Genomic DNA, 57,671 nt, shown 5'->3' with positions numbered 1-57,671 from the left:
GAAATATATCGGGGAAATAACAGATGTACGCCCTCAGCATTATTTAGTGAGGGTTCTTGCTGTACTTAAACATCCAATGCAAGGAGATTTACATAACCCTAAAGATGCGGATGTGCTTTTTTTTCATGAGAGAAAAGCACTCAGTTATCGTGAGCAAGCGAATATTCCTTTCAAAATGGTGAAGCCTTATGAAAATGAAGTTCCTGATTATTTGGAATCGTTAAAAGAGACGTTAGCCAAAATGAAACAGGAATTAGCAGAAACACCTTCAGAATGGGCTGAGATGAGTCTAAGAGCCTTGGAATCGCTTGAGAGGGATTATAAACTAAAAGCGTAAGGCCTGTTCTGCCGGGGCTGGTGCACTCCGAACTGAGACCTTGTTATAACATAAAAGGCCAAATCAATATGAATGATTTGGCCTTTTATGCGAATTCGCTTAATAACTTGGAGAAATCAATCCGGTCCCCAATGGTTGTTGGTTCTGGTTTTTCTAAATAACGTTTATCCTTTTCAACGAGTTTGAATATATTAAAGGTAGTCAATGCATCGTCTAGTGCCCGGTGATGTTTGCCTGTCCCTTCTTTTCCATATTCCTGAACCGCCTTCCAGAGGCCGGTTTGGTTCTGATCACCAAAGAACCGTTTATATTCCATGGAAAGATCCAATTCAGCTGCTTTTAGGGGAAATGGAACCCCTGCCTTTAAACAATTATGCCGAAGCACCTTCATATCCATATTTCCCCAAGTAACAATGGTTGTTTCATAATTCTGCTTATTGAACTCCTCCAATTTCTTCACAAGCTCAAAAATAGATAACCCATTGTCTACCTGCTGCTGAGAAATATGTAAAAAGGATTTACAGCGTTCAGTAAGTTTTGGGAACTTAAGAGGAGTAACAAAGGATGAAAATTGTTCTGTCACTTGGTCATCAACGACCGCAACAATTCCGACTTCGATAATTTCCGCATAAAAATCCTTCATGCGAACATTCCGTTCAGGCATTGTAAACTCAAAATCGATAAACAAATATTGCCGTCTTGCCCTCATCAATTTCACCACCTTTACGTTTCCTCTTACTACATTATATAAAGAAACATGTACAAAAAATTGTGCTATTTTTCTATTTTTTCTTATATTATAACACGAAATTAAAGTTAATTTTTTAAATTTTTAATCAATATAAATAAAAAAGAATGGCTATGAACTCCATTCCAATTTAAATTATGCTTATTTTTTCAATTTAATGACTGCCATGGTACATCTTGATACGCAAATAAGGCGATCCTGCTCGTCTGTGATTTTAATATCCCACACTTGGGTTGTTTTACCTTGATGCAGTACAGTAGCAATGGCTGTAACCTGACCCTCAGATTTAGGACGAACATGATTTGCATTAATCTCTAACCCGGCAACAGCCTCTGTTTCTTTATCTACTAGTTCATAGGCACCTACACTAGCAACCGTTTCTGCCAATGCAACAGATGCCCCGCCGTGCAGGATGCCGTGCGGTTGGAGAGTTCGCCCATCCACAGGCATGGTTGCCATTACCTTTCCCTTTTCGAGTTGGGTTATTTCAATTCCAAGTGACTGAAGTAATGTATTTTCAATCATTTTGATTCCTCCTGTATGTAAGCTGATGCTATCTATATAAACTATTCGCTTTATAAACGTATTTTCCTTTAAATCATCACTTTTTCCATAAAAAAACAGCCCAAGAGCTGTTTTTTTCGTTTTAGTAATAATATGGGGCACCGTAGCCTGGAAACGGGCCTGGAACGCCAAACGGCGGTGGTGGTGGATAAAAACCAGGATATCCGTAACCGCCATAAAATGGCCGGCTAATTAACGCGCCTCCTAATAAGCCGCCTAAAAAGCCGCCAAGTAACGGCAATCCAAAACCAAAGCCAATAAATCTTTGGTCCCCTCCCTGATGAGGATTCCGATAATAAGGATACATGCAGCAAACCTCCTTCCTCTATACTTGCCTACACTATTTCATATGCGACATGAAGGGGTTTGGAGTGGGCAAACTAAACATCCGAAAATGGAGATTTAGTCAGAGATGTAGGAGGTATCTTACCCTGCTGGCCTTGGGACGGAGGCTCCGGGCAAAAAGAGAGCTTTATCTTACATTAGTAGCTATTCACCGAGGAATCCCGTAGAATAAAAAAACTGTCCTCAAAAGGTACTTATGAGGACAGTAAAAGTAATTATTTGATTGGTTCAAACCGTTCTACAAATAAGGCAAGGGTACGGGTCATGACTCCGGTTGCACCGGCAGGACCTAAATCATATGCCTTCGAAGTAGTGGCTGTCCCGGCAATATCTAAGTGGACCCAAGGTGTGCCTTCTGCAAATTCACCAATAAATGCACCAGCAACAAGCGCATGGCCTTCACTGCCAGGGGAATTATTTAAATCGGCGACTTTACTGTTTCTAACTCGCTCAATCTCCGTTTCAAACAATGGCAGCTGCCACATCTGCTCGCCTGCTTCTCTAGAAGCCTCCAAGACTTGATCATATAATGGTTCATGATTGGTCATTGCCCCTGTCGTATGGAGGCCGAGGGCCGTAATGACTCCACCGGTTAACGTAGCCACATCAACAAGGTAATCGGCGCCATGATGTTTAGCATAGGTGACCGCATCTGCTAAAACAAGGCGGCCTTCAGCATCCGTATTTAATACCTCAATGGTTTTACCGCTCATTGATGTAATTACATCATCAGGCTTAAAGGCATGGCCGCTAATCATATTATCTGTAGAAGGAATGACCGCGACCACGTTTTGCTCGGGCTGTATCTCCCCGATGATTTCCATTGCGCCTAAAACCGCTGCTGCTCCACCCATATCAGTTTTCATCCCCACGATCCCTGATTTAGTTTTTATGGAATAACCGCCCGTATCAAAAGTAATCCCTTTGCCTACTAAGCCGATGACATCTGTCCATTCATCTTTTCCTTGATATTTTATGACAATCATTTTCGGCGGTTCTGTTGACCCCTGGTTCACTGCAAGGAATGCTCCCATTCCGAGTTTCTCTATTTCGGCCTTTTCTAAGATTTCCACTTCGAATGTATATTTACTCCCTAGTTCCTGTGCGTAATTAGCCATATCTGTTGCCGTTAACAGATTGCCCGGAATGTTCACGAGTGTTCGTGCTGAATTAGTCCCTCTTCCAAACGCATATCCTACGGTTAACGAGGCTTGGACTTCTTCTGCTTCTACGGTATCACAATAAATCGTTAGCTGACCCAGCTTTTTCTCCGGTTCATTCGATTTTTGTTTGTACCCTTCAAATTGATAAGTGGAGAGGGCAAAGGCTTCACTCATCGCATGCGCTGCATCTAAAGCATCAACTTTCTCGGATGTAAAGGAATCTAAATAAACCGCAATTTCTTCAAGCTTACTTGCTTTCACTTCTTTAAAAAGCCGGCCAAACGCTGATTTTAATGTTTCAAAAGAAAACTCCTTCTCTTTCCCAAGACCTACAAACCAAATTCGCTTTGGACCGATTTTACCTAAACTATGTACTTTACTGTTACTCTTTAATTTAGCAGATATATCACCCGATTTTACCAATTCCGTTAACTGCCCATTAAACTTCTCATCGATGATAGCTAATTTTCCAGAAAATTTTTCTGGTTTATCAAAAAGGCCTATGACTAAACCTTCCTGCTCTGTTGATAGTTCTAATTCCTGTTTAACATAAAACAAACTACCTCACCTCCATATTATTCGTGTTTAATTATAGCGAATAACCGTGCTTATTTCGAGCAACTAATTATCTTAAATCTTCTAGTAAAAATAAAAAACAGGCCCGCAGCCTGCTTCTATCTTTTTTCAGAACTAATATACTGTCCACGGAAAACTTGCATCGATTTATCCTCATTTAAGTCCTTCAGTGTTTGTTCAGTCAGTTTTCCATTTCCTTTTTGTACCACATAGATATCGAGTTCCTTTTTCCCCCACTTATTATAAACATCTTCAACAGTTTCATAATAGAGGTCTAGTTCATTCCCTTTTATGGCCCCGCCTTTATCGGCAACCACACCATAACCGTATCCTGGGATAAAGAGAATTGTACCGATTGGAAATACATTTAAATCGGCTGCGATGGTTGAAAATAAATCACGTTTTACTTTTACACCCGAGTAAGTAATCCCATATTCAGGATGGCCTTTACTTTTTCCTGTTGATTCCACTCCTGCAGTATAACCAGTAGCAGTAACCGTTAATTTAGGGTATTTAGACCAATCGATTTCGTTCTCTAAGGACCTTTGTGTTCCTGATACAGGTTCAGTCGAAGCAAGAACAGACGCAAATTGGGTTAAAAACGATTGTGCATTGACTCCAGAGATTGATTGGAAGGTCGCAAAGACTGCCATTAAGAAGAGACATACCATGGCAAAACGCCTTGTCCAATGTTTCATATTATTCATCAAAATTTTCACTCCTCCCAAAATATTCATTCCCAAGCTGAAGGAAAATATTCAAAAAAGGAAAAGGAAAATTTTACAGGAGTGGATCAATTTACAAAAAAAGACTCTTACCTATTGTAAAAGTCCTAAAACATCTGATATCCATTTTTTCGTAATAGTTTGATTGTGAAGCCTGCCGCAACCGCGCCAGCTAGTCCGCTTATTAAAATAAGAATATCTGCAGTGGCTAACGAAGTAAATCTTTGGCCCAAATCAGTAAATGCCATTTTACTATTTGTAAAATACTCACTAAAACGCACTTTATCTACAATAAAAATTGCCACAATAGGATAAACTACAGCCATAACCCATGACATTCTAAGCAGCATATTGAGAATAAATCCAATCCCAAAAAATAATACAAAGAATAGTAAAATCGATATGATTAAGACAACAATGCTCATTTGCATCCGAGATTCCCCCTTATACATCAACATTTAGTGTACTGAATGTCGAAAAAGGAGTCAATATAAACGAAATTTTTTCTTTCCCATACAAAAAAAAGCCCTCCGAAAATGATTCGAAGAAGCGCATTGAGTCGTTATCGATTCAGACAATAATACCTGCCTTATTCTTTTTTCTTACCAGTTCCTCCACAGCAACTACATGTTTCGGATCCACCTAGGACCAGTTGAAAATAACCTTTCCCCGAACAATAATCACAAGTCTTTGAATCTACGCTTTTAACTGTCATGGTTCTTTCATCTCCTCAACTAATTAACTTAATTTTCTGATAATATATCAAGAATTCGCTAAAAAGGAAAGGACGGAAATTGGGCAAATTCGAACGAGAAAGCGGATACATGTCAAGTTTTCTTCCAATAACGAGATGTTCCTTGAATTTTCTAAAAATTACAAAAATAATTTATAAGCTGTATAGCCAAACTGGTCACCAGGGTTAAGACCCTCTATAGCTTGCTTTGAGAAGGTAATGTCATTTCTGATCAGGTATTGAAGGATAATGGATGCGTCTTTTTCGAGGAGCAACTCTTCCGGTGCCATAAATTTTGCTTCAAAGAGCTCGTTATCCTGATGGCTCACCTCTACTTCATTCACGGGTTCAAGAAGAAAATGGAGTAAATTATCACTGATTTCTCCATTGATTACACCGGTCCTTAGCCCAATGAGTCCTTTCACCCGACATTGGATGCCGGTTTCTTCGAGGACTTCCCTAATTACGGCTTCATCTGCTGTTTCTCCTATCTCAACAAAGCCTGCGGGGAGCGACCATTGGCCTTTTAGGCCTCCATAGCGTTTCTTAACAACTAGCCACTGCCCATCTTTTGACTTTACAACCCCCGCAACAGCTAACCAAACCTTGCCCCGTTTTTCACGATTACTCACCGAATCTCCCCCTTGCACAGAATTAATTAATTTAATCATATCAAAAAGGGACAGATTTCTCTGTCCCTGAAACGAAATTTTCGCCCTTTTCTTATTAGAAAACGTTAAACTTCCCTTTTTTCAATACAAGTCCGGCGCCGCCAATCATGTAAAGAGAGCGATTATCGACTACTTTTTTCATGAAGGATGCTTTTGCACCTGTTATTTTCTTACCGAATACAACACCAATTGCATCATCTTCACCAAGGGAACAAACGGTTCCTTTGTTGTCGAATTTGAAAACTTCTAACTCTGATTTATTACGTACTAATGCCGCAATATTGCGTGCACATACTTCACCCTGCTGCATAGCAATTTGTGCAGTCGGTGGATATGGACGGTTGATTTCTTCATTAATCATGAGAGAGCTGTCACCGATCATGAAGATATCATCGAAACCAGGAACGCGAAGATCTGGCTGAACTTTTACTCTGCCTCTCATTGCTTCAAAACCTGATTTTTCTACGATAGAGTTCCCTCGAATTCCAGCGGCCCATACTACAGTACCAGCCTTGATTTCACGTGGCTCCTCTTCACCTTTTGCTACAACAATGCCATCTTCAGTACATTCTTTAATCGCTGTTCCGATTAAGAATTCGACGCCTTTACGTTCTAATTGGGACACAGCATAATTCACTAGTTCTGGTTCAAAACCTGGAAGTACTGTTGGGGCAGCTTCAACACAAATAATTTTTACTTTGTGAGAATCAACATCATATTCATGGCATAATTCCGGAATTCGATTTGTTAATTCACCAAGGAATTCAATTCCTGTAAAGCCAGCACCACCAACAACGATCGTCAAACGATTGTCGTTTTTCACTTCTTCCATATTGTATGTGGCAAATTGGTATTCAATATGTTCACGCAATTGACGTGAAGAATTTACATTTGAGATTCCGAATGCAAATTCTTTTAATCCTTTAATTCCAAATGTTTCTGGCTCACCGCCAAGGGCAATAACAAGGTAGTCATAGTTGACTTCGCCTTTTTCTAAAATAACTTTCTTTTCATCTTTATTAATTTCCATTACAGTATCTTGAACAAAATCCACCTTACTGCTGTCGATTACATCACGGATATCATAACGTACTCGGTCGTGATGCAATGTTCCTGCAGAAGCCTCATGCAGCCATGTGGTTTCATAATGGTAGTCATTTTTATTCACTAATACAATGTCAGCTTCATTAACGCCGATTAACTTCTGTAAGCGAACTGTTGTCATTAGTCCACCGTAACCAGCACCAAGAATCACAATTTTAGGCTTTCTCAAAGTGATCACTTCCACCCTTAATATTTTTTAGATAAACCCTTTTTTTCTTAGTTTCCACTGCAATGACCATTTTTATTTTGTATAATAAAAAAATGTATGTGATATAATTCACGAACATGACTAAAAAAAACGAACTTCCTGGAATGAATATAGGTCAAGCGAGGAATTTTGCTAAGAATGTAAGAATGTAATTATTTTACTTTGTGACACCAAAATGTGCTTTTTATGTCACAAATATTTAACAATCTATCCTCAATACATCTTATGCTACTTTTATACGATTATCAAGCAATTTTCATAAATTTTTCTCTTAGGTTATGGAGAAAATTGAATCACATTAGGATTAATAAACAATGTTTTAAAAATTGCCTCAATTGTGAATATTACCCTTTAAAGATGTGAGAATTTTCTATTTTGTGATATTATAATGAATGGAGATGTTACTACAGGTTGGAGGGATACGGAGTGCAAGCAGAACAAAAAGTTTATGACATAACAATCATTGGTGGGGGTCCAACTGGTCTTTTTACTGCCTTTTACGGTGGAATGAGACAAGCATCGGTGAAAATTATTGAGAGTTTACCACAATTAGGCGGTCAATTATCAGCGCTTTATCCGGAAAAATATATTTACGATGTTGCCGGTTTCCCAAAAATCCGTGCACAAGAATTAATAAATAATTTAAAAGAACAAATGAGCAAATTCGAACCAACAGTTGCACTTGAGCAATCTGTTGAAAAATTGGAAAAGCTGGAAGATGGAACATTTAAATTAACAACGAATAAAGAAGTCCATTATTCTAAAACCATTATTATTACAGCTGGAAATGGTGCATTCCAACCACGACGTCTAGAACTCGAAAGTGCGGCTCAATATGAGCGTAAAAATCTTTACTACTTTATCGAGGATTTAAATAAATTTGCCGGTCAAAAAGTGGTTGTTTTTGGCGGCGGCGATTCTGCAGTTGACTGGGCCTTAATGCTTGAGCCTATTGCAGAACAAGTTTCAATTGTCCACCGTAGAGATAAGTTCCGTGCACACGAGCATAGTGTTGAAAACTTATTTAACTCAAAAGTGGATGTGAAAACACCTTATGTACCTGCTGAACTAATTGGTGATGAAAGCGGCATTAAACAGGTTGTTCTTGAAACCGTTACTGGTGATGAGAAAGTAACACTAGATGTGGATGCCGTTATTTGTAACTATGGATTTGTCTCTTCGTTAGGACCAATTAAGGAATGGGGCTTAGAAATCGAAAAGAATTCGATTGTCGTTAATTCGAAAATGGAAACAAACATTCCTGGAATATATGGTGCGGGTGATATTTGCACGTATGAAGGTAAAGTAAAGTTAATCGCGTGCGGCTTTGGTGAAGCACCAACAGCTGTTAATAACGCAAAAGCGTTTATTGATCCAAAAGCCAAAATTCAGCCATTACACAGCTCGTCTATGTTCAATAATTAAAGTGGCAGCGTCAGTATAGACGGAGTTTTCCTAGAGGAGATAATGAAAAAAGCGTCCCCCATTGTGGACGCTTTTTTCATTAATAATTAGCATTCTTCCGGAGTACCTGTAGCTGTAGCCGTACGGAATGATGAACCGCATCCGCATGATGCGATCGCATTAGGATTTTCAATCGTAAAGCCTCCGCCCATCATTGATTCTTTATAATCAATTTTGGTTCCTTGTAAAATGGCTGCACTCTCTTTATCAACTAAAATCTGAATTCCAAATTGTTCAATCTTCAAATCATCATCATTTACTGTATGATCAAAACCCATCCCATAGGATAAACCGCTGCAGCCGCCGCCTTTTACACTTACACGCAACAGTGCACCTTCTTCTTCGTTATGCTTCATCATTTCTTTAATATGCAACGATGCTGCTTCTGTTAAAATAACTACATCATTACTCATAATATTCCCTCCCGATATGAGGCTTTTCTTAAATTATATACAGAGTTTATTCACTACTCAAATAATCAGTTTCCATTAATTATTTTATGCCATATATATTAATAAGGGAGCGGCATGCTCCCCCTATATTTATTGTCCAGCTCCACCCCTAGGGGTGTTTCCGCTTATCTTAAAACATCGGATTTTCTTCTAAATACTGATAAATGTTATCGACCAGCTCATCAGGAGTTTTCCCAGTTACTACTTCTCCGTTAACGAGTGCATATAGCGCGGACGCACATTTTCCGCAATATCCAAGACATCCGTATTCAATAATATCCAAATTAGGATCTTTTTCTAATTTCTCCAGTGCCTTTTGTGCACCATTCGCAAGATTGCTTACGCAAAATTCGATGATGGGTTGAATCATTGCTTTCACCTCTCCACAACTAATTATCCTACTCTATTTATACTGCTCCGTCAAATACCATGATTACTATCTCAATGTCAAGAAAATCATGAATTTTGTTGTTATTTCGACACAATTCCGCTATACTCGTATTTGGAAAAGGAACGGAATTATTATTTTAGAATTTATTTTTTGACACTTTAGCCAACTCTAAATATGAAAACCTGATACTAAAAGGGGAAATAAAAATGAAAAACCTTGTAATTCTAGGTGGCGGCTACGGCGGGATGAAGATATTAAGCGAGCTTCTCCCAAACCATTTACCAGAAGACGTGATTATAACACTTGTGGACCGTGTACCCTACCATTGCTTAAAAACGGAGTACTACGCATTAGCTGCAGGAACAATCTCTGACAAAGAAGTAAGGGTTGCTTTTCCGGAACACCCACGACTAAAAGTAATGTATGGTGAGGTTATCGGTATTCAGACAACTGAAAAACAGATAATACTAAAAGACGCCGAACCGATTGTCTATGATGAATTAATCATTGGTCTTGGCTGTGAGGACAAGTATCATGATGTCCCCGGAGCGGATCAGTTTACTTACAGTATACAGTCTATTGAAAAATCTCGACTTACCTACTCCGTTTTAAACAATTTGGGCCCTGGCTCCGTTGTTGGCATTGTTGGGGCGGGTCTCAGCGGCGTAGAGTTAGCAAGTGAATTAAGTGAAAGCCGGGATGATTTAACCATCAAATTATTTGATAGAGGCAAGCATATCCTCTCCTCGTTCCCGGAACGGTTAAGCAAATATGTAGAAAATTGGTTTGTAAAGAACAATGTTGAAATAATAAACAGCTCTAATATTACCAAGGTCGAAGAAAATTTATTATATAATCACGATGTGCCGATCCATTGTGATGTAATCGTCTGGACAGCAGGAATCCAAGCCAATAAAATTGTCCGCAATATGGACGGGGAAAAAGATGGAATGGGAAGACTCGTTTTAACCCCACTCCACCATTTACCAAATGATGAACACATCTTTATAGTCGGAGATTGTGCAAGTCTTCCTCATGCACCAAGTGCACAATTAGCGGAAGGACAAGCAGAACAAATTGTCGAAGTATTAAAAAGACGTTGGAAAGGCGAAGAGCCTCCAACCTCCTTCCCACAAATTAAATTAAAGGGAATCCTTGGTTCCCTTGGCAAAAAGCATGGGTTTGGGATGATGGCTGACCGCGCCATTACAGGTCGTGTCGCCCGTCTGCTTAAATCCGGTATACTGTGGATGTACAAATTCCATAATGGGTGATCATAAATTCCGCTTTCGTTTTATGACGGCTGAATTCAGACAAAAAAGCATTCCTTTTCGTGGAATGCTTTTTTGTTTTATATAGCCTGATAACCGTATTTCTCTAGTTCGGAAAAAATGGTCTTTAATCGCGGGTTCCCTTCGCCAACAATTTTTTCTTTGACGACTACCACCGGATAAAACATATCCTCCTCAATTACTTTTTTGGCAAAGTTACGTTTTTCGCTCTCCCCTGCCGGTTGATAAATGTCAACATACGTCATTTTAAAGGGCTGGTCAGGAAATTTTCTGGCGATAGCCGCTTCCAGCCATTCAAATGTTTCTTTGGAAGATGGTAAATTTACACAGCTCGGGCACAATTGTTCAGCCCCATAAACTACAATTTCTACTTCAGTTCTATTCATCTAATCATTCCTGTCTTTTTATTTCAGGTTAACTCATTTTTACGAAAATAACCAAGGAAATGTCTATAAATCTGTGTTTTCCTAATTTCTGATAATGGATTTTTCACGATGATGACATTATAATATAAATTATAGGAAGGGAGTCGATTAATTTGGCAGAACAAGAAATCTTTGAACAAGTTCAAGAAGTATTAGATAAATTACGTCCATTTCTTCTTCGCGACGGCGGAGATTGTGAATTAGTAGATGTTGAGGATGGCATTGTCAAACTTCGCCTGCTAGGTGCATGCGGCAGCTGCCCAAGTTCAACAATCACTCTTAAAGCTGGTATCGAAAGAGCACTTTTAGAAGAAGTACCAGGCATTGTTGAAGTAGAGCAAGTATTCTAATAAAAAAGCGATTACCCCAAGGTAATCGCTTTTTTTATTTAGTAAAGCCATTCCAATAGGGGCAATTTTAAACGCTTAATCGGCGCATCTGTTAGTTGATAAAAGCGAGCCAAAAACCGTTCATATTCACCGGACTGCCGTAAAATTCTCATTAACTTTTCTTCCAATATCTTTTTATCCTGTTCCGATGTAGTTATATAATAACTTTCAATACATTCAAAGTAATGGAGCGGGAAAATCAAACGGGAATACAACAACCGCCAGGAAAAAGGCGACAACTGAGCAATACTTTGATACTCTTCAAAAAAGCGCTTTAATTCCACATCATAGGTTTGGGAATTGTGAAAATATCTTTCCCTTGTCCATTCAGCTATATCTCGGCTGCGATGGTCAAGTACCCAATCGAACGGATTTTTGATCATATAATGATTGACCGGCCCCCAGGTCTTTTGAGTAAAACGTTCATGACAAACGGTACCGCTATCCGTATCAAGTGGTTCATCATCAATCTCTGTATCCACTAAATATTGAATAGCGTTCTCCGTTAAGCCAAGGTAATACGGAAAAGAATCAATAAACATCCGTTGGAATTCATCTTCCGGTGTTTGAAACAGAAGACCATTCCATACCTTTTCCATTTGCTCCAGCCGCTTCTCCCATAATGACTTCCATTGTCCGATCCTGCTTGACCTCTCAATTTGAAAGGGAACCTTTCTGCCTCGCTCATGGAATTTAGCCAATTTCCTGCCCAATTTAATTTTCTTTTGTTCTTCCATTTGCCGATTGGCAAGGACACAATATTTACTTTTTTCCCATTCCGTAATAAATTGACCTTCTTTGGTGGGCAAAAAGACAGGGACATTTTGATCGCCATAATTTCGTAAATGCTCGGCGATTTTTTCAAGTTCGACAATATCTTCTTCTTCCTTGCCTGTTGGTCTCGAGATTAAATAGAGCCAGCCATTCCCTCTTAACGCGTCATACGTATCTAGTTTTACATATTCATCGACCGAAATGCCATATTGATTTTCCAGCATTTTCTGCAGCATAGGGTCCACCTCATTTCTTTCCCTTTTCTTACTTCATGTATATGTTTTAGCTTCATAAAACTTGTTCCTGAATAACGTTGAAAAATGAAGGATAATATAAGGCTTTAACTATGCTCTTTTTTAGAATGAATTTGCATAAGTTAGAATAATACAGTATATATATAGTGAAAATCCATAGAAAAGGTGATCAGAGGAATGGCAGACGACAAAAACGTAAATCTAACCGAAGAAACGGCACGCAGATGGCTGAAAGAAAGAGGCGTCGAAGTACAGGATATCGCTGATTTAGTTTTCTTTTTGCAGGAAAAATATCACGAGAACTTGAAAATGGAAGACTGTTTAGCCAACGTGGAACGAGTTCTTTCAAAACGTGAGGTTCAGAATGCAATTTTAACAGGAATACAGCTCGATATACTTGCCGAAAAAGGAATGCTCGAAGAGCCTCTTCAATCGATCATTGGCACAGATGAAAGCCTCTATGGTGTGGATGAAATTCTAGCCTTTTCGATTGTCAATGTTTACGGATCAATCGGTTTTACGAATTACGGTTATATCGACAAGTTAAAACCAGGAATATTATCGCATTTAAATGATAAATCAACAGGAGAATGCCATACTTTTTTAGATGATATCGTTGGGGCAATTGCTGCTGCGGCATCCAGCAGACTTGCTCACCGGGCCGCACGTGAAGGGAAATAACAACAAAAAGCGCAAGCGCCCGTTTAGCGGCGTATGGACTGGAGCGCTCCAACTGAGATAAAAGAAAACTGAAAAGCGGAAGCGACTTGTCCAGGGGCGACAGGCATAAGACGAGCCGGCGAGAAGGTTGCTCTTTAACCTTCTTGACGGATTGGCTTATGACCCCGAGCCCCTAGGCGCTGTAGCTAGACAACACGGAGAGCGTTAGCGATTCGATGTTGACTTATCGTAGGGCGGAGAGCGAAGTACACTAGCCGCTGGGCGCTGGAGCTGGATTCAGAGTACTAACTCAATTTTTATCCATATTTAAAAAAAGGATGGGTTCCCCCATCCTTTTTTACATCTCCCATTGATCTAAGGAATCAATCGTATAAGTTGGCATTCGGTCATAGCCAGCTAACAGTTCTTTTGTCGTAACCCCTGTATGTACCAATAATGTATCCACCCCTGCGTTCATGCCTGCTAGGATATCGGTGTCATAATAATCGCCGACCATTAATGTCTCTTCCTTAGCAGTCCCTAAGACCTTTAAAGCCTGTTCCATAATAATGGATTCAGGCTTGCCAATAAAAATCGGTTTAGTTTGTGTGGAAACCGTAATCACGGATGTTAGTGAACCATTCCCAGGGACCAGCCCTCGTTCAGTTGGAATGGCGATATCTCCATTTGTTGAAATGAACGTCGCACCGTTACGAACGGCCAAACAGGCGACCGTCAATTTTTCATAACTAATTTCTCGATCGATTCCGACCACGACAAACTCGGCATCTTCTCCGCCATATTTTAGGCCCTTTTCAGCTATCGCCGTCCGAATCCCCTCTTCTCCAATCACATATACGGTTGCATCATTATTCCGTTCATAAATATAATTGGCCGTTGCTTGGCTCGTTGTAAAAACCTGCTTCTCTTGTGCGGGGATATCAAACTGAGTTAACTTTTCAGCCACCTGTGCCGGCGTCCTTGATGAATTATTGGTCACAAAAAGATAAGGGATTTGTAGGTCCCTGAGTTTCTTCACGAAGTCTGATGAGGCTTCAATCCGCTCTGAGCCTTTATACATTGTTCCATCTAAATCAATTAAATACCCTTTGTATTTTTTCATAAATAATCACTCCTAAAGGTTTAGTTCTTAAATAAAGTAAAAGACCGCACAAACGGTCTTATTATCAGTTTTTAAACGCCGAAACCGGACCTAATTCAGTTGCGAGATACTCACGGACGTTGGACGCAAAGTTCACCAACTCATGGATATGCTTTGAAAACGTCTGCTGAAGATCATGATGGTCAACATCTGTATAAAATTGGACTAGCTTTTTCCGATATTGAATCAGGATCTTTAGGCAATTGCCCGTTTCAGTTGAAATTACTTTTTCGTCCATTAAAATATCAATGATGTCTTCATAACTCCCTGGGTCACGCATAATAAACCCATCAATCATCGAATTTCCGACGTCGAGCACGGACTCAATCATGATATGGTTCACTCGCTCTAATGCTGCCTTTTCGAGCGGGGTGGACCACTCTTTTTGACTTAAAAAGAGTCGGATTTGCATTTCTAAATAATTCAGTATCTCTTCAATTTTCTCCCTATCAACAAAATACATATGATCACCTTTTCTTGATTTTTCTAGGATGATTAAATCTTTACAAATGCAGATGGCCGAGCATAAAAGAATCCTTGTGCCAAGTCTACATTATTTCTCCTTAGTACAGATGCCTCTTCCTCGTTTTCAATGCCTTCTGCGACCACAAGGGAACCCGCTTCTCTTGCAATCAGCATTAACCCCTGTAACATAGATTCTTTGACCGAATTTTTATCAATATTTGAAATGACAGAACGGTCAATTTTAATAATATCTGGCATGATTTCGCTGATAATACTCAAACTGGAATACCCTGAACCTGTATCGTCCATAGCAATTTTAAACCCCATTAAGCGAAGCATCTTAATGTTATAGATAAAATTCTTTAAGCCCTCGATTGAATCATTTTCCGTTATCTCAATCGTTATTTGGTTAGGAGAAATACTGGCATATTGCTGCATTAGTTTTTTTAAATCACGAGGAAACCGAATATTTCCAAGTGTTAACGGGGTACAATTAACAAAAATATTTTGCCGGCATCTTGTTGCTTTTATTTGTTTTAAAACTTTCTCAATGACGAGTATTTCAAGTTCGTACAATAAACCTGTTTGCCTCGCAACCGAAAACAATGATAAGGGGCTCTCTAATATCGTTCCATCTGGTCCGCGCGTAAGCATTTCCAAAGCTTTAACTTCTTTTGTTGCTACATCAATAATGGGTTGTGCTAATAATTTAATATCCTTCTTTAAAACGATTTGTTTCATTGAGAAAACCATTTCATTCCATTCCGATTTTACTCTTTTTTCCGCCATCGTAATCGCCTGCCGGCGGGCACTTTCGACAGAATGGATGATGGAAAAGCTCTTTTTTTCCACAAACATATATCCTGATTCAAACTCAGGCTGTAAGGTGGGGTAAAGGTGATAAAGGCTTTTTTCTACGTTGTATATTATTTTACCCATAATCGTATTTATTTCAGAGAGGGAATGGTGAAGATAATCCACTTTTATAAAAAGAGTCAGTCCCTCTTCGTAATAATCATGAAGGGTGATAATATCCTGATTGGCGATTTGCTGTTCTATGGTTTTACGAAAGGTTTTTTTTATTTGCTTATGTATTTGTCCATACTGGTATGGACCGTATTGCTCCACTATTTCATTCATATCCTTTAAATTAAAAACCAGTACCGCGACATCATATCCATTGTTAATAGCTGCTGTTACACCTTCTAACACAGGATTTCGCAATATAAATTGAGGAGGATAAAAACGGATGGACGAAAGAGGTAACAATATCTTTACCCATTGTAGTATATTTTTAACCTTTTCCATGTAACAATGGATCATTCCATCCTTCCTCTCGATGTCAACTTTCGGAAATTTAGATTAATTGTAGCATAATTTGACATTATTCGCTTTTTTCTTTACTAAAAACTTTTGAAAATTGTGTAGAATTCTGTACTCCCCTAGGTTCGCTTTATTTGTTACTATATAGAAGATGTGAAAATAACTATTTTAATTAAAGGAGACCATTAAATGCAAGAACGCTTTTTCTTATACGATGATACAGAAGATACAAAAACCAGATTTGTCAGCTTTGTTGGTGAAAATCAACGCTTTGATTTAGCGATTGTTAAAAGTGACCGCCATTACGGTAAACATCTTGTGCTTGATATGCAAGGCAACCGGTTCGCGATTATCGGTTTAGATGATCTACAAGAGGAAGGGTATATAGAGTACGCTTTTCAATTAAATGAGGAAGAAGCAGAGGAATTACGGTCCTTTTTAATGGAAATCGTGTAAAGGGTCATGAATTACCTTCCCTTTGAAAATAATAGTGCTAAAGGGGGCGTCAATCATGACAGAAAATAAAGAAGAAAAATATACGGAATTATCCAATGTTGAAAAACAAAAGAATTTTATAACAGCTGAAGATTTTCCCGAAGGTCCATATGGTTCGCCAATCCGTCAAAACGAACCAGTTCAGAATAAAAGCACCCCGTGGGAAGAAGGGCAACGGTCATATAGTGCTTTTAATTATGAAAATAAAAGCCTGCATCAGAATCTTCCACGGGAAATGGAAGGGGCCCATCCACCTCATGATGACCCTGCAGAGGATCAACAGCCGCCTTATACAGAATCAACATAAAAAAGGGCCAGCTCGCTGACCCTTTTTTATTTTTTTACTTTTTTCAATACAAAATAAGCACAGCCAAAATTACAGTATTCATAAAGATATTCACTCAGCGTGCTTATTTTTGTATCGAAGGTAGCTTTTTGGTTTTGGTCTTCGAAAAATCCTTTTAAGCGGAGTTGACCATATCCCCAATCCCCTACTACATAATCATATCTTGTCAAAATATCACTAAACCTTCCTTTAAGGGCTTCTTCATTAAATCCGTTTCGATGTTCTTGGACGATTTCATAAACGGTGTTGTTCATTATTATCATGATATTTCACCTCTTTTGCCAGCTAATTCCTAATACCCATTATAACCGATTCCCCATCAATTACTAAGAAAAAAAATCCTCCGAATGGCTATTCTAAGAAGAGGAGGTGTTTAAGTTGAAAAAATTAGTCATAATCTTGGGATTATGTACACTAACAGCTTTAACAGGATGCACTAAGGATATGGGCAACCAAGATGTTTATGAAGAAAGTGGTAATACCATTAATGTAAACAATAAAAGGCATGACCTTTACAATGAAGGAGCCAGCCGAGGTATCCGTAATGTTAGTAACAATTATGGCTATGTCCGTCATCAAAAAAGTCCATTGATGAATGATAACACGGCTAATGACCATTATACTGCATTGGACCGTGAACAGGCTGCCAATATCATTAGTAAAATAAGTACAGATATTCCCAATGTCAACGATGTTGCTACACTCGTCACTGACCAAGAAGTATTAATTGCCTATAATACCGATTCAAAAGACCGCAATTTAACCGCTGATCAGGTGAAGAAAACAGCAATGTCCGTAGTACCAAGATATTACCATGTCTTCGTTACTGACAATAAAGTGTTAATGAGAGACGTAGAAAATCTGGCGAACCTTGATTCAACAAGCAGAAATGCCCGAAATTTGATTAATGGGCTAATTAAGCAAATGAAAAAATCACCACAAGGACAGCGAATTAATGACAGTGAAGATGAAAATGGATTAACATCTGATGATATTATGGGCAGAAATAATCAATAAAAGAAGAGTTCAGTCAAAGTGACTGAACTCTCGTTTTTATGCTTGTTTTGCTTCTTGTTCACCGAGCATTTGCTTGTGTTTTGCAGCTGCGTTAACTTGCTCGTCGGCATGATAGGAAGATCGGACAAGCGGACCTGCTTCACAGTGACTAAAGCCTTTACTTAACGCAATTTGCTGTAATTCTTTAAATTCATCTGGACTATAATATTTTTCAACCTTGAGATGACCTTTTGTCGGCTGTAAATATTGACCAATTGTCATAATGTCGACCTGATTTTCTCTTAAATCATCCATAACTTCAAGAATTTCTTCCTTTGTTTCCCCTAGTCCCACCATTAAGCTCGACTTCGTTGGGATATTGGGCTGCATTTCTTTTGCACGACGGAGGAACTCAAGAGAACGACCGTATTTTGCCCGGGCTCTTACTCTTGGCGTTAACCGTTTAACTGTCTCAATGTTATGATTTAAAATATCTGGTTTTGCGTCCATTAACAAACGTAAGTTTTCCTCTTTCCCGCCCATATCTGATGGAAGAACTTCAATGCTTGTAAAAGGATTTTTTCGGCGAATAGCTCTTACTGTTTCAGCAAATACAGCTGCTCCGCCGTCTCTTAGATCGTCACGGGCTACCGCAGTGACAACGACATGCTTTAAGTTCATCAATTGAACAGAGTCTGCCACTCTTTCTGGTTCCTGCCAATCCAGCTCGGTTGGCAGACCTGTCTTAACCGCGCAGAAACGGCATGCACGGGTACATGTATCACCAAGGATCATGAAGGTAGCCGTCCGTCTTACTGCCCAGCATTCATGAATATTAGGACAGCGTGCTTCTTCACAAACCGTGTGGAGATTTTTTTCACGCATCATTTTCTTCAAGCCCGTATAGGACTCATTTGTGTTTAGTTTTATTTTCAACCAATCCGGTTTTCTTAAAATTTCTTCTTTCTTACTCATCTATAGTTACACCCCTTGAAGCTAGAAATGGATCTTCTTTGTCACTTTAACATAATGAAAAAATATCGACAAGCAAATCGGATTATTTATCAGGACGAACTGTCTCGCTCTGGTAAAAAAACTTGTTTACCATTTATTAACCATTATGAAATGGTTTAGAAAACATAAACTAACCTTGTACATTAATTGGAAGGAGGATTCTTGTGCGGGCTGTTCTATTATTGGGAACTTTTCTTTTATTCTTTACCACTTCATGGTCTGTTACGGATGTTCAGGCAGCGCCTAATGAACCAAATCCATACCAAGAGCGAATGAAGCTGTATAAGAAAGTTGAAACAGTTACACAAATTCCTTGGTACTATTTAGCGGCCATTGATCAATACGAAAGAAGCATCCGCCAGGTCCGCAGAGACTTACCTAAACCAGATAGCGTCATTGGCATCTATTACCGTCCAGAAGAATGGGCTGGTTTAACAAATCCAAATCCTATGGAGGATAACCCAGCTGTCATCCAGTTTTTTGATGGAAAGGGTGTAGATGGAGACGGGGACGGGAAAGCAAGTCTTAAAAATGATGAGGATGTCCTCTATGCGTTTGCTAATTATCTCCTATCATACGGTGTCGATCATGATAATATAAAAATTGGCTTATGGAATTACTATCATCGCGATAAGACGGTTGGTATCATTGCTGGAAAAGCAAAAATATATAGGCATTTTGGGCGGATAGATTTAGATACACAGGTATTTCCTGTCCCAATTCGCAGCAATCACAGTTACCGGAGTACCTGGGGGTCAGCACGCGGCTGGGGAGGCCGGAGGATTCACGAAGGTACCGATATTTTTGCTGGTTATGGTGTTCCGGTTCGAGCTACAAACTATGGAATTATTGAAATGAAAGGCTGGAACAAGTTTGGTGGCTGGAGAATTGGAATTCGTGATATTAATAATACGTATCATTACTTCGCCCACTTAAGCGGTTTTGCGAAGGGCCTAAAAATTGGCCAAGTGGTCGAGCCAGGATTGGTGATTGGCGGTGTAGGAAGTTCCGGTTACGGCCCTCCGGGAACCTCAGGAAAATTCCCGCCCCATTTACATTATGGGATGTACAAAGACACCGGGGTAACAGAATGGTCTTTTGATCCCTACCCACATTTAGCGAAATGGAAGCGCATGGAACGGATGAATGCACGTAAAAAATAGGACTTTCCATTGTGGATAGTCCTATTTTTTCGTATCGGATTTTATGGTGGCTTCCTTTTGTTTATCAGGAAGTTGGATAGATGGCGTAATACCTTCGCCGCCGCCATTATAAAATTGCGGAACATCGCCTTGGATTAACGAACCGTCGACCGGAATGCTTTGAGTCAGCTTCGTTATCTTAGTAGCAAATGGAGTTATGATTTGGACAGATACTTCAATATGAATAGAAACATCGACCCAGGTATTATTAATCCCTACTTCTTTTGTCTCTATTTTTACATCTGGCTCCACTTCACCAATAGCATGAAACTTGACAGGAATTTTTGGGCCTAAATTTCCTAATAATGAAATATTGGTTGCTTGCCCTAGCGGTACGTACCAAATAATTCCGTCTTCCTTTTCAGAATTTTGCGTTTCAATTTCTACATCGGTTAATTGCTCAAGCGAAGAAAGATCACCTTTTTTGGCAGCTTTCAGGTTCTTTTGAATTTGTGCGGTTGTTTCCGCTAATACCCGATTTATATAAACAGTATTGAGCTTCACGTTTGATGCCTTTCCATTTTCACTCGGTAAAATCACAATGACATCATTGTTTTCCCCCGTATCTGTCGTCCGTTTCGTGATCGCTTTATTGATAACTAACGAAGCAATATTTCGGGTTTCAGAGGTTGCAATTCTCATTAAAGTTGGTTCAATCCCCTTATTGACAAGCCATAGACCTGTCGCAGTAGAAAAGAGAAAAAAGACAAACGTCAATAGCATAACATAACGGAAAGGCAACGGTCCTCTCTTCGGAAGCCGTCTGCGAAACTTCGCCAAAACAATCACCCCTTCAAGCTATATGTATGCTTTAAAAAAGGGAACTAGCCTAAAAATTAGCCAAAAATAATCTTATCTATACTCAACGATATTGCTAAGAAGTTTCTTCCATAAAAAAAAGCTTGCTTTTTAATAGCAAGCCTTTTTAGATCATTTTCATTAACGCGTCCTTGCCAATCATTCCAGGAAGAATACCTAACTCCTCCGCTTCAAGGGTAACCGACTCTAACGGGGCATTCAGAAGCTGCTCTATTGTCCTTACCCCAACAGCACGGCCGGCAATGATTTTGCGGTCCTTTAGTTTTTCGTTTAATAACCCAACATCTAAGGCACCGCACATGATATATCCTTTATCATTAGAGACTGATAACAAGGTTGTTTTAGGAAGCAACACTGAAACAGCAATAAACGTATGTCCATTTATAGTAACGGGTGAAAGATCAACCAAAGATTCCCCACACTCCTTTCCTCTCTAACACACATTATGATTAGAACAGAAAAAAAGTGTTTATGAACCTATGACTTCATTTGTAATTTCCACTTTAATATATCTCTAAGGAATTCCGGTAAGAAATACTTCTTTTCCTTATAAGGAAGAACATCCTTGAAAAAGTGGCCAAACGTAAACATATCTGGAAGGGCTAATGTGTAATTTCGTTGATGGTCTAACTCCTTCCCATCCACGAGAATGATTTCACCATTAAAGCTAATTTGGTCATAGACAAATATTCCTAAAAGCGTTCCTCTGAAACCCAGACCTTTAATATGTTTGTAAACTAACTCTTCCTTTTTTGTTTCCCACAATACCTTTTCTAATTCATCTCCAGTTAGTTCAACTACACATGGATTAATGGGATGCGGGCAGATTCTAAGTAAATCGTAAACTGTTACATCACCATTTAAAGGCCCTAAGAGGAGGCCAGCGTTAATCATTGCACAATCCGTGTTACACCATTCCCTTAATGCCTGGCAAAGCATTTTGGAAAACTCTGTTTCCTGAAACAGGTCAGTAGTTAACGGTTTTGGTAAGGTGGTTACTTTTTGATTTAATAAGGATTTTCCTTTTGTAAAAAAAGCATCGATTTGTTCCTGCTCTTTTTTTACAGATGGAAGTTCACTATGGTTATATAAGACGGCATCTTTCGTGATGATCATTTTTTGTTCGTTTATACAGAGCGTGACGTGCCCCACAAAATGTCCATACTTTCCGGCAGCCCCAAGTAGTGTTTCCCCCACCCATTCCCCTTCTTCAAGGAAATGATGGGTGTGTGCTCCAAGGATGACATCAATGTCAGGAAATTCTTCTGCGATCGATTCATCCTCATGGAGACCAAGATGGGAAAGTAAAATGATGAAGTCAGAATCCATCTTCATTTGTTTTATCCATTTTTTCAATTCTGTGATTGGTTCTGTTACATTCCAGCCCAGTAATCCGTAAAGATGTGGAAAGGGCGCGGTTAAACCAATGACTCCAACCCTTGTTCCCTTTTTCGTATGATAAACCTTATATGGCTTTACCCAATTAGGATAGCGCCCATCTTGGTAATAAAGGTTTGCTAAAAGAACATCAAACTGAGCATGATCATAGAGTTGATTTAAGTCATCAAAGGGGAGATTAACCCCTTCATTGTTGCCAATTGTTACAGCGGTATATTGGCATTCATTTAAAAGGTCTATATTTCCCTTCCCATGGTCGGCCTCAGTAAAAGGATGCCAGCGATCAATAAAATCACCAATATCAAAAAGAAACACATCGTCATTCGTTTGCAGATGAGTTTCTTGTTTTTCAGCTAGGAATTGCTTAATTCGCGGCCAATTTTCTAAGTGACTGTGGACATCATTTGTATGATAAATATGTATCGTTTCCATATATCCCTACCCAAAAATTCCTTGATAAATTAATCGAATACCAACGATGATAAGAATCGTTCGTAAAAGTAAGACAATCGTTTTGCTCTTAAGTTTTGTGTTTAAATAAACACCTATTTTAGCGCCAATCCAAGCACCGGGAACCAATGCTAGAGCATACATCCAATTAACATTTCCTAAGGAAATATGCGTAATTGAACTCAATAATGAAGTTGGTAAAATCATAAACATTGATGTCGCTACCGCGACATGCGGCGGAAAGAAGAACACCAATATCATCGTCGGAACCATTAAGGAACCACCGCCCACACCGAAAATCCCCGATAAAAAACCAACAATAAAGGCAATCAGGATGCCAATGAGTGGGTTATAACCGTATTCAAAAGTTTTTCCGGCCTTATCCGTAAACGTACGGATGATCCCCCGATCCTTCCGATAAGGCAATGGCTTTAATTTGTCCTTTAGTACTAAAATAATCGAGATAAAAATAATAAATAGCCCGAAAAAGATATTGAAGGTTTTCAAGTGTAAGCCTTCCGTTACCCAAGCGCCAAGGATACTCCCCGGACCGCTTCCGATAAGAAAAATTAAGCCGCTTTTATAATCAACGGTTTTGTGTTTCAGATAAGCCAAGGTCGACGACAAGCCGGTAAAAATCATCGTAAATAAGGATGTCCCCACCGCGACCTGAGGTGTTATATGACCAAAGGATGGTAGGGCGGATAAATAAAGTAACGAGGGCACAATGACAATCCCTCCTCCTAATCCAATGAGAGAGCCTAATGAGCTTGCTAATAGGCCGATAAAAACGATTAAGATCCATTCCATGTTTTCCTTCTCCTAACTTTTTATAGTAGATCTAACTGGCGTGGAGCAAGCCCCTTGTATTCGATTTGCAAAAGGTTAATCATTTCCTTCGCATTATCTGCCGCATCTCCGCCAGAATTGTTGTTAAAAAGGAGATAAACATCTCTTGAGTCCTTGGCTAATGCTTGAATAGAAACAGCCCATTCTTCCAATTCCTGTTGATTATAGCGGTAAAGATAACGAACCTCGCGCCAATCCACTCCCGTCCTTTTTTGCCAGCCATAGACATTTCGGCCATGAAAACGGACGAGAACTTTCTCTTGGGAGGTCGACTGCAATACCGTTGGAATCGAACCTTCTCCAGATTGAGGTTCATCACAGATACTATGGATCCATTTTTCTTCCGTCAAAAACTCGATTGTTTTTTGACGATACTGGGGTGCAAACCAGGATTGATGTCTGAACTCTAATGCACATGGGAGATCCCCCATTTCATGCTTACACCATCTTAAATATTGGACATTCTCTCTAGTACACATAAACCAGGGTGGGAATTGAAAGAGGGTCATCGCTAACTTATTTGTTTCTATGTATGGCTCGAGCGATTCTTTGAAAAGTCTAAACATCGCTTGTTTATTATCAAACGGAATTTCACCGCGCAAATGTCCGGTCATTCCTTGATAGGCTTTGACGATAAATTGGAAGCTGGCTGGTGTTTCATTGACCCACTTTTCAGCATTTCTTTTTGGCTGAATCGCATAAAAGGCCGAATCTACTTCTACAATTGGAAAATGGCCTGCATACGCCTTCAGTTTATCCCGCGAGGTAATGGGGCCGGGATATAAGCTGTCGTGGTCCCCCCAGCCTGTTACGCCGATATAGATCAAAAAAACTCACCTCCAACTATTAATAATAGCATAACCATTTTTGGATGGTGGTAATTTTTTGAATAGAGAAAAAGGTGGTTGGGTTGGTGACATAGTGAGGGTGGCGCCAGTGTTGTGGCGCTATCGCCAGTAAAGTGGTGCCATCCGCCAGTGTTTTGCGCAATCGCCAGTAGTGTGGCGCCATCCGTCAGTAATGCGACGCCATCCGCCAGTAATGCGACGCCGTCCGCCAGTAATGTGACGCCGTCCGCCAGTAATGTGACGCCATCCGCCAGTAATGTGGTTATTGAGAGAAACTTGACCTTATACGAGAGTAAGCCAACCCTATCCGAGAGTAACCCTATTTTTCAACACAAAAACCCGCCTGCCTCAAACGGCAAGCGGGTAATTTTTTTAAAAATATTAACCGATGGATCCTTCCATCTCGAGCTTGATTAATTTTGCTTTAACTGAACGAAATAATTTATAAAAAACACGGATAAACCTTGATATAAAGCAATTTCTTATAAATAGATTATAATACAGAATAAATTTATTTCGGCACGAAATCGGCACGGATATTCACCGCACAAAAACACATGTAGCAAGGGGTTTAAGTGTATTTTTCTTTTACTCATGAAATTTCAGCCTAATATTATTTTAATAAATGATTAAAAAGCTAAACTAGACGGGCTGAATTTCCCTTGGTTCAGTTCCGAAATATGAAACAATAAACCAAATACCTGAATAATATACAGTTCTATATGTTTCGTGGTCAGAATGTAATCAAAGAAACAGGGTGCCTCCAAATAACAAAGGGGGCATCTATTTGTATGTATTATTACATCATGCCGCCCATTCATTTGGTTTTGTAATAAGGAGAAATAATACTAAAAAGATCGCTTTTTATCGCTGTTTTCCCAAGTTTCCTTTAATGTTTTTCTAATAAAAATAAAATGTTAGGAGGACTAACAGGAGGACATGCACTTTTAAAATTTACTGCCTTTATAAATCAATTATTAACTAATATCCGTATATTTTTCAATTGAAGTGATAATGCTTACAATTGAGGTGATATTAATATATGGAATATTTAATTATTGCGGTTCTATTAGGATTACTCATTTTTCAGTGGAAAAATCGACGTAGTTTAAAAGATGAAGAATACTTTAAACAAATCACGGTGACAGAAGAATTTAAAAAAACAATTGCATTGGGACTTTATCAAAGGTTTTGCAAAGAAGTAGAAGAAAAAAGATATTCCCCCACATTTTTAAAAAGTGATCCCTTAGACTTTGAACATTTTATTGCTGATGTATTAAAACATAAGTACGGATTTGAAGCCTTTGTGACCAAAAGCTCAGGAGACTTTGGGATTGACATAGAGCATGGAGTGGGGGTCGGCAAGGTATTAGGTCAAGTCAAGTGTTATCGGGAAGATATGGGCTATGAACCGATTGCCATTCTACATTCCAATATGGTTAAACAAAATGCATCAAGAGGATATGTTGTTTCGACCGCAGGATTCAACGAAAATGCTATTTCCTATGCCGAAGGATTAAACATCGACTTAATCAATGGGATCGATCTAGTTGAAATGTGGATTAATCATAAAAGCCCTATAGCTAAAACCATTGAATATCAACCTTTTAAAAATGATAAGTCGGATACCATGAGCATGTAGAATCAACTATGAAGAAAAGCGGATGTTACATCTGCTGTTTTTTGATTCCTTATCCGCAATAATTTCTACTGTGCTGAGGTTAGTCTTTCCACAGACCTGAACCGCAGTTATCAATCGGCATTGAGCATTACTCACGTTAATTGATTTGCTTATTAAATAGCAATCACAAAAACCCTAGAAGCGGTGATATAACGCAATTTCTAGGGTTTTTTATTTTTACTCTGTTTAGTAGAATTTTGTGTTCTCCCCCAAAGAAATGAGGGGAAGTTTTAAAACTAAATTATTCAAGTGAACAGACGTATACTCTTTGTAAAAATCCTACCAACAATTGTCACCACACGAGTTTTTAGGCACGAAATGAAAAAAGAAAAGCCCTGGTATCAGGGCCTTTTTGATATTCTGTGAAGGAATCGAACCTGTGACCTCATCCCAGCCAAGGAAGTGAAGTATTTAGGATTATAACAGATATATTGAGAAAATACTTTGAAATGAATAATGCAAACTATTCTTGGGCTATTTCTTCGCCATTTCTTTATCGATTATGGATGATGCAGCTAATGTGTGAGGAGAAAGTTTCAGTATAGTAGGTTGTTAATCAGAACAAATTACTTTTTATTCATAAAAAAACACCAGGTATCTTTTTAAACTGATGACAGTATCTGGAGATACCTGGCGTTTGAAAATAACTAATATAGGTAATCTGTGAGTTTATAAACACATTATTATAATAATTCAATCTATTATTTATGTTTATAATTGATTCCAAACGACAAGTTTCGTTTCAGTCATTTCAAGGATTGCATATTTCAAACCTTCTTTACCCGTGCCGCTTTCTTTTACGCCACCATATGGCATTTGGTCTACACGGTAAGTTGGAATATCGTTAATCATGACACCGCCTACTTCAAACTCTTTAGAAGCTCTGAATGCTGTTTGAATGTCATTTGTGAAAATCCCTGCTTGTAGGCCATAATTTGAATCATTAATTGCTGCAATTCCTTCTTCTACAGAAGAAATATTGTTCACAACTACAATTGGTGCAAAAACTTCCTGGCAAGATACCTTTAGAGTGGAGTCTACATTCTTTAAAATGGTTGGCATGAAGACTCCATTTTTAATATTGCCACCTGTTACGATTTCAGCACCGTTCTCCACCGCTTCTTGTACCCAGCTAAGTGCTCGTTCTTGTTCATCGGGATTGATCATTGCAGAAATATCCGTTGTTTCTGCAAGTGGGCTTCCAATGACTAACTTCTTAGTAGCATTTGTAAATTGTTCAATAAATTCATCGAATAATTCATCCATTACATAGGTGCGTTGTAATGAAATACAAACCTGACCTTGGTTTGAAAAAGCCCCATTAACACATTTAGGAACGATTTGGGATAAATCAACATTTTTGTCGATAATTAAACCAGCGTTCGATCCTAGTTCAAGAGCGACTTTTTTCAAGCCAGCTTTGTTGCGAATACCAATCCCAACAGCAGGGCTGCCAGTGAATGTAATCATTTTTACTTTTTCACTTGTAACCAATGAATCACCAACGGTTCTACCACTACCTGTAATAACGTTAAATGCGCCTTTAGGTAAAGCTGTTTGATCAATTAATTCAGCTAAAAACAATGCTGAAAGAGGCGTTTGCGATGCAGGCTTAAGAACGATTGTATTTCCGGCTGCAATCGCAGGTCCCACTTTATGTGCTACTAAGTTTTGCGGGAAGTTAAATGGTGTAATGGCTCCAATTACACCAATTGGTTGCTCTATCGTGTAACCGAAGCGATTTGCTCCGTTTTTCGCAGCATCCATAGGAATCATTTCTCCAGTTAAACGTTTTGCTTCTTCTGCCGAGAATTTATAGGTTTCAATCGTACGATCTATTTCACCTAATGCGAACTTTATTGGCTTTGCTGCTTCTAAGGAGATAATTTCAGCTGCCTTTAATCTATTTTCAAGTAACAAACTGACTAGTTTTTCTAATATTTCAGCCTTTTCATAAGCTGTAAGACTTGCCATTACTTCTCGATTCTTATAAGCAGCATCAATGGCGGAAGCTACTTGCTCTTTAGAGGCTTGAGGAATCTCAGCAATTTTCTCTTCTGAATAGGGAGAATGTAAATCTATATATTTTTCAGATTCATGCCATTCACCATTAAAATACAATTTCTTTTTCACTATATCTCACACCTTTTTTTATATTATCGTTTGTACCCTACCAGCATTAGTCTAAAATTGAAAAATTCTGCGCAATTTCATTCACCACAGGTATACTCTTTCTTAAATTCGTATCAAACATCACTGAGGTTACAGTTGCTTCTGTAATAAGTTCTTCTAATTGATTATAAATTTTTTGTTCGAATACAAAACTCTTAGTACCTAGTTTTTTGGGATGAGTGATAATTATAAGAGTATCTCCTAGTCTAGCTTCTTTCAGAAACATAATATCTAGCTTAAGGATCACGGTCCCTATTTTCTTTCTTCGCATTTCCTCATAGGAAATTCCCGCTTTCATGTACCAAGCTCCTCGAGCATCCTCTAGGAAGGAAACAAAGGAAGGAAGGGGAGGCAGTAGTTGCCTCCTATTCCTATGAATCTCTGTTTTGATATTATTCACGCTCGATGATAGTGGCGATTCCTTGACCACCGCCGATACAAGCGGTAATCAAAGCATATCTTCCTTCGGAGCGTTCTAATTCATATACTGCTTTCGTGATCAGGATTGCACCAGTGGCCCCAAGCGGATGACCATGAGCAATAGCCCCACCGTTAACGTTTACTTTTTCCAAATCCATTTCAAGCTCGCGATTACAAGCTAAAACTTGAGCTGCAAAAGCTTCGTTGATTTCGATCAGGTCAATCGCATCTAGGTGTAGACCAGATTTTTCTAGTACCTTTCGGACTGCAGGAACGGGACCTATTCCCATAATGTTAGGGTCAACACCCGCAACAGCATAGTCACGAATAACTGCTAATGGAGTTAGATTTAATTCCTCAGCTTTTTCTCTTGACATTATGACCAGAGCAGAGGCTGCATCATTTAATCCTGAACTGCTTCCAGCTGTCACCGTTCCACCTTTAAGAAATGCCGGCTGAAGTTTTGTCAATCCTTCGATGGTTGTTTGCGGTCTAGGGTGCTCGTCGGTATTAAAAATAACTGGCTCTCCCTTTTTTACCGGAATCGTTATCGGCACAATTTGTTCGTCAAATCGGCCTTCTTTCATCGCTACCGCCATACGTCTCTGGCTTTGAAGCGAAAATTCGTCTTGCTCTTCTCTCGTAATCTGATATTTTTCTGCTAGGTTTTCGGCGGTTATACCCATCGGTGGATTTCCTGCTTCTTCTGTAGAAACCTGTAATTTAATAAATCTTGGCGGTTCAGCATGAAATGGTTTTTCTGGACGGGCCATCAAATAGGGAGCACGGCTCATACTTTCAGTTCCACCAGCTATATAGATGTCACCATCACCTGCCCGAATCGCCTGGGCTGCAAGATTGACGGCATTAATGCCAGAACCACATTGCCGATCTACTGTTAAACCGGGTAAGTCAATCGATAACCCTGTTTGCAATGCTGATAATCTTGCAATATTTCCGCCGCCTGACAACACATTACCAAAAATAACATCATCGACCATTTCAGGTTTGAGTTTCGCTCTATTTAATGCCTCTTTGATAACCTCTGCACCTATTACGTGAGCAGGGACACTCGCTAGGGCCCCTCCTTGCCTGCCAATCGCTGTACGTACGGCAGAAACGATTACTGCATCTCTTTTCATCTATTATTTTCACCTCTATTTTTATTTAAAAGCTTTTGTATATTTTCTAGGAGTCTTGTATTATCTGTATTTTTTCTTACATCGCATGTGCGCCGCCATCAACAACTAATATATCCCCAGTTACAAAATTAGAAGCTGGTGCCGCTAAGAAAAGTGCAACTCCTTTTATATCGGAATCTGAACCAAATTTTCGTAATGGTGTGCCTTCAAGAATGGCTTCTCCGCCTTTATCCAGTAAACCATTAGACATTTTCGTTGGAAAAAATCCTGGAGCAATGGCATTAACATAAATACCATGTGGTCCCCATTTCACTGCTAAATCCTTAGTAAAAGTTACCACAGCGCCTTTACTCGCGTTATAGCCAATTGCATTCATATATTTAGGATTGCTTCCTTGCAGACCTGCTACAGAGGCAATATTGATAATTTTTCCTGATTTTTGTTCCAGCATCACTTTTCCAACTGCCTGTGACATTAAGAACGTGCCTGTAGCATTTACATTCAGCACCCTTTTCGACAATTTTTTCATTGATATAGTAGAAACATATTTCTTGAACCTACTATCACTATTTTTGATGAATGGATACAAAAAATCTTATATTAATCTAGTATTTTTTAGGAAAAATTTTTATTCCGATTGTCTAAGTATCTTATAGACACCTGTTCCTTTTGCAATAAGCTGATGATTTTCATCTAATATTTCTGATTCAATCGTCGCTAATTTATATCCCTGTTGGAGTACCTTTGCCCGAGCAAAGAGATCTCCAGTGTTTGTTGGGGCAAAATAATGTACATCCAAATTCACTGCTGATACAGAAGTATGATATATTTTGCGCAGATGAATGGTTTGGACCATATCAAGCATGGAGGCATGAACTCCTCCATGAAGAGAATTATTTGTGTTGAATAGTTCTTTCTTTACTTCCAGCTTTAGTGATAGTTCATCTTCATGTCCGCTTACGATTTCAAATCCGATATGATTAAAAAAAGGGTTTTTATTAATTCCTTTAAACATTTCTTTTTCCATCACCTTCAACATATTCCCCCCTTCTCTACCCCTTTTTAATAGGAGTTGCTTTAAAGGTTCCAATCCCCTTAGCAATTAGAACTCCGTCTTGTGAAAAGATCATTCCCTCTGCAGTTACATATTTACCCTCTTGATTCAATATTTTCGTTTCCGCTTGATAATGTTCTCTCGGCGAAAGGTCGAAAAATGATAGATTTAGATTAATCGTAGTAGCAAACGAGTTTGTTTCCACAGAGATGGTAGCACCCATAGAAATATCAATCATGGTTGAAAAAACACCAGGATGAATCGTACCATCGTCCTGGAGTAAATGCTGCTGCAAGGATAAATCTAGTTCAAACTTATCAGTCATTGTGCTAGTAAACCCCATATAATCAATAAAAGTTGATGATGTTTTGGCTTTGTTCAATTCCATATTCCTTTCTATAGGACCTCGACCATCAATGCCATTCCTTGGCCGCCACCGACGCAAAGAGTAGCGATTCCTCTCTTTTTACCACGGCGTATTAGTTCGTGAATTAAGGTCGTACTAATCTTTGCTCCCGTTGCTCCAAGTGGATGACCAAGCGCAATAGCTCCTCCATTTACGTTTACTTTCGCTATATCTAATTGTAATTCGCGAATAACAGCTAATGACTGCGAAGCGAATGCTTCATTCAACTCAATTAAATCGATATCTTCCAGAGTAAAGTTTGTTCTTTCCAAAAGCTTCTTAACCGCTGGTACAGGGCCAATTCCCATGACTTCTGGAGAAACCCCTACCGCCGTCCAATCAACAATTTTAGCAAGCGGTTTCAATCCCAATTTTTCAGCATTATTGGCAGATGTGAGCACTAATGCAGCTGCACCATCATTCCTGCCGCAGGCATTGCCAGCCGTAACGGTGCCATTTTCTTTAAATGCAGGCCGAAGTTTGCTCAGCGCTGCAAAAGTTGTTTCAGGTCTTGGATGTTCATCAACCGTAAAGGTAAAGGAACTTTTTTTGCTGTTTATCACAACCGGAACGATTTCATCCTGGAAGTGGTTATTTTTTATCGCAGCAGCAGCCCTTAATTGACTTTCAAGCGAAAAAGCATCCTGGTCTTCTCGTGAAATCGAAAATCTCTCCGCTACATTTTCTGCTGTTATCCCCATTCCAAGGTCATTACCATAGATTTCAACAGGCTGTTGACCAGCTTCTGTGTTCGAATCAACCAACTTCGCTTGGTCTCCGCCAAAGCGGGAGTTTCTTAGATAAATAGGGGCATTGCTCAAGCTCTCTGTTCCACCGGCAACAACGATTTCTGCTTGCCCGAAAGCAATTTGCTGAGCACCTGAACAAATAGCCTGCATACCGGATGCACATAAGCGGTTAATCGTAAACGCAGCTGCACTTTCAGAAACCCCTGCCCTCAACGCTGCCACTCTGGCCACATTCGAAGATTCGGTAGTCTGTCTTACTTCTCCCAAGATGACTTCATCGACTTGATCCGCTGAAATACCAGCCCTGTTTATAGCCTCTTTAATGGCAATTGAAGCGAGCTGTCCGGAATTAAGGCTTTTTAATGCGCCGCCATACCTTCCGACAGGTGTACGAACGGCACTTAAAATAACAATCTCTTCCACTATGAAATCCCTCCTAGATAAATTAATTTAGCTATATTCTTTTTCTAATTGTGCTGCAATGATATTTTTCTGGATTTCAGATGTGCCCTCATAGATTCTGGTAATCCTGGCATCACGATAGTAGCGTTCAACAGGATAGTCGGCGATATAACCCAAACCCCCATGAATTTGCACAGCTTTATCTGCCACACGGTTATACACCTCTGAACCATAAAGCTTCAGCATAGCCGCTTCTTTGATAACCTTCATTCCTGAATCAACCATCCAAGCCACACGGTAGGTAAAGGAACGGAGCGCTTCAATTTCAACCGCCATTTCTGCAAGCATGTGGCTGACTGCCTGATTCTTGATGATTGGTTTACCAAATTGGATTCGTTCTTTAGCATATCTGGTCGACATTTCTAATAGTTTTTGACAGGATCCGAGATTTCGTGAAGCAAGACCTGCTCGGCCATTTGCTAAAATTTTGAGAGCATTTACATATCCCTGTCCTTCTGAGCCCAGTACATTTTCCACTGGAACTTCGCAATCTTCAAAAATTAATTCCGCTGAATGTGAACCTCTTAAACCCATCTTTTTTTCCACTGCTCCGACCTGAAACCCAGGGAAATCTTTTTCCACAATAAACGAGGTAATGCCTTTAGCCCCTTTTTCAGGATCTGTAACAGCCATGACCGTAAATACACTTGCCTCAGTGGCATTTGTAATGTAATGCTTCAGGCCATTTAAGATGTATTTATCCCCCCTTCTTACAGCCGTAGTTTTTAAATTTGCCGCATTTGAACCAGCATCAGGTTCAGTCAATGCAAATGCTCCCAGTTTTTCTCCGCTTGCCATATCAGGGAGAAACATTTTCTTTTGCAGTTCATTTCCCATTTCCACGATTCCTACGGTTCCAATGCCTGTATGAGCCCCAATTAATGTGGTATAGCCATTATGTGTTTGCCCAATTTCCTCGTACAAAGCACATTTACCCACCATGCCTATCCCAAGGCCGCCATACTCTTCAGGGATACTTAACCCAAACAGCCCTAACTCCTTTGAGAGATTGATAATTCTTTCTGGAATATGGTTTTCTTCTTCAATTTGCATCGCAACCGCTTCAACCTCGGTTTGAATAAAATCTCTGACGTCGATTTCATAAACAGAATATCTTCGTTAAGTTCAAAGTTCATGGATAGCACCCCTAGTTCAGCTAAAGTTATCGGTTAAACCATTTTCTTTGATTCGTCTAAAAGGATTCGTTTCAAAACCTTACCAACCGTATTCCGCGGCAAGGCTTCGATGATCTCAAATTGCTTTGGCACTTTGTAACGGGTTAAGAGTTGGTAGCAATGCTCCCTTAACTCATTGATGTTTATACCCTTGCCTTCCTTGGGTACAATAAAGGCTTTAACAAGTTCTCCTGCTTCTCTGTCAGGTATCCCTACTACCGCTGCCTCAAGGACATCGGGGTGTTCATATAACACACCTTCGACCTCCTGCGGGTAAACGTTAAAGCCGCCGACAATAATCATTTCTTTTTTCCGGCCGACAATATAAAAATATCCATCTTCATCCATTGTGGCTAAATCACCGGTATAGAGCCAGCCATCCCGTAAGGATAGATTCGTTTCTTCAGGCTTATTCCAATAACCTAACATCACCTGGGGACCTTTTATTAATAGTTCCCCAACAGTTTTTTCCGGAAGATTCTCCCCATGATCATCGACAATCCGGCAGTCTGTTTTCGGCAGAGGAATACCAATACTGCCGACCTTCATCAAGCCATCCGGCGGATTTCGGTGGGTCGATGGAGAAGTTTCAGAAAGCCCATAGCCTTCGCGAATGGAGGCACCTGTTAACCCCTCAAACTTCTTCAAGACTTCTATTGGCAATGGTGCCGAACCACTTGAACAGGTTTTAAAACAGGTTAAATCATACCTATCAATTTCAGGGTAATTAACAAATGCATTGTACATTTTTGGAACACCTGGAAAGAAGGTTGGTCTGTGAGTTTGAATGAGCTTAAGGACTTTTTCGATTTCAAACTTGTTGACTAACAGATTTGCTGCCCCAATGTAAATGGCAAGGTTCATCCCGCTTGTCATCCCATACACATGATATAAGGGCGTCGCCGTTAAGATGGTTTCTTCGCCAAAAAACATGATTGCACCATATAAAGCTTTACTTTGAAGGACATTCGCCACTAAATTATAATGTGTCAGCATGGCCCCTTTCTTTTTCCCTGTCGTTCCACCAGTATATTGAATGACGGCAATGTCCTGTTGGGCATTAATCAAACATGAATCAACCAGTGGATTGAAGCAGTTTATTAACTCGTGAATACTGTAAATGCCATCTTTTTTTGATGAAAGTTCTGTAACAAATAATCCTTTAAAAGCATAGGAATTTTTTAGTTGTGATATTTTTTCAAGACTCTGTGGTTCTGTAACTAAATAATTCATTTGTGCATCATGAAGTATTTCCAGAAGTTCTCTTGGGGTATAAAGCGGATTAATCTGAACGACAATCATTCCTAGCTTCAATGCAGCATAATAGGAAATCACATAGAAGGGATGGTTGGATACCATTAAACCAAGCCGATCCCCTTTTTTAACTCCTAGGTTTCTCCAGGCAGCTGCTAGTCGGTCGACCTGATCTTTTAACTGCTTGTACGTCAAGCTATCCTCATCGTAAATGATAGCGGTCTTGTCACTATATTTCCTTGTCGTATCTTCCAAAAGTGAATACAAACTAACTTCTGGGATATGAAAGGAAAGAATCGTCGTCTCGGGGTATTGTTCCATCCAGGGACGTTCGTGCTCCATAATCAAATCTTTCACCTCTCCAAATGGAATCTAAAATTTTATTGTTTAATTGTTTGATAGTTTAATAAATGATAGATTGTTTCAAGGACTGGTGTTTCCACTTGCAATTCCTTTCCTTTTTTCACGATATAACCGGCGATGGATTCAAGTTCAGGTGTTTTCCCTTTTAACTTATCCTGAAGCATCGAGGTATGGTGATTTTTCGCCAGGCTACCTTGAGCAAATATGGTTTCGTAAAAATCTTCATCGATCTCAAAACCTAGTGCTCTTGCTACAGCAATGGACTCTTTACAAATTTTGACCGCAGTAGAATGTATACCGTCATTTTCAAACACGGCGCCTACTTTAGACTCAATTAGAGCTGTTATAGGATTAAAGGTGACATTCCAAAGCAATTTTTTCCACTTTATTTCTAAAATGTTCCTTGAGGTAAATGTTTCGATGTTTGCAGCATTAAATTTAGCTGAAATTTCGTTTACCTGTTCAGTCTTCTCCTCATCCAAAGCCCCGATCAACAGTCTTGGCGGAACACCAATTTGTTTAACGGCACCGTCTTCGGTTACAATTGCCTGAATGTAAGTGGCACATGATAGAATTCGTTTTTCACCAAATATGGAAGCAAGAATTTCTTCATTATCTACCCCATTTTGAAACGTCATAATGAGAGAGGATTCTTTTAAAATCGGAAGAAATTTCGCAGCAACCTCGGTTGTGCTTGTTGATTTCACACAAAATAAAAGCAGGTCAATCTCTGAAAATGATTCATATTGATCAGTAAAGATTCCATCTACCGTAAATCGATCTACTTCACTTTCAATCAATAAACCTTTTGAATGCATTCTTTCAAGATTTGAACCTCTTGCCAAAAAAATGACCTCATGTCCGGCCTTTTGTAATAGTCCGCCAAAATAACCGCCAACGGCACCGGTGCCTGCAACCCCTATTTTCATAAAACTTCCTCCAAAATATTATGCATTACTCTAAATGGATTTGTTGAGTTTGATTGATAGGATAAAAGATATAAAATCCCCCACTTAATTACCTTGAGGTCCTTTTTTCTTGCTAGCGGGCATTAAGAGACCCTCTTAATTACCTTGAGGTCCTTTTTTTCTTACCCCCGGGCATTAGGAGACCCTCTTAATTACCTTGAGGACTCTTTTTTCTTACCCGCGGGCATTAGAAGACCCTCTTAATTACCTTGAGGACTCTTTTTTCTTGCCCCTGGGCATTAGGAGCTCCTCTTAATTACCTTGAAGTCCTTTTTTTCTTGCCCGCGGGCATTAGGAGACCCTCCTAATTATCGTGAGGACTCTTTTTTCTTGCCCGCGGGCATTAGGAGACCCTCTTAATTACCTTGAGGACTCTTTTTTCTTGCCCCTGGGCATTAGGAGCTCCTCTTAATTACCTTGAAGTCCTTTTTTTCTTGCCCGCGGGCATTAGGAGACCCTCCTAATTACCGTGAGGACTCTTTTTTCTTGCCCGCGGGCATTAGGAGACCCTCTTAATAACCATGGGTTCCTTTTTGCTTACTTTCGGGCATTAGGAGCTCCCCCTCCACTCTTCTAACCAACTTCGGGCAAAATCAATCCAATAAATCTGGCTGCTCTTTCACAATCCGATTCCACAATGGCTGGAATTGGAACCAGCCTGCTTCATGGGTTCCGACGGTTTCATACGTTGAAGCGGCATTTAGATCATCAATAATCACAGGTGACCCTACTCCCTCTGCAAGCAATTGCGCCTGGCAGGAACGTTCCATTGTAATAAACCACCAGGCTGCTTCATCCACCGATCTTCCGACTGTCAAAAGCCCATGATTTCTAAGAATACAAGCCTTTCGATCTCCTAGAGCTTTTCCAATCCGACGGCCTTCTTCAATGTCCAAAACAACTCCAGTAAAATCATCAAATAATGAATGATCATTATAGAAGGCACAGGCGTCTTGAGTAATCGGGTCAAGGAGTCGGCCGAGAGATGACCATGATTTACCATAAACCGAATGAGCATGGGCAGCGGCAATGACATCAGGACGTGCGGCATGAACTTGTGAATGGATGGCAAACGCAGCACGATTAACGGGATAATTCCCTTCAACAACAACACCATCATGGTTACAAAGAATTAAGTCAGAGGCTCTAATCTGGCTAAAGTGCATCCCAAACGGATTTACCCAAAAATGATCCTTCCGCTCAGGATCCCGTGCAGTTATATGTCCGGCGACTCCTTCATCAAAGCCAAATTTAGAAAATAAGCGGAACGAGGCCGCTAACTTTTGTTTTAAATGCAGTCTTTCCTCTTCAAATGAAGTGAAAACTGGCGGCTTATAGCTCAAAACCATTTTTGCAGACATATCATCACCCTTTAAAAATTGATAGTAATAAACCCAGCATAAGAAGAAATCCTTTTAATGCCGGGCTCTAATTTCAATTTCTGATCATCTAGTTAGTATTGGTGATACACTACTTCACCCTTTAAAACATCGTTGCCTTGTTGATTCACCGCTTGTACAGTGAAGCGCAATTTATTTTCCTGCTTTTCCTTCAAAGTCGCTTTGAGGGTAACGACATCATTCAAAAATACCATGCCTTTAAAACGGATCGAATAATCTTCGATGAAGCCTTCATCATAGTATTCCGTAAACAGCTTTGCCAGATTTCCCATCGTCCACATGCCATGAGCAATAATGCCTGGCAGTCCCGCCTTTTTCGCCTCATCGTCGATTGTATGAATCGGATTAAAATCCCCTGAAGCACCCGAATATTTAATCAGGTCCATCCTTGATACAGGCTCTAATTGAATTTCTTTAACCGATTCGCCAATGTTTAATTCAGTAAGTGTACTCATCGGGTCAACACCTTCCTCACCGCTTCAGAAATGACAACCGTTGAGGTTGAACTGAAAATGGTATTTCCTGCCGCATCATCGCCATAGCTTTCGAGAACGAGGAAGCCCATTTCACCAAAATTACCTTTTTTCTCAAAGTAGTTCTTTACCTTTGAATAACAATAAACCTCTTCACCCACTAATAAAGGACGAACGTAATGAAACGTTTGTTCACCGTGAATTAATCCTTTGTTAGGAAGGTTTAAGCCTTCAATTACACCGTAATCAAAAACCCTTGGAAAAGTTGGCGGGGCAATATTCTTTCCATATCTAGACTTTGCGCCAACTTCCTCATCAAAATAAATGGGATGAAGGTCGCCAATGGATTCCGCAAATTTCTTTACGGCTCCCCTTTCAACAACATTTTTTACCTTGTTAGACTGTTTGCCAATTTGATCTTTAAACAATTCATCTCCACCTCACCTAATTAACATTTTGGTCCGCCGGCTACATAGATGACTTGCCCACTTACGAACGATGATTTTTCATCTGCAAAGAAGGCAACAGCATTAGCAATATCCTCAGGCTTGCCACTTCTGCCCACTGGAATATTTGAAACACTTGCTTGAATTAATTGTTCAAAAGAAATACCTATTCTTGCAGCAGTTTCTTTTGTCATATCGGTTTCGATAAATCCAGGGGCTACAGAGTTGGCGGTAATTCCATATCTTCCAAGCTCAATTGCCAATGTTTTGGTAAAGCCTTGAAGACCTGCTTTGGCAGCAGCGTAATTGGCTTGGCCGCGATTTCCGAGAGCCGAAGTGGAAGATATATTAATAATACGTCCGTATTTTTGCTCGACCATATATTTTTGCGCAGCGCGTGCAGCATTGAAAGAACCTTTCAGATGGACATCCATTACGGTTTGCCAATCAGAATCTGTCATTTTAAACAACAGATTATCACGAATCACACCGGCATTATTGACAAGGATATCAATTGATCCGAAGGTATCATGTACCTCTTTGGCAGCTGCCTCCACCTGCTCAGAATCCACAACGTTGGCAACTTTGGTATAAACTTCATAGCCCTTTTCTCTTAATTCATTTGCTGTTTCACTTAATGCCTCTTCGTTTAAATCGATGATGGCTACCTTTGCACCTTCGCTTGCAAAAAGCTCAACAATCCCCTTTCCAATACCACGGCTGCCTCCAGTTACAAATGCAACTCTTCCAGCAAATCTTCCTGCCATTTCTCTTCCTCCCAAAATAAATATTTCTAATTAGACAACGCTTTCAAAAAGCTTTTAAACGTATTGACCAACTTTCACATGCCCTTTAAGAAGGTTACGAGAAATGATCATCCGCTGAATTTCATCTGTTCCATCGTAAATTCTCCAAAGTCTAGCTTCACGGTACCAGCGTTCAATCGGCAATTCTCTTGTATAACCCATGCCGCCATGAATTTGCAGCACGCGGTCAACGACTCTGTTACCCATATTGGCGCCATATAATTTAGCCATAGAAGCCAAATGTCGGTTGTCTTCACCTTGATCAAGCGTAAATGTCGCATTTAATACAAGCCAGCGGGCCGCTTCAATTTCAACTGCAGAATCTGCAATTTGCCATTGGATTGCTTGGCGCTCAGCTATTGGCTTGCCAAAGGTAATCCGTTCCTTGGAATAATCAATCGCCATTTGTAATAAACGTTCTGCAGCACCGACAGCCCTTGCACCCACGATCCATCTTGCAAAACCAATCCATTCTAATCCAAGGTTATAGCCTTTGTGAAGTTCACCGAGGATATTTTCCTCCGGAACACGAACATTATCAAAAACCAAACCAGCTGGACCCCATTCACCCATAGTATGTATATACTCAGATTTCCAGCCCATTTCACGGTCAACAATAAAGCAGGTTACGCCTTCACGTCCACGAGTCTCCTGATGCTTTTGTTTATCAGTAATGGCAATTGCCATTACGAAATCTGCTTCATTTCCGCCTGTAATAAAAGTCTTTTCACCATTAAGGACCCATTCACTACCATCTTTAACGGCCGTCATTTTGATATTCTGTGTATCTGAGCCTGCGCCAGGTTCGGTCATCGCAAAGCAGGACTTCTTATCACCATTGATAGTTGGAATGAGATATTTCTTCTTTTGTTCTTCATTCGCATAGTAAAGGATATTATCAGCAGAACCGCCGAAAGAAAAAGGAACGAATGTTTTGGAAACTTCCATTAATACAATTGCCATCATCATCTGACCTAAATCGGCACCGCCATATTGCTCTGGAGTATTAATTCCCCAGAACCCAGCTTCTTTAGCCTTTAATTGCAGCTCTTTCAATTTCCCTGGCGGTAGACTTGGTTTGCCTTCGCGTTCATTTCTAAGAACATCGTTTTCTAGTGGTATTAATTCTTTTTCTACAAATCTTCTAATTGTTTTTTGCACCATTTTCTGTTCGTCTGTCAGACGCAAATGCATAGTAATCACTCCATCCTTATTCTTGGAATCTAGTTTTTTACCCTTAAAATAATATGCAATGACACATTAGATTATTAGAGTCCCAAATATGCAGCTTTAATTTCCTCATTCTTTAATAAAGAACTAGCCTTGTCTTCAAGGACTATTCTTCCCATCTCTAAAACATAGCCTCTATCTGCCATTTTTAAGGCCAAGTTCGCATTTTGTTCTACTAGCAATATACTATGGCCTTTCTCATGCAAGGTCCGAATAATACTGACTACATTTTGTACTAACACAGGACTTAAACCTAATGAGGGCTCATCAAACATCAAGAGCTTAGGCTCTGACATGATTCCTCTCCCAATGGCTACCATTTGCTGCTGTCCACCGCTTAAACTGCTGGCAAGTTCATTCCTTTTCATGTACACATCTGGAAAATATTCATAGACCTTTTCCAGTAACTCTCGCAAACTTGCACCTTTTTTCGATTTCTTGTATCCCATTTCAAGATTTTCTTTTACTGTCATATCAGGGAACAATTGTCGTCCTTCTGGGACAAGCGTAATCCCAAGATTGTTGGTCTTATAATATGGAGAATTTGAAATATTTTCTCCATAATAATTTATTTCACCCGATTCTATTGGTTCAATCCCTGCAATTGCCTTAAGTGTTGTACTCTTGCCCGCTCCATTTGCACCAATTAAGGCAATCATTTCTCCTTCATTAATATGGAGAGATATTCCTTTAACCGCTTTAATAGGACCATATGAAACATGAACGTCCTTTAACTTAAGCAAATTCCACACTTCCTTCCTCTTTTGTGTGGTGATCCTCATCAGGAGTACCAAGATAAACCTCGATTACCTTAGAATTATTACTAATCTCCTTTGGAGTGCCTTCCGCTAATTTTGCACCCTGATCTAGAACAACAATATAATCACAAAGATTCATTACAACCTTCATATCATGTTCCACAATTAAAACTGTAAGGCCTTTTGTTTTTAGTTTTTTAATAATTTGAACTAGTTTAGCGGACTCCGTTTCATTCATGCCTGCTGCTGGCTCATCCAATAGTAATAATTTTGGATTAGCAGCTAGGGCAATCGCAATTTCTAGCTTTCTTTGTTCACCATACGGAAGACTTTTCGCTTGTTTTTCTTGCTTATCTTCTAATTCCATTAGCTTTAATATTTCAATTGCTCTTTGTTTACTCTTATTTTCCTCTTCGATGTACTTTTTCCGATTAGTAAAGGCGTATTTTAATAATCCCTTCACTTCCAAATGCTGCCCCGTCAGAATGTTATCTAACACAGAAAGTTCTGAAAACACGCTTGTATGCTGAAAAGTTCGAACCATTCCTAATGATGCAGTCTGATGGGCATTCAATTTAGTTATATTGGTACCGTTGAAAATTACTTCTCCCTCTGATGGTGGTAAAAAGCCACTTATCAGATTAAAACAAGTCGTTTTTCCAGCACCATTGGGACCAATTATACCAACTATGCTTTGCTCCTCAACTGTAAATGATATATTTGAATTCGCACTTAAACCTCCGAACCGTTTACTTAAATTGGAAACTGATAATAAAGTCAAATTATGACACCTCCTTTTCTTTCTCCATGCTACTTTTTAAATGTTGTTTAGGCTCTTTATCCTTTTGCATTTTTGTACTAATCACTTTAATCAGATTGGCAATCCCCTTAGGCATAAACTTAATCGATAAAACTAATATGATACCGAATACAAGTAGTTGGACTTCCGGGGACATCCACAAGAATTCTGGAATAACTGTGAAGATAAAGGCACCAAACAATGGTCCTAGCAAGAATCCTTTTCCACCGACAATTACCATTAATAAAGCTTCAGTTGTATAATGGACGGATAAAAGATCAGGGGTAATAATTCCAACAAAAGGTGCGTACAATGCCCCAGCCAACCCCGCAATAATGGCTGAAATCGTAAAAGCAATAATTTTATATTTAGAAACATGAATTCCAATTGAACTTGCTAACAGACTTCCTTCTTTTATGGCTAAAATTCCTCTCCCAAAAGGTGTACTTAATGTGAATTTAATAAAATAGATGACTCCTACTAACAATAGACAAACAAAGTAGTAATAAATCATTGGATCAGTAAGAGAAGTTTGCGTAAAGGGTATTATTGGAGAAGAAACACTTAGCCCCATGGCGCCTCGGGTAATATCTGTCAGATTAAGAATGATTAGGCGAAACACTTCTGCGAATGCCAGCGTAATGATGGCAAAGTGAACACCTTGGAGACGAAGTGATAAAAATCCGACACACATTCCAACAAAGCCGGTTAATACTAAGGCAAGGAGTAAACTAATAAAATACGGAAATTCTAAGCTTTGATTTATTAAGGTCGTAAAGTATGCACCTAAGCCAAAAAACGCAGCATGACCAAATGATATTTCACCAATGTAACCGACAATAAAGTTTAGGCTTAAAGCAAAGATCGAGAAAACCCCAAATGTGATGATAATATTTAAGTAATAAGGATTATTAAAAATAAATGGGAGAGAAATTAAAATTAGTAATATTAGGATGAAAGGCAGCTTCTTTTTCATTATTGTGACCTCCTTTGAAATCCAAAGATTCCCTGAGGACGAATTAATAATACGAGAATCAAGATTACATAACCAATAATATCCTTCCAAGAGTTCCCCACTAAGGACGATGCCCCTGTTTCAACGAATCCAAGTAACATTCCGCCGATAATTGCCCCAGGAACACTACCTAACCCACCCAAAATAACGATGACAAAACCTTTTAACATAACACTCGTACCCATTGTGGGTGTTACATAGGTGGTTGGTCCGATGAGGATTCCAGCAAGTGTGGCTAATAAAACCCCAAAGATGAAGGTAAAGGAATAGATTCGTTTAATTGAGATCCCTGAGACCATGGCCCCCATTCTATTCTGTGATACGGCCCGCATGAGTTTCCCTAAATGACTGTGCTTGATAAAGAGATTTAGCAACACGATGACCACAATACCCAAAAGGACAATGACTATTTTTTGTTGAGTGATAAAAACATTTCCAATATGTACGACACCGTTAAACGGACTACTTATTTGCCTCGGAGTCGTTCCATATGCAATGGCAACCATGTTCAATAAAACAATACTTAAACCAAAGGTGGCAAGTAATGAGTTTAAATGATCGGTATCAAGTAATGACCTGAGCGTAAATTTTTCAATCAACCATGCAATCAAGCAAATGATGATGATAGTCACAATTCCTGCCTGGAAATAATTTAACCCTAATTCTTGTTGAAGGATATACGATCCAAATGCCCCAAGCATATAAAATTCACCATGGGCAAAGTTGATCATTCCTAATATTCCGAAAATTAACGTTACTCCTAAAGCAAACAAGGTATAAGTTAATCCAATAACTAACCCATTCGCTACTAATTGATTGATAATTTCCAAAAATATATCCACCTTTCTTCCTTTTAAATATAAGTATCATTCTTTATTCATTATGGAAATAAACAAGGAAATCATTGAATTTTTAACCAAATAGCTTCTCCAATAGAAGCTATTTGGTTAGTGTCTATCAATCTACTGTTGATATGGAACTACTTTACCATCCTTAACAGTTAATGGGATAACTTCTCCTAAAGCTTGGCCGTTCTCAAACTTTAAATCACCTCTTGGTGACTGCCAATCTTCACTTTCTAAAGCTTTAGATATAGCCTTATAGTCAGTGGACGATCCTGCTTTATCCATTGCTTTTGCCACAAACCAGATGGATTCAAAACCTAACATTTCCGTTTTTTCCGGTTTATGATTGTATTCTTTTTCAAATGCGGCTACAAATTCTTTGTTCATCTCATTATCAATGGTATTTTGATATAGGTCGGCAGAAATGATTCCTTCTGCAACATCACCTGCTAACTCCACCATTTTTGAATTGATACAACCGGGTGCTAGTAACTTCATCGTGTTATTAAAACCAAGCTGATGTGCTTGTTTGAAAATCGCTGAATTTATTTCAATGCCAGCACCAACAACATATAATGCATCAGCATTGGCTGACTTTAACTTTGTTAACGGGTTAGTAAAATCTGTTTCAGTAAAGTCAAAAAACTCAGTTGCGACGATTTTGGGTTTCCCACTACCAGACCAGTTTTTCTTCAAGGCCTTTAATTCAGCTTGACCATAATCAGTGTTTTCAGCGATGACCGCAACCGTTTTAGGTTTAAGCTGTTCTGCAATAAACTTGTGGAAAGCCTTTCCATCCATATCATTGGTACTATTTAGTCGGAAACGGAATGAATCACGGTCGGTCATAATCTCTGGAGCTTTTGAAACAGTAACAACATTTAATAATTTATTTTTAGCAACATCTTTTGTTGCCATGGTAACGGAACTGTTTGCCCCTCCAGTAATGGCATTAACTCTGTCACTTTCAATTAATTTCTTAAATTTCGTTACACCTAACTCCGGCTTTGATTGATCATCTTCAGTTACTAAGGTAATTTTGCGTCCTTTTAATATCCCGCCATCATCATTAATCATTTTGGCTGCCAATTTCGCACCATCTAATGTTTGCTGTCCATACAGGGCTGCTGGTCCTGTCAATGGAAGAACCGCACCAACTTTTATGTTTCCGCTTTCATTTTTACCAGAACCATTTGATGACTGTGTACATGCTCCTAAAATTAAAACCAATACTAACATTAAAGCTGTAAGTATTCTCTTCCTCATAATTACTCCCCCTTTAGTTTAACTACTTTTATAACTTGCAAGTTCCATGCCAATCATAATACCTAAAAAACGGCCTATTCTACGTTTCGATTTAGAATTTCACCTATATAATAATCCACCCTTTACCGGGATTAACGTACTTTCATTGAATAAAACAGGTCTCTTACATCGTTTGAACTCTTTAGTTATTAAAATAACAACATAATACCAATAATAAAAATCATTGAAGCGACCTTTTAAATTCTAAAAAGAATAATAAGGTCGCTTAATCAAATACCATTTACACACTTATGTTTTAATATCTTGCCGTCACCATTTTCTTTCTTGTATAGAACTCCACTCCGTCCGTACCATTCGCATGAAGATCACCGTAGAAAGAATCTTTCCACCCGGAGAATGGGAAAAACGCCATTGGTGCTGGTACTCCAATATTAACTCCTAACATACCAGAGTGGATGGTTTCACGAAACTTACGTACGCTTCTGGCATCGTTCGTATAGATACAAGCACCGTTTGCAAATCTAGAATTGTTTGCAATTTCAATAGCCTCTTCTAATGTTTTGACGCGTATTACAGATAATACTGGTGCAAAGATCTCATCCTGCCAGATTTTCATTTCTTGTGTAACATGATCAAAAATAGTCGGTCCAACAAAATAACCATCACCTTTTACCGCTGCGTCTTTCCTTCCGTCACGAATGAGGCGGGCTCCATCTTGAACGCCTGATTCAATATAGCCCAACGTGCGCTTCTTATGTTCATCACGTATCACTGGCCCTAGGAATACGGTTTCTTCCAATCCGTTTCCGATTACGATGTTGTTCGCTGTTTCTACTAATCTTTGAATCAGTGCATCTGCAACTTCTTCCTGTACTGTTACAACAGAGGCAGCCATACAGCGCTCACCTGCAGATCCAAATGCTGCACTAAAAATTTGGGAAGCAGCATCTGCAAGATCCGCATCATTTAACACGATGGAGTGATTTTTTGCACCTGCTAATGCTTGAACACGCTTCAAATTTTCCGTTCCCTTTTTGTACACGTATTCTGCCACTGGCTGTGAGCCTACGAATGAGATTGCTTTGACAAGTTTATGCTCAAGTAACCCATTTACTACATCATGCGCACCGTGAACGATGTTCAAAACACCTTTTGGTAATCCTGCTTCATTAAATAGCTCCGCAAGACGGTTAGCTAAAAGTGGAGTACGCTCTGATGGCTTTAAGACAAATGTGTTGCCGCATGCAATTGCAAGTGGAAACATCCAACATGGTACCATCATTGGAAAGTTAAACGGGGTAATACCGCCTACCACTCCGATTGGATAACGATACATACCAGATTCAATATTAGTAGCTATATCTGGAAGTTGTTTTCCCATCATTAATGTTGGTGCACCAGATGCAAATTCTACACACTCAATTCCTCGTAATACTTCACCATGGGCTTCTTTGAAACTTTTTCCATTTTCAATAGTAATTAATCTAGCAAGTTCATCCCAGTTGTCTACTAACAATTGCTGATATTTAAATAGAATACGAGCACGCTTTGGAACTGCGACTTGTGACCATGATTGAAAGGCTTCGTTTGCCACTTGTACGGCTTTGTCTACATCTTCTTTTGCAGAAAGAGGTACTTCTGCGATTATTTCTCCTGTTGCAGGGTTATAAACAGGCTGTGTTTTAGTAGTAGAACCTTCTACCCATTCTCCCCCGATATAGTTAAACAACACTTTTGATTGTACTAACATACTAAATTCTCTCCTTTAGATAAAATTATGGAAAAACAATAACAACATCTGAATGAAAGAAATGTTTAGTATGCTTGACTAGTTACTGGTCCTTGTTTCGCCTTTTTCATGGCCTCACGATAAGGCATAGTTGGAGCTTGCCATTCATCTGTATACACATTAATTACACTTGGACGGTTTGCTGCAAGTTCACGTTTCAAGATTGGTCCTAAATCTTCTATGTTTCGAACGTTTTCTCCAACGATTCCATAACTTTCAGCAATCGTTCCAAACTCGTAACTTCCTAACTCAACAGATTGATTATTTCTATCGAAATTAAGTTGCTGTGTCCATTTTGACCATGATAAAACTGCATTATTAAAGACTACATTGATAATTGGTAAATTTAGTTGTTTAAGAGTTGCTAGTTCACCAACATTGTAACTAAATGCACCATCACCGCTAATAGCTATTATACGTGATCCTGGACGAGCCATAGCTACTCCAAGAGCAAATGGCAGAGAAGAACCTAATCCCGCAGCTCCACGTGGAAGAATGATTTGACGACCTTGTCTTTTTAATTCCAGGAAACCTCCAGCCCAGCCACTTGAAAAACCAGCATCGCAAGTAACAAAATCATTTTCTCCCAATTGGTCCACTATAGCTTGAACAGCAGCTTGAGGCCAAATAGGATTATTTTTACTGTAGCACTCCTCAGTGCGAGCTAGTAACCACTTCTCTTTTTCTACTTTGACTACATTTAACCATTCACTAGAAGTTTCGAAGTTTGAACCCTTCAACTCCACTAAGATTTGTTTTAGGACTTCGCGTGCATCTCCCCATAATGCAACATCTGCGTTAATCACTCGTCCGAATTCAGCAGGATCCACATCGATATGAATTAATTCCTGATCCGCTCTTGGCCAAGTCCAACGATAAGAGCTATTTTGAGAATGCTTATATCCAATTGCAAGAATTACATCTGCTTGGTCAGCAACTACTTTTGCACATGGACTTCCTAGCTCACCCAGTACTCCAAGGCATAAGTCACTAGTTTCAGCCACACTTCCTTTACCAGTCAATGTCGTTACGACTGGAATCTTATAATTCTCTGATAATTGGGCAATCTCATCATAAGCTTGAGAAAGTTGAAGACCTCCGCCTGCAAGAATAATAGGCTTCTTAGCAGCTGTAAGGAGATGTACTGCTTTAGCAATTTCAGATTCAGGTGCAGAACATCTGAATTTAGGGTGATTACTAGTTCCTGATAGCGGTTCCAAATCTGTTGTCGCTTGGAAAACATTTTGAGGTATCTGAACAACAACTGGGCCAGGACGACCTGAAACTGCCGTATGAATAGCAGCACCTACTACTTTAGAAAGCATTTCAATACTTGGAACATTAAATGTCTCTTTAGCAAAAGGCTTTAACATTTCAAGTTGATTTCCACCTTGGCTAATACGTCCATATTGTTGCAATAGAACAGAATTTTGTGGGTGATCACTTACAAGTACTAGAATAGGTACTGAACTATTAAAAGCTTCCATTAGTCCGGAAGGGAATTTAGTAGCTCCTGGGCCTACAGTAGCATCACAAACACCAATTCGACCTGTTACTCGCGAAAATGAATCTGCTGCTAAACCTGCTGTAGTTTCATCTCTAATCAAAATATGAGTGATATCTTCTTTACGTTGATATAATGCATCATAAAATGCATTTGCCTGTCCCCCTGGCATTCCAAAAACATGAGTTACTCCATGTCTAATAAGTGTATCAACTAACATATAACCTCCATGACGCTGCATAACTATTCCTCCTATGAATTAGTATTTTTATAGAAAAGATATGGTTAGAAATCTACTAAGGACCAACTTATAGCTTAAAGAGTACCTTGGTCTGCTCTTTGTTTTTAAAAGCTTGAAAGGCCTCTTCCCACTGCTCTAGGTAATAAAAATGATCAATCAGACGTGAAAAATCGACTTTTCCATCTTGAACAATACGAATCGAGTTTTCCCAATCAAGTTTCGTGTGTCCAATACTCCCAATAACTTTAATTTCCTTATAACCAATTTTCATAAAATCAACAGTTATGGGTGTGCTCCGAGTGCCTATTTGTACATATTGGCCGCCTCTTCTGCATAACTCTAAACCTTGATTTACGCCTCCTGCAGTCCCTGAGCACTCCAAAACAATGTTTGGGCCTTGGCCGTCTGTTAAATCCAATAATGAAGCCTCACTATTATTTTGATCAGAAACTAAAACCAAATCAGCTCCCACTTTTTGAGCTAACTCAAGTCTCTTCTTGTCTTGCTTAAGTCCAGCTACAACAACTGTAGCACCGTAAGCTTTACAAAGAAGTACTGTCATAAGTCCAATCGGCCCAGGACCAATCACAAGGACCACATCGGATGGCCTAATTGTAATTTGATTCAAAGCATGTACCACTACTGTAAAAGGTTCTAATAATGCTGCTGTAACCAAATCAATTTCTTTAGGCAGAACGTGGATTTGATCTTTATTAACTTTTACATATTCAGTAAAAACTCCATCATGATCAAAACCAATTCGAGTCTTTTCCGTACAAAGGTTTTCTCTTCCTCCAAAACATGATTCACATTTCCCGCATGAAGAATAAATCGTACGGGCCACAACATTCGTGCCGATCACTAAATCCTGCACACCAGTACCAACTTCTGCAACTTGACCACTAAATTCGTGTCCAAGGACCAAAGGATTCTTATAAGCATGATAATGTCCATCATATATTTTCATGTCCGTTCCACAAATGCCGGCAAAGTGTATTTTAATGACCACTTCATTATGGCCCGGTTCTGGTTTAACTACTTGTTGCAATAAAACATCTCCAGGATCAAAGCTTTGTTTAAGTAAGGCTTTCACCAATAATTCCTCCAATTCATTTCAATGAAATGCTTCCCTGGTGTATTTTAACAATCCCCAACAAAATTAATTACTATATCATCAATCTTCCACCATTTATGTCTATAACTACTCCAGTAAGATAACTTGATTGAGGAGTAACTAGAAATAGAATAGTATTTGCCACCTCTTCAGGTGTTCCTAGTCGTCTTAATGGAATATTATTTATTATTTGTCGGTTTACTTCTTCTGCAACATCTTTAATCATTGGAGTGTCAATGCGTCCTGGGGCAACTGCATTTACATAAATTCCACTTGGACCGAGTTCTCCAGCCATTTGACGCGTAAGAGAAATAAGACCTGCTTTACTAACAGCATAATGAGCTCCAGTAACGGCACTATAGGATCTTCCAGCTTGAGAGGCAATATTCACAATATGACCACTTTGATTTTCCTTCATTAATTTAACAGCAGCCTGCGAGGTATAAAATGCTCCATGTAAGTTGATGTTTATCACTCTATGCCATTCTTCTACATCCATGTTTTCCACTGGAACTCGTCCGTTTTCTCCTTTTGGAGATATACCCGCACCATTTACCAGAATGTCCAATCGCCCAAACGTATCTTTTATAACCTTTGCAACAGATTCAACACCTTTTTGATCTGAGACGTCTAGTTGAATGGGTAAAGCCTCGACACCTAAATCTTTTAATTGGATAGAAAGGTCCTGAGCACGGTCGAAATCTATATCAGAAACGACTACGTGACTACCTGATCTTGCTAAAGCTTTACATGCCGCACCTCCTATACTCCCGGTGGCTCCTGTTATCCAGCTGACAGCATTATTTAAATTCCCCATATAGTCGCTCCTTTGGAAATGGTAACAATTTAATAAAAAACAAATTGTTACTAATTTTATTTGTTTAATGAGATGTAAATTGTTAAAGAATCAAAAAATAAACGTCTAAAGGGATATACCTCCTATAATTTTTTGAACATTTTGAATTTCATCCTTTGATAAAAGTGTAAAAAATAGTTATCAATATGTAAAATACCAAAATGATATGTTATCCATATGTAACTCGTATGTTTTATGAATATCAACGTAAAAACCCAATTTATAAAAATAACAATACCTAAGTCTAAACAGTTATAAAAAATCCATCTCCTAAAAAACAGAGATGGGAATGTTTTTTCTACTAAACTAAGAAACGTCACTTAATAGCGCAATACTTAGTGATTAAGTTCTTTAATTTTAATACCGTAGGATTCGTCTCATTTTGCCGCCATATAACAGCAGTAGGTATGTAAATCTCCGATTCTCCAAATGGTACTATTTCTAAACCATCTGTCGATTGGTAACAACCAGACTGCGGAGCAAGTCCGATTCCCGGTCCATGTTTCACCATCTTAAGAAGTGTAAGAACAGTTTCTGTATGTCCGATGATAGTAGGTTTTATCTTAGCTTCTTCAAACCTCTGGACAATTTGTGCGAAAGCACTATGGGTAGTACTTCCACGAATTAAAACCAATGGCCTCCCCTTTAAATCCCTCGGTAAAATTTTCTCCTTTGCAATTAATGGATCATCTTTACGAAGAACAACTCGAATAGGATCGTTTCCTAGGATAGAATAATTAAGTTCTGTATTATGGATAGGTAAACGAGTAATCCCCAAATGAGCTTCTCCACTTTGTACTAATGAAACGATTGTTTTTGAATGGCCTTCTTTAATTGAAAAATGAATATTTATGTTTTCGCTCCATATATGTGCCAACGCCTCACCTATCGTAGCCGAAAAAACGGGTAAAATAGCTAACGTAATATTTCCCATAACTAAATTTTGAGGATCTGATAAATAGCCAAGAAGTTCATGATATTGACGAAGGATAGGAGTTACCTTTTGTAAAAGGAGTTTTCCTTCTTCAGTCAAAATGACTCCCTTTTTGTGTCGTTCAAATAACATTACCCCCAGATTATTCTCCATATTTAGAATTTGTTGGCTAAGGGGTGGTTGTGACATGTTTAATTCCTTAGCAGCCCTTGTAATGTTTCCTAACCTTGCCACTGCTTCAAAATACTTAAAATTTCTAAAGTCCACTCGTTTTCACCTGACCTATCCATATATTCTAAATTTTCTGATTAATATAACCATAGTTTATTTTATCATTTTTTCAATTATCATATGCTGGGGATATGATATTAATATTAGAAATATATTGTACATTTGTAAAGTGTTTGTTTATCATAAGAATACAAGATTATGAAATATCAGTATTTTGTCAAAATTGAAAGATTTATTAACTAAACGTAGCTGTATGGTCATTGCTGATGATTTTTTCTTCCGCTTTCAATAATCATGCTTTTCTCCTTATTCCCATTTGCTCTTGAAAAAAATTCAAACGCTTACATTTAGCGAATGTTCTAAATTTATTTAAAAGGAGGTTCTACAAAACTTTAGAGATAAAGCTTTTACTTAATATGCGAGGAGGAAAATGATGATTTATTCTTCAAATGTAAGAAATGACCCTGAAGTAGGAAAAACCTAATGGAAAAGTTTATGGACATCTTTTGCAGGCTGGTGCATGGATTCAATGGATGCCATGCTCTTGGCCCTTGTTATTCCACTTTTATTAACACAATGGAATATGTCAACTGGAGAAGCAGGTCTTATTAGTTCTGCAACATTAGTAGGAATGATGGTAGGAGGAATTGGCTGTGGCATTTTGGGTGATTATTTTGGCAGGGTAAGAATGTTAACATTTACTGTCATCTTTTTTTCAATTTTTACTGGTATTTCAGCTTTTGCACAAGATCCAGTACAGCTTGGAATTTTTCGATTTTTTGTTGGACTTGGATTAGGAGGCGAATGGGGACTTGGAGCCTCACTAATTTCTGAATATTGGCCAAAAAGGCATAGGGCAAAGGCAACTTCTTTTGTTCATAGTGGTTATCCTGTAGGGTATGCTATTGCGTCATTACTTGGATTCTTAATTTTACCTGCATTTGGATGGAGAGTTCTGTTCCTAATAGGTATATTGCCTGCATTTATTATATTAATGTTTAGGAGAGGATTAAAGGAACCACCAAATTGGAAGGAAAAAACAAAAAAAGTGAAGGAAGAAAAAAGTACCTTTACTCTATGGATGCTTTTTAAAGATGGTTACGCAAAACGAACTATATTGGCAAGTTTACTTTTACTGTTTAATTTAGGCGCATATTGGGCTGCTTCGTCTTGGATACCCACTTTTTTAGTGAAAAGTCATAATTTGTCGCTTGGGATGGCAAGTTGGTTTCTAATCGTTTTAAATATTGGTGCTGTGTTTGGTCACCAAGTTGGTGGATATTTATCAGATAAATATTCTAGAAAGTTCACTTTATTGCTAGGACAATCTCTTTCAATCGTACTTATTATCGCCTATATGCTCATTCAAAATATAACCTTCCTTTTTCTAGTAGGAATCATATTTGGTTTCGTTATTTATGGTTATTGGGGAACATTCGGCGCTTACCTAGGAGAATTATATCCGACACATTTAAGATCAACTGGGGTTGGACTTACATTTAATATAGGACGGATAGGAGGGGCTCTTACACCTACTATTGTAGGATTTATGGCAGAACATATGCAACTAAGCGGTGCAGTATTAATCTTTGGATCTATTTGTTATGTATTTGGAATTATAGTTACTATTCTAAATAAAACTGAACAGGTCACATCCGAATATTCTCATGATGAATCTGTTATGGATATGTAAAAGAATACTGTTTTGCACCTTACTTATCTAAGAAACTATAAAAAGGAGATTCATACGATGAAATATGTGAATACTGTAACTGGTAAAATAGATTTTTCAGAACTTGGAAGGACATTAGTACATGAACATTTACGAATTTGTTCTGAAGCTGTACGCGTTCAGTTTCCTCATATTTATGATGAAGAAAAAGAATTTAAGAATGCGGTAGAACAAGTAAACAGGGTAAAGATGCAGGGGATCAAAACCATTTGTGACCCGACAGTCATGGGGATTGGAAGAGATGTTCACTTTATGGAAAAGGTTGCCCTTGAAACAGAGATGCAGATTATTTGTGCAACAGGAATTTACACATTTAACGATCTCCCCCAACATTTTCAAAATAGGAATATTGATTACATGGCACAAGTTTTTATCAGAGACATAGAAGTTGGTATTCAAAATACTTCGATAAAAGCAGGATTTCTGAAATGTGCAACAGACGAACAGGGATTTACCCCTGATGTTGAAAAAGTAATACGAGCTGTGGCACAAGCTCATCAAGTAACGGGTGTGCCCATCATGACACACTCACATCCACAAAGTATGAATGGAATTAGGCAACTGGAAATTTTCAGGGAAGAAGGTGTTGCGCCCAATAGTATTCTCATTGGACATACTGGGGATACAGATAACTTGGAATATATAGTAAAAGTTCTTTCTTATGGAGCGTTTATTGGAATGGATCGTTATGGAATAACCGCCAGAATGTCATCTGAAAAACGAAATACAACCGTTATCGAATTGGTTAAGCAGGGTTTTTCAAATAGAATGTTTTTATCTCAGGACTACTGTTGCTCTACGGATTGGTTTCCGGAAAGCGAAATGAAAAAAAGACCCAAGTGGACGATGTCTTATATTATGGATGAAATTGTCCCTGAATTAATCGAACTAGGAGTCACTGAAGCACAGATTAAAGATATGATGCTTTTGAATGCACAGAGATGGTTTAAAGGCAGTGATGAAATCTGATCAACTTTAGAAAAATAATTGTCTTGTCTTCAAGCAATAAGAAAATTGTGGGGAGTGGAGTAGATAATGAAAAAAATAAAATTGAAAAAACTTTTTTGGGCATTCTGGTTGATCTCTACAATACTAGTAGGCTGTAACTCAAATCAAACCTCAGAATCTACTCAATCAAATTAAAAGTCTGCATCTACTGAAACAAAACTCGATTTCCCTAAAAAATCTCTTAATCTAATCGTTCCTTTCGCTGCTGGTGGTAGTACGGATACAGTAGGTAGAGCGGTTGCAGAATCAGCCCAAAAATACCTTGGAGAATCCATGGTTGTTGTGAACCGTGCGGGTGCAAGCGGAACGATTGGAGCATCTGAAACAGCAAAAGCAACTGGAGATGGATATACTGTCGGCCTTGTTACCGGCACAACACTTACGGTGCAGCCACTATTAAAACAATTAGATTACAAAATGGATGATTTTAAATTTATCTCAAGTGTTGTGTATAATCCATTACTATTGGTTGTAGATGGCAAGAGTAAAATCAATTCCATTCAGGATCTCATTAACGATTCAAAAGGAAAAACGCTGAAAGTTGGCCATCCTGGGGTAGGTACAGTAAATGATTTGGCGCATGCTGCCTTATTTAACGCTGCCGGAATCAAAACAACAAATGTTCCATTTAAAGCAAATAATGAATCCATTGCGGCAATTATTGGGGGGCATATTGATATTGCAGCAGTACATCCAATGGAATCAGCAGAATACATTCAAAATGGACAATTAAAGGTTCTGGGTATCTTTACACCTGAACGACTTGATTTATTTCCAGATGTTCCAACTATTGCAGAGGAACTAGAAAAAGCCGGAATTGATTTTGAATTTAAAGATCACGACTTCTCCGCTTGGTATTACTTAGCAGTTCCTAAAAATACACCTGATGATATTGTGACGTATCTACAAGACAATATGAAAAAGGTTTTAGTCGATCCTCCGGTTAAAAATTCCCCTGTAAGCAATGAACAAGAACAAGAAGACATTACTATCAAAACATCATAATCCTAAAACCTTTACTAGCTTGAATTAATAAGGAAAAACATGAGCTGACCCAAAAAGTCGTGAGTCACGGCTTTTTGGAGTAAGCTTTTCTTTTGTTTTACAGAGTATACATAGGATTTGAAAATTGAATGTGAGAAGAGTCAGGTTTTATGACAACCCAACAGGAAGCGTTTCTTTCGATCAATAAGGCACAACTGGTACAAGGAATGTTACTGGGCGTACTTGGTGTAAACAGACAATGCTGTCATTTGGTAAAAATGACTTTGTTTTTATTTCATATCAAACGGGAACTCCTACAGGAGAAAACACCATCAAGTATAGCTTTGACAGGATCATCAAAAAGACAGGTTTAAAATCCATCACACCTCATGGGTTACGCCATACCCACGCAACAATCCTAATCAGTAAAAAACAGTCTGTTAATGTGATAGCTGAACGGTTAGGAAATATTCCTCAAATGATTTGGGATACTTATAGTCATAACTACAAAGCCTTGGAAGAAGAATCTGTAAATTTTTTCGGAGGTACTAAATTTATAAATTAGGGGAGGTTTTAAAAATACAGCCTTCAACCCCCTTGAATACTAGGGTTTTAACGAATGTAGATGATTACTCACGTTAATTGATTTGCTCTTTAAAGAGCATTGACAAAAACCCTAGAAACCGCGTTATATCAACGCTTCTAGGGTTTTTTCTTTTATTTCTGCTTTGTATAATCATGTATTCTCCTCTAACTATTTGGGGGAGGTATTGGGGGCTGTTTGGGGAGGATTTTCCAACTGTGCCTTTATGTGAGCCTGGTTAAATATCTGGATTAAAACAATTAGCTGTTCATCTCTGCCCTTGTATTCAGCATAAATATAATCATCCCCTGTTAAGGCTTTTATAAAGGATGAATTTTTAAAGAAAGAAGCGTCAATATCAGCAAAGGCATTAAGGTGTTTTCCATACAAGTGAACCCTTCCGAATTTTTCATTTTCTAATGTATCAAGCGTCATATTGGAAACATTCTCTTTCTCGCCTAATATGGCACTGATAAAGTTAATCAGTACGCTTTTTCCGTTACCGCCTGGCCCTTGTAGGAGTAAAAACTTCTGGAGCGGATAACCTTTAATCAAGCAAAATCCTAACCATTCAAAAAAGAACTCTATTTCTGGCGAATCCAAAACTTTTGAAAGAAAAGCATATGCTTTATGCGGTATAATATCGCCCTCTGCTTGCAAATCTTCATCATTGTAATCAACGGTGATAAAATCCCTAATAACAACGGTTCCAAATTCCCCTAAAATAACGGAGAATTAGTTTCGATACTAGATAAATCGGAGTGGAGAAACTAATGATCAAGATTGGGGAATTTTTTATGATTAGAGAATTATATCAGAAAGGATGGACTATTAAAGCAATCTCTGAGGAAACAGGGTTTGATCCAAAGACCATACGAAAATACATAAATCAAGAAAGTTTACCTGCTAAAAAGAAGGTGGACACTAAAGGAAGTAAACTAGATCCTTATAAGCAATATATTTTGCAAAGGATAAAAGAAGGAACCACTAACTGTGAGGTATTACTCGATGAGATTGGAGCTCTAGGTTACTCAGGTAAGACGACTATATTAAGGGATTATGTTAGGCCATTTAGAGAAAGTCCAAAGAAACAAGCAACCTTACGGTTTGAGACTCCTCCAGGAAAACAAGGACAGATGGATTGGGCTCATGTAGGAAAATATGAAGTT

At 38.9% G+C, this 57,671-nt stretch carries 60 protein-coding genes and 4 pseudogenes (1 of these 64 running past the window's edge); 15 read left to right on the top strand and 49 right to left on the bottom strand.

The genetic code is table 11. The features are described from left to right. Window positions 1-337: the 3' portion of a kinase-associated lipoprotein KapB gene (gene kapB / locus KW850_RS17255; protein ID WP_218348818.1), read on the top strand. It extends 50 nt beyond the left edge of the window; only the last 337 of its 387 coding nucleotides appear in the window; the start codon falls outside the window, past its left edge; the stop codon is at window positions 335-337. 85 nt (window positions 338-422) lie between these two features. On the opposite strand, the gene kapD is transcribed toward kapB, so the two are convergent. The 9 genes from kapD to KW850_RS17210 all read right to left on the bottom strand — a co-directional run bounded on the left by kapD (window position 423) and on the right by KW850_RS17210 (window position 7,135). Further along, window positions 423-1,046, bottom strand: a complete 624-nt coding sequence (kapD, locus tag KW850_RS17250) for a 3'-5' exonuclease KapD (RefSeq protein WP_218348817.1) — start codon at window positions 1,044-1,046, stop codon at window positions 423-425. Between the two features lie 180 nt (window positions 1,047-1,226). Then, on the bottom strand, window positions 1,227-1,610 hold the full coding sequence (locus KW850_RS17245; RefSeq protein WP_218348816.1) for a hotdog fold thioesterase: 384 nt from the start codon (window positions 1,608-1,610) through the stop codon (window positions 1,227-1,229). A 121-nt stretch (window positions 1,611-1,731) separates the two neighbouring features. Further along, a complete protein-coding gene (locus tag KW850_RS17240; protein ID WP_218348815.1) occupies window positions 1,732-1,956 on the bottom strand; it encodes a hypothetical protein in 225 nt (74 codons plus the stop codon). Window positions 1,957-2,209: 253 nt separating this feature from the next. Further along, window positions 2,210-3,715 carry a leucyl aminopeptidase gene (locus tag KW850_RS17235; protein WP_218348814.1) on the bottom strand — a complete coding sequence of 502 codons (1,506 nt, stop codon included), beginning with the start codon at window positions 3,713-3,715 and terminating at the stop codon, window positions 2,210-2,212. 116 nt (window positions 3,716-3,831) lie between these two features. Beyond that, entirely contained in the window at window positions 3,832-4,440 is a 609-nt protein-coding gene (locus KW850_RS17230; protein WP_218348808.1) for a 3D domain-containing protein, read from the bottom strand. Window positions 4,441-4,565: 125 nt separating this feature from the next. Further along, on the bottom strand, window positions 4,566-4,889 hold the full coding sequence (locus KW850_RS17225) for a YuiB family protein (RefSeq protein WP_218348807.1): 324 nt from the start codon (window positions 4,887-4,889) through the stop codon (window positions 4,566-4,568). Window positions 4,890-5,047: 158 nt separating this feature from the next. Continuing rightward, window positions 5,048-5,173, bottom strand: a complete 126-nt coding sequence (locus tag KW850_RS17220; protein WP_218348806.1) for a YuiA family protein — start codon at window positions 5,171-5,173, stop codon at window positions 5,048-5,050. 158 nt (window positions 5,174-5,331) lie between these two features. Continuing rightward, window positions 5,332-5,862: an NUDIX domain-containing protein gene (locus tag KW850_RS17215; protein ID WP_218348805.1), complete on the bottom strand. Its 531-nt coding sequence runs from the start codon at window positions 5,860-5,862 to the stop codon at window positions 5,332-5,334. Between the two features lie 55 nt (window positions 5,863-5,917). After that, window positions 5,918-7,135, bottom strand: a complete 1,218-nt coding sequence (locus tag KW850_RS17210) for an NAD(P)/FAD-dependent oxidoreductase (protein WP_218348804.1) — start codon at window positions 7,133-7,135, stop codon at window positions 5,918-5,920. Between the two features lie 465 nt (window positions 7,136-7,600). Here KW850_RS17210 and KW850_RS17205 point away from each other — a divergent pair, with 465 nt between their 5' ends. Beyond that, the gene (locus tag KW850_RS17205) at window positions 7,601-8,599 is read left to right on the top strand and encodes an NAD(P)/FAD-dependent oxidoreductase (RefSeq protein ID WP_218348803.1); all 999 of its coding nucleotides are present in this window, start codon (window positions 7,601-7,603) and stop codon (window positions 8,597-8,599) included. A gap of 86 nt (window positions 8,600-8,685) precedes the next feature. On the opposite strand, the gene erpA is transcribed toward KW850_RS17205, so the two are convergent. Then, window positions 8,686-9,051, bottom strand: coding sequence for an iron-sulfur cluster insertion protein ErpA (gene erpA / locus KW850_RS17200; protein ID WP_218348802.1), 366 nt, complete (start codon window positions 9,049-9,051; stop codon window positions 8,686-8,688). Window positions 9,052-9,220: 169 nt separating this feature from the next. Continuing rightward, window positions 9,221-9,460, bottom strand: coding sequence for a YuzB family protein (locus tag KW850_RS17195; RefSeq protein WP_218348801.1), 240 nt, complete (start codon window positions 9,458-9,460; stop codon window positions 9,221-9,223). Window positions 9,461-9,687: 227 nt separating this feature from the next. Here KW850_RS17195 and KW850_RS17190 point away from each other — a divergent pair, with 227 nt between their 5' ends. After that, on the top strand, window positions 9,688-10,755 hold the full coding sequence (locus tag KW850_RS17190; protein WP_218348800.1) for an NAD(P)/FAD-dependent oxidoreductase: 1,068 nt from the start codon (window positions 9,688-9,690) through the stop codon (window positions 10,753-10,755). A 77-nt stretch (window positions 10,756-10,832) separates the two neighbouring features. Here the strand turns inward: KW850_RS17190 and KW850_RS17185 are convergent, their stop codons facing one another. Next, window positions 10,833-11,159 carry a YuzD family protein gene (locus tag KW850_RS17185; protein ID WP_218348799.1) on the bottom strand — a complete coding sequence of 109 codons (327 nt, stop codon included), beginning with the start codon at window positions 11,157-11,159 and terminating at the stop codon, window positions 10,833-10,835. Between the two features lie 164 nt (window positions 11,160-11,323). Between KW850_RS17185 and KW850_RS17180 the strand changes: the two are divergent. Then, window positions 11,324-11,548: pseudogene (locus KW850_RS17180) on the top strand (NifU family protein); the annotation flags it as partial. Window positions 11,549-11,586: 38 nt separating this feature from the next. Here the strand turns inward: KW850_RS17180 and yutH are convergent. Beyond that, complete coding sequence (gene yutH, locus KW850_RS17175; protein WP_218348797.1) at window positions 11,587-12,597, bottom strand: spore coat putative kinase YutH; 1,011 nt, start codon at window positions 12,595-12,597, stop codon at window positions 11,587-11,589. Window positions 12,598-12,792: 195 nt separating this feature from the next. Between yutH and KW850_RS17170 the strand changes: the two genes are divergently transcribed. Beyond that, window positions 12,793-13,296, top strand: a complete 504-nt coding sequence (locus KW850_RS17170; RefSeq protein ID WP_218348796.1) for a phosphatidylglycerophosphatase A family protein — start codon at window positions 12,793-12,795, stop codon at window positions 13,294-13,296. A 337-nt stretch (window positions 13,297-13,633) separates the two neighbouring features. Here KW850_RS17170 and KW850_RS17165 read toward each other — a convergent pair whose 3' ends face one another. The 3 genes from KW850_RS17165 to KW850_RS17155 form a co-directional block, all read right to left on the bottom strand. Then, window positions 13,634-14,398 carry a TIGR01457 family HAD-type hydrolase gene (locus KW850_RS17165; protein WP_218348795.1) on the bottom strand — a complete coding sequence of 255 codons (765 nt, stop codon included), beginning with the start codon at window positions 14,396-14,398 and terminating at the stop codon, window positions 13,634-13,636. Between the two features lie 64 nt (window positions 14,399-14,462). Further along, on the bottom strand, window positions 14,463-14,900 hold the full coding sequence (locus tag KW850_RS17160) for a DUF86 domain-containing protein (protein ID WP_218348794.1): 438 nt from the start codon (window positions 14,898-14,900) through the stop codon (window positions 14,463-14,465). A gap of 32 nt (window positions 14,901-14,932) precedes the next feature. After that, window positions 14,933-16,225 (bottom strand): EAL domain-containing protein, encoded by a 1,293-nt coding sequence (locus KW850_RS17155; RefSeq protein ID WP_218348793.1) that lies wholly within the window; start codon window positions 16,223-16,225, stop codon window positions 14,933-14,935. 189 nt (window positions 16,226-16,414) lie between these two features. Between KW850_RS17155 and KW850_RS17150 the strand changes: the two genes are divergently transcribed. Together KW850_RS17150 and KW850_RS17145 are read left to right on the top strand one after the other, a co-directional pair. Further along, the gene (locus tag KW850_RS17150) at window positions 16,415-16,681 is read left to right on the top strand and encodes a DUF3055 domain-containing protein (RefSeq protein WP_218348792.1); all 267 of its coding nucleotides are present in this window, start codon (window positions 16,415-16,417) and stop codon (window positions 16,679-16,681) included. Window positions 16,682-16,736: 55 nt separating this feature from the next. Further along, entirely contained in the window at window positions 16,737-17,027 is a 291-nt protein-coding gene (locus tag KW850_RS17145) for a cytosolic protein (protein ID WP_218348791.1), read from the top strand. A gap of 26 nt (window positions 17,028-17,053) precedes the next feature. On the opposite strand, the gene KW850_RS17140 is transcribed toward KW850_RS17145, so the two are convergent. Further along, window positions 17,054-17,329, bottom strand: coding sequence for a YutD family protein (locus KW850_RS17140; protein ID WP_218348790.1), 276 nt, complete (start codon window positions 17,327-17,329; stop codon window positions 17,054-17,056). 106 nt (window positions 17,330-17,435) lie between these two features. On the opposite strand from KW850_RS17140, the gene KW850_RS17135 reads away from it, so the two are divergent. Beyond that, window positions 17,436-18,083, top strand: a complete 648-nt coding sequence (locus tag KW850_RS17135; protein ID WP_374226345.1) for a YhcN/YlaJ family sporulation lipoprotein — start codon at window positions 17,436-17,438, stop codon at window positions 18,081-18,083. A 36-nt stretch (window positions 18,084-18,119) separates the two neighbouring features. Here the strand turns inward: KW850_RS17135 and lipA are convergent, their stop codons facing one another. Next, window positions 18,120-19,037, bottom strand: coding sequence for a lipoyl synthase (lipA, locus tag KW850_RS17130; RefSeq protein ID WP_218348788.1), 918 nt, complete (start codon window positions 19,035-19,037; stop codon window positions 18,120-18,122). Window positions 19,038-19,240: 203 nt separating this feature from the next. Between lipA and KW850_RS17125 the strand changes: the two genes are divergently transcribed. After that, window positions 19,241-20,239, top strand: a complete 999-nt coding sequence (locus KW850_RS17125) for a M23 family metallopeptidase (RefSeq protein WP_308128819.1) — start codon at window positions 19,241-19,243, stop codon at window positions 20,237-20,239. A gap of 21 nt (window positions 20,240-20,260) precedes the next feature. Here KW850_RS17125 and yunB read toward each other — a convergent pair whose 3' ends face one another. The 5 genes from yunB to KW850_RS17100 form a co-directional block, all read right to left on the bottom strand. After that, a complete protein-coding gene (gene yunB / locus KW850_RS17120; RefSeq protein WP_218348787.1) occupies window positions 20,261-21,058 on the bottom strand; it encodes a sporulation protein YunB in 798 nt (265 codons plus the stop codon). A gap of 145 nt (window positions 21,059-21,203) precedes the next feature. After that, the gene (locus KW850_RS17115; RefSeq protein ID WP_218348786.1) at window positions 21,204-21,506 is read right to left on the bottom strand and encodes a YunC family protein; all 303 of its coding nucleotides are present in this window, start codon (window positions 21,504-21,506) and stop codon (window positions 21,204-21,206) included. A 68-nt stretch (window positions 21,507-21,574) separates the two neighbouring features. After that, window positions 21,575-22,927, bottom strand: a complete 1,353-nt coding sequence (locus tag KW850_RS17110; RefSeq protein WP_218348785.1) for a bifunctional metallophosphatase/5'-nucleotidase — start codon at window positions 22,925-22,927, stop codon at window positions 21,575-21,577. 6 nt (window positions 22,928-22,933) lie between these two features. Next, on the bottom strand, window positions 22,934-23,755 hold the full coding sequence (locus KW850_RS17105) for a sulfite exporter TauE/SafE family protein (RefSeq protein ID WP_218348784.1): 822 nt from the start codon (window positions 23,753-23,755) through the stop codon (window positions 22,934-22,936). Between the two features lie 20 nt (window positions 23,756-23,775). Continuing rightward, the gene (locus tag KW850_RS17100) at window positions 23,776-24,621 is read right to left on the bottom strand and encodes a DUF72 domain-containing protein (RefSeq protein WP_218348783.1); all 846 of its coding nucleotides are present in this window, start codon (window positions 24,619-24,621) and stop codon (window positions 23,776-23,778) included. 1,063 nt (window positions 24,622-25,684) lie between these two features. Here KW850_RS17100 and KW850_RS17095 point away from each other — a divergent pair. After that, window positions 25,685-26,284 (top strand): restriction endonuclease, encoded by a 600-nt coding sequence (locus KW850_RS17095; RefSeq protein WP_218348782.1) that lies wholly within the window; start codon window positions 25,685-25,687, stop codon window positions 26,282-26,284. Window positions 26,285-27,034: 750 nt separating this feature from the next. Here the strand turns inward: KW850_RS17095 and KW850_RS17090 are convergent. The 25 genes and pseudogenes from KW850_RS17090 to KW850_RS16970 form a co-directional block, all read right to left on the bottom strand. Next, the gene (locus KW850_RS17090) at window positions 27,035-28,456 is read right to left on the bottom strand and encodes an aldehyde dehydrogenase family protein (RefSeq protein WP_098934786.1); all 1,422 of its coding nucleotides are present in this window, start codon (window positions 28,454-28,456) and stop codon (window positions 27,035-27,037) included. A gap of 46 nt (window positions 28,457-28,502) precedes the next feature. Next, window positions 28,503-28,895, bottom strand: a complete 393-nt coding sequence (locus KW850_RS17085; protein WP_257208986.1) for an acyl-CoA thioesterase — start codon at window positions 28,893-28,895, stop codon at window positions 28,503-28,505. After that, window positions 28,888-30,057, bottom strand: coding sequence for a thiolase family protein (locus tag KW850_RS17080; RefSeq protein WP_098934788.1), 1,170 nt, complete (start codon window positions 30,055-30,057; stop codon window positions 28,888-28,890). The genes KW850_RS17085 and KW850_RS17080 overlap by 8 nt, the downstream gene beginning before the upstream one ends. Window positions 30,058-30,133: 76 nt before the next feature. Beyond that, window positions 30,134-30,571 (bottom strand): annotated as a pseudogene (locus tag KW850_RS17075) (SDR family oxidoreductase); the annotation flags it as partial. Window positions 30,572-30,685: 114 nt separating this feature from the next. Beyond that, the gene (locus tag KW850_RS17070) at window positions 30,686-31,084 is read right to left on the bottom strand and encodes a PaaI family thioesterase (RefSeq protein WP_256358312.1); all 399 of its coding nucleotides are present in this window, start codon (window positions 31,082-31,084) and stop codon (window positions 30,686-30,688) included. Between the two features lie 25 nt (window positions 31,085-31,109). Then, window positions 31,110-31,436: a PaaI family thioesterase gene (locus KW850_RS17065; RefSeq protein WP_218348780.1), complete on the bottom strand. Its 327-nt coding sequence runs from the start codon at window positions 31,434-31,436 to the stop codon at window positions 31,110-31,112. A 71-nt stretch (window positions 31,437-31,507) separates the two neighbouring features. Further along, window positions 31,508-32,692, bottom strand: a complete 1,185-nt coding sequence (locus KW850_RS17060) for a thiolase family protein (protein ID WP_218349009.1) — start codon at window positions 32,690-32,692, stop codon at window positions 31,508-31,510. A 24-nt stretch (window positions 32,693-32,716) separates the two neighbouring features. Next, window positions 32,717-33,864 (bottom strand): annotated as a pseudogene (locus tag KW850_RS17055) (acyl-CoA dehydrogenase family protein). Between the two features lie 33 nt (window positions 33,865-33,897). Then, window positions 33,898-35,499 (bottom strand): long-chain-fatty-acid--CoA ligase, encoded by a 1,602-nt coding sequence (locus KW850_RS17050; protein WP_218349008.1) that lies wholly within the window; start codon window positions 35,497-35,499, stop codon window positions 33,898-33,900. A 38-nt stretch (window positions 35,500-35,537) separates the two neighbouring features. Next, window positions 35,538-36,449, bottom strand: a complete 912-nt coding sequence (locus KW850_RS17045) for a ketopantoate reductase family protein (protein ID WP_098934794.1) — start codon at window positions 36,447-36,449, stop codon at window positions 35,538-35,540. Window positions 36,450-37,081: 632 nt separating this feature from the next. Continuing rightward, window positions 37,082-37,849, bottom strand: coding sequence for a class II aldolase/adducin family protein (locus KW850_RS17040; RefSeq protein WP_098934795.1), 768 nt, complete (start codon window positions 37,847-37,849; stop codon window positions 37,082-37,084). A 92-nt stretch (window positions 37,850-37,941) separates the two neighbouring features. Further along, window positions 37,942-38,343, bottom strand: coding sequence for a MaoC/PaaZ C-terminal domain-containing protein (locus KW850_RS17035; RefSeq protein WP_218348779.1), 402 nt, complete (start codon window positions 38,341-38,343; stop codon window positions 37,942-37,944). Continuing rightward, window positions 38,340-38,789: a MaoC family dehydratase N-terminal domain-containing protein gene (locus KW850_RS17030; protein ID WP_098934797.1), complete on the bottom strand. Its 450-nt coding sequence runs from the start codon at window positions 38,787-38,789 to the stop codon at window positions 38,340-38,342. The genes KW850_RS17035 and KW850_RS17030 overlap by 4 nt, the downstream gene beginning before the upstream one ends. A gap of 20 nt (window positions 38,790-38,809) precedes the next feature. Then, the gene (locus tag KW850_RS17025) at window positions 38,810-39,574 is read right to left on the bottom strand and encodes a beta-ketoacyl-ACP reductase (RefSeq protein ID WP_098934798.1); all 765 of its coding nucleotides are present in this window, start codon (window positions 39,572-39,574) and stop codon (window positions 38,810-38,812) included. A 54-nt stretch (window positions 39,575-39,628) separates the two neighbouring features. Further along, window positions 39,629-40,807 (bottom strand): acyl-CoA dehydrogenase family protein, encoded by a 1,179-nt coding sequence (locus tag KW850_RS17020; protein WP_218348778.1) that lies wholly within the window; start codon window positions 40,805-40,807, stop codon window positions 39,629-39,631. A gap of 74 nt (window positions 40,808-40,881) precedes the next feature. Beyond that, the gene (locus tag KW850_RS17015; RefSeq protein ID WP_306573013.1) at window positions 40,882-41,595 is read right to left on the bottom strand and encodes an ABC transporter ATP-binding protein; all 714 of its coding nucleotides are present in this window, start codon (window positions 41,593-41,595) and stop codon (window positions 40,882-40,884) included. Continuing rightward, a complete protein-coding gene (locus tag KW850_RS17010) occupies window positions 41,579-42,382 on the bottom strand; it encodes an ABC transporter ATP-binding protein (protein WP_098934801.1) in 804 nt (267 codons plus the stop codon). Before KW850_RS17010 ends, KW850_RS17015 begins: the two co-directional genes overlap by 17 nt. 1 nt (window position 42,383) lies before the next feature. Then, the gene (locus KW850_RS17005) at window positions 42,384-43,376 is read right to left on the bottom strand and encodes a branched-chain amino acid ABC transporter permease (RefSeq protein WP_218348776.1); all 993 of its coding nucleotides are present in this window, start codon (window positions 43,374-43,376) and stop codon (window positions 42,384-42,386) included. After that, window positions 43,376-44,245, bottom strand: coding sequence for a branched-chain amino acid ABC transporter permease (locus KW850_RS17000; RefSeq protein WP_180247623.1), 870 nt, complete (start codon window positions 44,243-44,245; stop codon window positions 43,376-43,378). Before KW850_RS17000 ends, KW850_RS17005 begins: the two co-directional genes overlap by 1 nt. A gap of 132 nt (window positions 44,246-44,377) precedes the next feature. Beyond that, entirely contained in the window at window positions 44,378-45,526 is a 1,149-nt protein-coding gene (locus tag KW850_RS16995; RefSeq protein ID WP_218348775.1) for an ABC transporter substrate-binding protein, read from the bottom strand. Window positions 45,527-45,821: 295 nt separating this feature from the next. After that, window positions 45,822-47,276, bottom strand: a complete 1,455-nt coding sequence (locus tag KW850_RS16990) for a CoA-acylating methylmalonate-semialdehyde dehydrogenase (RefSeq protein WP_218348774.1) — start codon at window positions 47,274-47,276, stop codon at window positions 45,822-45,824. 65 nt (window positions 47,277-47,341) lie between these two features. Then, complete coding sequence (locus KW850_RS16985) at window positions 47,342-49,060, bottom strand: thiamine pyrophosphate-binding protein (protein WP_098934806.1); 1,719 nt, start codon at window positions 49,058-49,060, stop codon at window positions 47,342-47,344. Between the two features lie 67 nt (window positions 49,061-49,127). Then, the gene (locus KW850_RS16980) at window positions 49,128-50,153 is read right to left on the bottom strand and encodes a zinc-dependent alcohol dehydrogenase (RefSeq protein WP_218348773.1); all 1,026 of its coding nucleotides are present in this window, start codon (window positions 50,151-50,153) and stop codon (window positions 49,128-49,130) included. Window positions 50,154-50,226: 73 nt separating this feature from the next. Continuing rightward, window positions 50,227-50,991, bottom strand: a complete 765-nt coding sequence (locus KW850_RS16975) for an SDR family NAD(P)-dependent oxidoreductase (protein WP_098934808.1) — start codon at window positions 50,989-50,991, stop codon at window positions 50,227-50,229. 355 nt (window positions 50,992-51,346) lie between these two features. Further along, the gene (locus KW850_RS16970; RefSeq protein WP_098934809.1) at window positions 51,347-52,231 is read right to left on the bottom strand and encodes a LysR family transcriptional regulator; all 885 of its coding nucleotides are present in this window, start codon (window positions 52,229-52,231) and stop codon (window positions 51,347-51,349) included. Window positions 52,232-52,715: 484 nt separating this feature from the next. Between KW850_RS16970 and KW850_RS16965 the strand changes: the two genes are divergently transcribed. The 4 genes and pseudogenes from KW850_RS16965 to KW850_RS16950 all read left to right on the top strand — a co-directional run. After that, window positions 52,716-53,888 (top strand): MFS transporter, encoded by a 1,173-nt coding sequence (locus tag KW850_RS16965; protein WP_218348772.1) that lies wholly within the window; start codon window positions 52,716-52,718, stop codon window positions 53,886-53,888. Between the two features lie 57 nt (window positions 53,889-53,945). Next, window positions 53,946-54,896: a phosphotriesterase family protein gene (locus KW850_RS16960; RefSeq protein WP_098934811.1), complete on the top strand. Its 951-nt coding sequence runs from the start codon at window positions 53,946-53,948 to the stop codon at window positions 54,894-54,896. Window positions 54,897-55,124: 228 nt separating this feature from the next. Beyond that, window positions 55,125-55,940, top strand: a complete 816-nt coding sequence (locus KW850_RS16955) for a tripartite tricarboxylate transporter substrate binding protein (RefSeq protein ID WP_218349000.1) — start codon at window positions 55,125-55,127, stop codon at window positions 55,938-55,940. 217 nt (window positions 55,941-56,157) lie between these two features. Continuing rightward, window positions 56,158-56,561, top strand: a pseudogene (locus KW850_RS16950) (tyrosine-type recombinase/integrase); the annotation flags it as partial. Between the two features lie 112 nt (window positions 56,562-56,673). On the opposite strand, the gene KW850_RS16945 reads toward KW850_RS16950, so the two are convergent. Beyond that, on the bottom strand, window positions 56,674-57,057 hold the full coding sequence (locus tag KW850_RS16945) for a DUF5906 domain-containing protein (protein ID WP_218348770.1): 384 nt from the start codon (window positions 57,055-57,057) through the stop codon (window positions 56,674-56,676). Window positions 57,058-57,275: 218 nt separating this feature from the next. Here KW850_RS16945 and KW850_RS16940 point away from each other — a divergent pair. Beyond that, a partial coding sequence (locus tag KW850_RS16940; protein ID WP_483862186.1) for a terminase gpP N-terminus-related DNA-binding protein occupies window positions 57,276-57,671 on the top strand: 396 nt, incomplete at its 3' end.

It is taken from the genome of Bacillus sp. sid0103 (assembly GCF_019219025.1).
This window is presented reverse-complemented; position numbering and strand designations above follow the sequence as displayed.

Bases quoted from the DNA above. Each gene is read 5' to 3' on its own strand.
- kapD (WP_218348817.1), bottom strand. From the start codon at position 1,046: ATGAGGGCAAGACGGCAATATTTGTTTATCGATTTTGAGTTTACAATG.
- yutH (WP_218348797.1), bottom strand. From the start codon at position 12,597: ATGCTGCAGAAAATGCTGGAAAATCAATATGGCATTTCGGTCGATGAA.
- KW850_RS17045 (WP_098934794.1), bottom strand. From the start codon at position 36,449: ATGAAAATAGGGGTTGCAGGCACCGGTGCCGTTGGCGGTTATTTTGGC.
- KW850_RS17145 (WP_218348791.1), top strand. From the start codon at position 16,737: ATGACAGAAAATAAAGAAGAAAAATATACGGAATTATCCAATGTTGAA.
- KW850_RS17105 (WP_218348784.1), bottom strand. From the start codon at position 23,755: ATGGAATGGATCTTAATCGTTTTTATCGGCCTATTAGCAAGCTCATTA.
- KW850_RS17240 (WP_218348815.1), bottom strand. From the start codon at position 1,956: ATGTATCCTTATTATCGGAATCCTCATCAGGGAGGGGACCAAAGATTT.
- KW850_RS17020 (WP_218348778.1), bottom strand. From the start codon at position 40,807: ATGCATTTGCGTCTGACAGACGAACAGAAAATGGTGCAAAAAACAATT.
- KW850_RS17110 (WP_218348785.1), bottom strand. From the start codon at position 22,927: ATGGAAACGATACATATTTATCATACAAATGATGTCCACAGTCACTTA.
- KW850_RS17035 (WP_218348779.1), bottom strand. From the start codon at position 38,343: ATGAGTACACTTACTGAATTAAACATTGGCGAATCGGTTAAAGAAATT.
- KW850_RS17005 (WP_218348776.1), bottom strand. From the start codon at position 43,376: ATGAAAAAGAAGCTGCCTTTCATCCTAATATTACTAATTTTAATTTCT.
- KW850_RS16965 (WP_218348772.1), top strand. From the start codon at position 52,716: ATGGATTCAATGGATGCCATGCTCTTGGCCCTTGTTATTCCACTTTTA.
- lipA (WP_218348788.1), bottom strand. From the start codon at position 19,037: ATGAGTAAGAAAGAAGAAATTTTAAGAAAACCGGATTGGTTGAAAATA.
- KW850_RS17140 (WP_218348790.1), bottom strand. From the start codon at position 17,329: ATGATAATAATGAACAACACCGTTTATGAAATCGTCCAAGAACATCGA.
- KW850_RS17040 (WP_098934795.1), bottom strand. From the start codon at position 37,849: ATGTCTGCAAAAATGGTTTTGAGCTATAAGCCGCCAGTTTTCACTTCA.
- KW850_RS17185 (WP_218348799.1), bottom strand. From the start codon at position 11,159: ATGAATAGAACTGAAGTAGAAATTGTAGTTTATGGGGCTGAACAATTG.
- erpA (WP_218348802.1), bottom strand. From the start codon at position 9,051: ATGAGTAATGATGTAGTTATTTTAACAGAAGCAGCATCGTTGCATATT.
- KW850_RS16960 (WP_098934811.1), top strand. From the start codon at position 53,946: ATGAAATATGTGAATACTGTAACTGGTAAAATAGATTTTTCAGAACTT.
- KW850_RS17190 (WP_218348800.1), top strand. From the start codon at position 9,688: ATGAAAAACCTTGTAATTCTAGGTGGCGGCTACGGCGGGATGAAGATA.
- KW850_RS17095 (WP_218348782.1), top strand. From the start codon at position 25,685: ATGGAATATTTAATTATTGCGGTTCTATTAGGATTACTCATTTTTCAG.
- KW850_RS16975 (WP_098934808.1), bottom strand. From the start codon at position 50,991: ATGGGGAATTTAAATAATGCTGTCAGCTGGATAACAGGAGCCACCGGG.
- KW850_RS17165 (WP_218348795.1), bottom strand. From the start codon at position 14,398: ATGAAAAAATACAAAGGGTATTTAATTGATTTAGATGGAACAATGTAT.
- KW850_RS17050 (WP_218349008.1), bottom strand. From the start codon at position 35,499: ATGGAGCACGAACGTCCCTGGATGGAACAATACCCCGAGACGACGATT.
- KW850_RS17220 (WP_218348806.1), bottom strand. From the start codon at position 5,173: ATGACAGTTAAAAGCGTAGATTCAAAGACTTGTGATTATTGTTCGGGG.
- KW850_RS17245 (WP_218348816.1), bottom strand. From the start codon at position 1,610: ATGATTGAAAATACATTACTTCAGTCACTTGGAATTGAAATAACCCAA.
- KW850_RS17150 (WP_218348792.1), top strand. From the start codon at position 16,415: ATGCAAGAACGCTTTTTCTTATACGATGATACAGAAGATACAAAAACC.
- KW850_RS17070 (WP_256358312.1), bottom strand. From the start codon at position 31,084: ATGGAAAAAGAAATGTTTAAAGGAATTAATAAAAACCCTTTTTTTAAT.
- KW850_RS17155 (WP_218348793.1), bottom strand. From the start codon at position 16,225: ATGATCCATTGTTACATGGAAAAGGTTAAAAATATACTACAATGGGTA.
- KW850_RS17025 (WP_098934798.1), bottom strand. From the start codon at position 39,574: ATGGCAGGAAGATTTGCTGGAAGAGTTGCATTTGTAACTGGAGGCAGC.
- KW850_RS17230 (WP_218348808.1), bottom strand. From the start codon at position 4,440: ATGAATAATATGAAACATTGGACAAGGCGTTTTGCCATGGTATGTCTC.
- KW850_RS17170 (WP_218348796.1), top strand. From the start codon at position 12,793: ATGGCAGACGACAAAAACGTAAATCTAACCGAAGAAACGGCACGCAGA.
- KW850_RS17065 (WP_218348780.1), bottom strand. From the start codon at position 31,436: ATGACTGATAAGTTTGAACTAGATTTATCCTTGCAGCAGCATTTACTC.
- KW850_RS16985 (WP_098934806.1), bottom strand. From the start codon at position 49,060: ATGCAGCGTCATGGAGGTTATATGTTAGTTGATACACTTATTAGACAT.
- KW850_RS17195 (WP_218348801.1), bottom strand. From the start codon at position 9,460: ATGATTCAACCCATCATCGAATTTTGCGTAAGCAATCTTGCGAATGGT.
- KW850_RS17080 (WP_098934788.1), bottom strand. From the start codon at position 30,057: ATGAAAAGAGATGCAGTAATCGTTTCTGCCGTACGTACAGCGATTGGC.
- KW850_RS17215 (WP_218348805.1), bottom strand. From the start codon at position 5,862: ATGATTAAATTAATTAATTCTGTGCAAGGGGGAGATTCGGTGAGTAAT.
- KW850_RS17225 (WP_218348807.1), bottom strand. From the start codon at position 4,889: ATGCAAATGAGCATTGTTGTCTTAATCATATCGATTTTACTATTCTTT.
- KW850_RS16995 (WP_218348775.1), bottom strand. From the start codon at position 45,526: ATGAGGAAGAGAATACTTACAGCTTTAATGTTAGTATTGGTTTTAATT.
- KW850_RS17160 (WP_218348794.1), bottom strand. From the start codon at position 14,900: ATGTATTTTGTTGATAGGGAGAAAATTGAAGAGATACTGAATTATTTA.
- KW850_RS16990 (WP_218348774.1), bottom strand. From the start codon at position 47,276: ATGTTAGTACAATCAAAAGTGTTGTTTAACTATATCGGGGGAGAATGG.